Consider the following 57,049-nt stretch of genomic DNA (forward strand, 5'->3'; position numbering starts at 1 on the left):
GATCTGCAGGCTGTTCAGGACACCTCTGGTCGCCCATCCGGGATCGATCGCCCCGACCGAGACCAGTGCCGCGGGGATCGCCGTGCCGACGGAGACCGCGATGCCGACGACGGCGAGGATCCGCAGTGTGCGTCGATGCCGGTCGATGTCCTCGAAGAGGGCGAGCCTGCCCGTCAGGAAGCCGGTCACCACGAGCAGCAGCAGCGGGTACGCCAGCACCAGGTACACCAGCGTGACCGGGTAGAGGGCGATGCGCTCGAACCAGTCGGCGGAGGAGAGATAGCCGGGCACGGCACCGTAGGCCTGCGGATCCTGCGCGGTCATGTACGACGTCGCCACGGCGAACAGGGTGATCAGCACCGTCGACCCGGCCAGGAGCACACCGAGCGCCACCGCGATCACCCGGGTGCTCAGCAGCAGCAGCCAGCCCACCAGCAGCAGGGCGATGCCGTAGGAGCTGAGGATCTCTCCGGGGAAGACGAGGATCGCGTGGAGGGCGCCGAGCAGCAGAAGGGCCCCGGCGCGCCGCAGGAGACGCCGGTGCACCTGTCTCGGGGCCGCCCCGCCGTCACGCCGCCTCTGTGCGCCCCGGGCCACCCAGTAGCCGAAGAGGATCGCGAACAGCGGGAAGGCGCGGTTGTCCAGGAGGAGGGCGCTGGCGAAGGTGGTGGCACGGTCCACGAGAGGCAGCTGCGAGACGTCCGTCCCGAAGCCCGACCCCGCATAGACCGTGGCATAGGCCGCGGCGATGAGCAGCAGCATCGCCCCACGGGACATGTCCGGAGCCAGCAGTCGCGGACGGGACGTCGCCTCGCGAGGGCGGACTGCGGTGTCGGTGTTCTCCGCTGGGCGGCTGGTCATGGCGGCACGTCCTCGGTGTCGTCGGAGCAGCCCCGACGCTGTCGTCGGGTGCGGTCCTCATCCTGCCAGCGCGTGCGCCGACGTCCAGTGCCTTTCGTCATGAGGAGGGCGGGGCGGTCCGGAGCTGCTGCGGTCCTCACGAGCGATGGGACGTGAGAGCCGTGCGGAGCCATCGCGAGACGGGATCTCCGGTGGGCAGATCGCTGAGGTCGGTCCGGAACCACCGTGCCTCCCGCAGCTCGACCGAGGTGGTCACCGCCCCTGCGGCGGCGGTTCCCGCGAAGATCGTGATCGTGTCACGCTTGCCCTCTGCCGTGCTCCTGACCGTGGTGAGCCGGCGGAGCTGGCCGACGACGGCCACGTCGAGCTCCTCGCCCACCTCTCGTCGGGCCGCGCTCTCGGCGCTCTCGCGGGCGGGGCGGTACCGACCTCCGGGCAGCGCCCATCGCTCATGGTCGACGTAGGAATGACGGACCGCCAGGAATCGGCCCGGGTCCCCGGGATGCAGCAGGAGGACCTTCACGCCGAAGGTGCGCGGTCTCCGCAGGCGCCACCAGATCCGGCGCACCCGGTGGGCCGCCGTCAGCACCGTGCTCGCCATGCGTCCGCTCGACACCTCCGCTCACTCCCCCGGCCCGCCGCGCGGTCGTGCCTGCCAGGATGCGAACACCCTGAGAAGGACGACGAGACCGCCCACGGCGCTCACCGGTCCCAGACCGCCCGGGACGGCGACCGCGGACGCTCTCTCCGCGAGGGTGAGCAGAACGCCGCCGATCAGCAGGACGAGCCCCACGAGCAGGCTCCTCCTCCAGGTCGGGGATGACCCGCTGTGCATGTCCATGCTCATGGCTATCACACCTCTGGCCCTCGCACCGCGCCCACACCCCACTCCTGCGCACGGCAGCCACGCGCGATCCGTTCCGCGCTGTCGCGCTCGCAGTGCACGGAGGCCGTCGGCGCCGCGACGGCTCAGCTGGAGCGCTGCACCGCGCGCAGCTCCTTCTTCAGCTCCTGCACCTCGTCCCGCAGCCGGGCCGCGACCTCGAAGTTCAGAGACTCCGCGGCCTGGTGCATCTGCGCGGTCATCTCGTCGATCATGCCCGTGAGCGCGCCGACCGGGTCGTCACCGAGGTCCACCTTGCGGCCCTGCACCGAGTCGAGGGAGTTCGCGCGGGCCCGATCGCGCTGCACCCGCTCCTTGCCCGAGCGGTAGTCGGTGGCCATCAGGGTGTCGGTGTCGATGTCCTCGCGGGCCAGCATGTCGGTGACGTCCGCGATGCGCTTGCGCAGCGGGGTCGGATCGATGCCGTGCTCGGTGTTGTAGGCGATCTGCTTCTCGCGACGACGCGTGGTCTCGTCGAGCGCGTCCTGCATCGAGTCGGTGATCCGGTCGGCGTACATGTGCACCTGGCCGGAGACGTTGCGGGCCGCGCGGCCGATGGTCTGGATGAGCGAGGTGCGCGAGCGCAGGAAGCCCTCCTTGTCCGCGTCCAGGATCGCGACCAGGGACACCTCGGGCAGGTCCAGGCCCTCGCGCAGCAGGTTGATCCCGACCAGCACGTCGAACTCCCCCTGGCGCAGGGAGCGCAGCAGCTCGATGCGGCGCAGGGTGTCCACGTCGGAGTGCAGGTACTGGACCCGCACGCCGTTCTCGAGCAGGAAGTCGGTGAGGTCCTCGGCCATGCGCTTGGTCAGCGTGGTCACCAGCACGCGCTCGTCGCGCCGGACCCGCTTCTCGATCTCCTCGCGCAGGTCGTCGATCTGGCCCTTGACCGGCTTGACGATCACCTCCGGATCCACCAGGCCCGTCGGCCGGATGATCTGCTCCACCACGCCGTGCGCGCGATTCAGCTCGTACTCGGCCGGGGTCGCCGAGAGGTAGACCGTCTGTCCGGTGCGCTCGGTGAACTCGGAGAAGGTCAGCGGGCGGTTGTCGAGCGCCGAGGGGAGGCGGAACCCGAAGTCGACCAGGGTGCGCTTGCGGGAGCGGTCCCCCTCGTACATCGCGCCGATCTGCGGCACGGTCACGTGGGACTCGTCGATCACCAGCAGGAAGTCCTCGGGGAAGTAGTCCATCAGGGTGTTCGGTGCGGTGCCCGGCGCACGCCCGTCGAGGTGGCGGGAGTAGTTCTCCACGCCGTTGGTCGAGCCCATCTGGCGCAGCATCTCCAGGTCGTGGGTGGTGCGCATGCGCAGCCGCTGCGCCTCGAGCAGCTTGTTCTGGCTCTCGAGCTCCTCCAGCCGCTCGGCGAGCTCCACCTCGATGGTGCCGATCGCGCGGGTGAGCCGCTCCGGCCCGGCGACGTAATGGGAGGCGGGGAAGATGTGGATGTGCTCCTCCTGCCGGATCACCTCGCCCGTCATCGGATGCAGCGTGTACAGGGCGTCGATCTCGTCGCCGAAGAACTCGATGCGGATCGCGAGCTCCTCGTACATCGGGATGATCTCGACCGTGTCCCCGCGCACCCGGAAGGTGCCGCGCTCGAAGGCGACGTCGTTGCGGTCGTACTGCATGTCCACGAAGCGGGTGAGCAGCTCGTCGCGGTCCAGCTGGTCGCCGACGCCGAGCTGCACCATCCGGTCCACGTACTCCTGCGGGGTGCCCAGGCCGTAGATGCAGGAGACCGAGGAGACCACCACCACGTCGCGGCGTGTGAGCAGGGAGTTGGTGGCGCTGTGCCGCAGCCGCTCCACCTCGGCGTTGATCGAGGAGTCCTTCTCGATGTAGGTGTCCGACTGCGGGACGTACGCCTCGGGCTGGTAGTAGTCGTAGTACGAGACGAAGTACTCCACCGCGTTGTGCGGCAGCAGCTCCCGGAACTCGCTCGCGAGCTGTGCGGCGAGGGTCTTGTTGTGCGCCATCACCAGGGTGGGGCGCTGGACCTGCTCGATGAGCCAGGCCGTGGTCGCGGACTTGCCGGTGCCGGTGGCGCCCAGCAGCACGACGTCCTGCTCGCCGTCGTTGATGCGGCGGGTGAGATCGGCGATGGCGGTGGGCTGGTCGCCCGAGGGCGAGTACTCGGAGACGACCTCGAAGGGATGCTCGGCGCGGACCAGGTCTGTGACGGGACGCATGGGGCCGAGCCTACGACCCGGGGCCGACGGACGACACGGACGCGGCGGCGGTGAGCGCTGCAGGGTGGCGGATCAGACCTCGAGCGCCCTGCCCAGGACGTGCAGGGCGCGGCGGGCGAGCTCGTCGCGACCGGCGGTGTTGAGCACCAGGAGGTCCGCGCGGCGGATCCGCTCGAGGTCGCTGACCTGTGCGGCCATCACCGACTCGACGTAGGCGCGGTCCCTGCCGCGATCCCGCATCACGCGCTGGATGCGGTCCTCGCGGCGTGCGAGGACCGCCACGACCGCGCGGTAGTCGCCCTCGCGGGACTTCTCCAGCAGCAGCGGGCTGTCGTGGACCACCCACGGCTCCCCCGCCGCGGCGGCCTCCGCCTCTTCCCGGGCGACGGCCTCGTCGACCCTCGTCAGCACGATCCGCTCGAGGTCGGACCGGGCCCGGTCGTCGGCGAACACGAGGCGGGCCATCGCGCCGCGGTCGATCGTGCCGTCGGCCCCGCGGTACTCCTCGCCGAAGCGGGCCACGGCTTCCTCGACACCGTCCCCGGGCACGTCGAGCACGGCCCGGGAGTGGGCATCGAGGTCGATGACCCGGTGACCGGCCTGACGCCAGAGGGCACCGACGGTGGACTTCCCGGAGCCGATGCCGCCGGTCAGTCCCAGGCGCACGGGGTCGGTGGTCGTGCTCATCCCCCGATCGTACGGTCGCGGGGGCGAGGTCGGCGCAGGTCCCGATGCCCGGCCCGGCGACGCACCTCGCACACGGCCTGCCGTAAGAGCGGTCACGGGAGGGTTCCGGCAGGTCGGAGGCGGGTCTACGGTGCTGGGGTGGACCCACTCGAACTGCTCGTGACCAACGACTTCCTGCGCGTGCTGGATCTCATCGGGGTGTTCGTGATGGGGGTGGCCGCCGGCGCCCTCGCCTCCCGCCTGAACTTCGACGCGGTGGGCTTCGGGATCATCGGCATCGCCGCCGGTCTGGGCGGCGGCATCGTCCGTGACCTGATCCTCGACTTCGGTGTCCCCGCAGCGTTCTCCGGCCCCTGGTACCTCACGTGCGCGCTGGCCGGCGCCGGATTCGCCTTCTTCATCAGCGCCGAGGGCGCCTGGTGGCGACGCCTGGTCACCGTGCTGGACATCGCCGCGATGGCGCTGTGGGCGGCGACCGGGACCGCGAAGTCCCTCGGCTACGGGCTGGACGTGCTGCCGGCGATCATGCTGGGCGTCACCAGCGCCGTGGGCGGCGGCGTGATCCGCGACGTGCTGGTGGGGCGGATCCCCGCGATCTTCGGCGGCGGCCCGCTGTACGCGACCGGGGCGCTGGTCACCGCGGTGCTGACCTGGCTGGTGTTCGCCTTCGGCCTGCCCTCGGGCACGGTGCTGGTCGCGGTCGCCGTCGGCGCCCTGCTCGCGGGCGTCGCCGCGTGGCGCCGCTGGTCGCTTCCGGCGCACCGCGAATGGCAGGTGACGATGTCCGCCTCGCAGCTCAAGCGCCTGGTGCGCCGCACCCGCCGGGACGAGCGGGAGCGGGTGGCGCTGGAGACGGGGACGATCCCGGTGGTGGACGGCTCCAGCGACGATCTCGCCGCGGACGTCCACAGCGAGGACGTCGACGCCGAGGGCTACGAGGAGCGCGTCTTCCCTCCGAGCGACGCCGCGGAGCCGCCCGGCACGGTCGAGCACGAGCGCGCCGACGAGGACGGGCCGGACGGGACGGACGGACCAGAGGGCACCGACGGCATCGACGGCGCTGACGGCACCGAGGGGGACGATCCGCGTCCCGGTCCGGTGCCGACGGCCTGAGCAGCTCTCGGGGAGGGAGCCGCTCTCAGGGGCGCAGCAGCTCGAGCATCCCGGCGACGTCCTGCGCGGAGAGCTGCCCGGGGGCGGAGCCCGCACCGACGCTCGCGAAGGTCGCGGCGCTGCCGAAGGCCTCGGCGGCCACCCGGCTGCTCGCACCGAGGGCGCCCATGCTGATGGCGATGTGCGGCCCGGAGAGATCGCCGGCGACGGTGAGGCTGGCGGAGAGCAGGGTGAGCACGTCCCGCGGCTCCCGGGGGGTGACCGCGATCTTCGGCACGTCCGCGCCGAGCCGTCGCTGCCCGCGGAGGATCTCCACCAGCTCGTCCTCGGAGGGGGTCGCCCCCATGTCGTGGAAGGAGCCCACCACCACGGTCCCGTGGCGGTGGGCGGCGGCGATCACGCGGGAGACCACCCCGGCGTCGCGCGCGGTCTCGATGTCCACCAGGTCCACGGCGGACTGCGTGCCGGCGCGACGTCCCGAGATCAGGGCCTCGAGCAGAGCGCCCAGGTCGCGGTCGGCGATCGAGCGGGAGCCTCCCTCGGCCGCGGTGCGGAAGGTGACCAGCAGCGCGCGGTCGGCGCCCAGCTGCGCGCGCAGGCCCGGCAGCGCGGCCAGCACCGCGTCGCGGTGATCGGAGACGTCCTCGAGATCGGGGCGGAAGCGGTCCAGGCGCCACTCCAGGATCCGGGCCCGCGTCCCGAGCGCCTGCGCGGCCTGGGCCTGCAGAGCCTCCTCGTCGTCGCCGACCAGGGGGACGATGATCTCGGGCCGGGCACGGCCCAGCTCGATCCCGCGCACCGTCGCGGTGCGGCGGCGCACGTCGTGCTCGGGCTCGGGCTGGTGCTCGCGCGATCCCTCGGGATCCGCGGCGCCGCCGCGGGCGGCGACCCCGCCGACGGACTCGTCGGTGCTCTCGTCGGTGGACTCATCGGTGTTCACAGGCTTCACTCCTCCGTGATCGCGGCGTAGGCGGACAGCAGCAGCGCCGGGTCCGGCCCCTCGAGCCGGGAGACGCTCCCGATGCGGTCCAGCACCACGAAGCGCAGCAGACCGGCGCGGGTCTTCTTGTCCCGCTTCATGGCGTCCTCGAGCTTCGGCCACTGCCGGTCCCGATAGGTGGTGGGCAGGCCGAGAGAGGTGAGGATCGTCCGGTGGCGGTCCACCTCCGCCTCGGAGAGCTTGCCGGAGAGGTGCGAGAGCTCGGCGGCGAACATCATGCCGACGCTCACCGCGGCGCCGTGGCGCCACAGGTAGCGCTCGTTGCGCTCGATCGCATGAGCGAGCGTGTGACCGTAGTTGAGGATCTCCCGGTTGCCCTGTTCCGTGAGGTCCTCGGAGACCACCGCGGCCTTCACGCGGATCTTCCGCTCGACCACCTCGCGGAAGGCGTCACTGGTCACGTCCAGCACGGCGCGGGGGTCCTGCTCGATGATCTCCAGGATCCGCTCGTCGGCGATCAAGCCGCCCTTGACGACCTCGGCCAGACCGGCGGCGACGTCGTTCGCGCCCAGGGCTCCGAGCACGCCGAGGTCCACGACCACGGCGATCGGCGGATGGAAGGCGCCGACGAGGTTCTTCCCCTCGGCGGTGTTGATGCCGGTCTTCCCGCCCACGGCGGCGTCCACCATCGCCGCGACCGTCGTCGGCACCTGCAGCACGTCGATGCCGCGCAGCCAGGAGGCCGCGACGAAGCCGGCCAGATCGGTCGCGGCGCCGCCGCCGAGCCCGATCACGAGGTCCTGACGGCCGATCTCGGCCTGTCCGCAGACTCCCCAGAGGAATCCTGCGACCTGGGCGGTCTTCGCCTCCTCGCCGTCGGGGATCTCGGCGGCGAAGGCCTGCCGGCCGGTGCCCGTGATCGCCTCGCGCACCTGCTCGGCGACCTCGCGCAGGCTCGGCTGGTGCACGATGACCACGCGAGCGACCCGCTCGGGCAGCAGCTCCGGGAGACCGTCGAGGAGTCCGCGGCCGACATGGACCTCGTACCCTCCGGTCGGGGTGGTCACGGGGATCACGGTGGTGCTCATGCGGTGTCCTCCTCCGGGCCGGGACGGCCCTCGAGCTGCAGGGTGGCGATGATGGCGCGGGCCACGTGGGTCGCGCTGCCGTGGCCGGCATCGACGCGGTGGGCGGCGAGGTCGCGGTAGAGGGGCCCGCGCTCGACGGCGAGCTGCCGCCATCGGGCCATCGGGTCCTCGCCCGCGAGCAGCGGACGGCCGGCGCCGCGGGCGATGCGACGGCCGGCGACGGACTCCTCGACCTCGAGCAGGATCACGGGCAGTCCCCGCAGCCGCTCTGCGGAGTCCCGGTGCAGCGGGGCGCCCCCGCCGAGCGAGAGCACCCCCTCGTGCTCCTCCAGGGCGCGGGCGAGCACGGCGGCCTCGAGCTCCCGGAAGGCGGGCTCCCCCTCCGCGGCGAAGATCTCCGGGATGGTCCGCCCGTCCTCGGCGACGATCAGCGCGTCGAGATCGGCGAAGGGGACGCCCAGCCGGTCGGCGAGAGCGCGGCCGACCGCGGTCTTGCCCGCCGCCATCGGCCCGATCAGGATGACGAGGGGACCGGTCACGGGGCGGGGTCCGTGCGACGGCCGCTGAGGGCCGACTGCAGGACATGGGTCTGCTCGAGGTGGGCGCGGATCTCGGCGACGGAGTCCCCGCCGGTCTTCTCCAGCAGCGCATCGGCCAGGGCGAGGGCCACGACGGCCTCGGCGATCACCGCGGCCGGCGCGACGGCGCAGGTGTCGGAGCGCTGGTGGTTCGCGGTGGCCTGCTCACCGGTGGAGACGTCGACGGTGCGCAGGGCCCGCGGCACGGTCGAGATGGGCTTCAGGGCGCCGCGCACCCTGATCACCTGTCCGTTGCTGATGCCGCCCTCGAGGCCCCCGGCGCGGTTGGTCACCCGCGGGTAGCCCTCGGTCCCGCCGTCGGCCGTGAGGATCTCGTCGTGCGCCTCGGAGCCGCGGCGGCCGGCGGTCGCGAAGCCGTCGCCGATCTCGACCCCCTTCATGGCCTGGATGGACATGATCGCCTGGGCGAGGCGTCCGTCCAGACGGCGGTCCCACTGGGTGTGCGATCCGAGGCCGACGGGCACACCGTAGGCGAGCACCTCGACCACGCCGCCGAGGGTGTCCCCGTCGGCCTTGGCCGCATCCACCTCGGCGACCATCGCCGCCGAGGTCCCGGCGTCGGCGCAGCGCAGCGGATCGGCATCGAGGCGCTCGGCGTCCTCCGGTGCGGGAAGGTCCGCTCCGTCGGGGACGCGGACCGTGCCCACCTGCAGGGTGTGGGAGACGAGACGGATCCCGGCGGCCTGCTCGAGCAGGGCGGCGGCGACGCGCCCGGCGGCCACCCGGGCCGCGGTCTCCCGAGCGCTCGCGCGCTCGAGGACCGGGCGTGCCTCGTCGAAGCCGTACTTCAGCATGCCCGAGAGGTCGGCGTGCCCGGGCCGGGGCCGCGAGAGCGGACGGTTGCGGGCGATCTCGCGCTCGTCACCGGTGCCGGCGTCGACCAGAAGATCCTCGCGCGGCACCGGGTCCGCGCTCATGACCTTCTCCCACTTGGGCCATTCCGAGTTCGCGATCTCGATCGCGAGCGGAGACCCCAGGGTACGGCCGTGGCGGAGACCGCCGGGGATGCTCACCACGTCCCGCTCGAACTTCTGGCGGCTGCCGCGGCCGTGGCCGAGGCGTCGGCGCGCGAGGGCGTCCTTCAGATCGTCACTGGTCAGCTCGATCCCGGAGGGGAGGCCGTCGAGCAGGGAGAGGAGGGAGGGGCCGTGGGATTCCCCGGCCGTGAACCAGCGCAGCATGCTCAGCATCATCTCATGGGGCCCGCATGCGCCGGGCGGGCGTCCGCGGTGCGCGGACACCCGCCCGGGTGCTCCCGGCGTCAGGCCGCGACTCGCCGAGACGTCCGTGGGACCGGCCGGATCACGCGGTGTCGAGGGGTGGCCGGCTCACGGACCGTCGATGCTGACCAGCATCGCCGGGGCCTCGCCCTGTGTCGGGATCGGCAGCAGGGTGACCCCGACGGTGCGGCCGGACCCCTCCTCGATCGCGGACCCGCGCACCGGGGTCGCCGTGGTGAGGTCCACGTCACCGGCGACCTCCTGGACGCGGAGATCGTCGCGGCCGATGCCGTCGAGCACGAAGTTCGCCCGCTCGGTCGCGAGCTCGGGTGCGAGCACCTCCCTCTGCTCGTCCTGCTCGCCGAAGACCGGATAGGCGCCGGTCCCGTTCAGTCCGTCGTTCAGCGCGGCGGCGGCGTCCGCGGGCAGCGGGGCGCCCTCGGAGAAGTACAGCCAGTAGTCGTCCCCCGCGGCGGCGGCCGGGGCGATGTACCCGTAGTAGGTCTCCTGCTCTCCGCTCCAGCCGATCACGGTGCACCTGGTGACGGCGTCGGTGTCCTCGAGGTCCAGCGCCTCGGCGCAGTGCGCGTCGTCGCTCAGGCTCGGATCGGCCGCGTACTCGTACAGCGAGTCCGCGACCTCCTCGGCCGTGACGGCCGTGTCCGTGGGCGCGGCGAAGACGCGGGGACCCGTGGTGAACAGATCGGTGGGCTCGCTCCCGGCGAGGGCCGGGGCGATCCCCCCGACGCCCAGCCCGAGGAGGAGCGGGGCGCTCAGCCCGATCGCGGTCAAGGTCCTGATCTGGTGCCGACGGTGCATCGTCGTCTCCTTCTGCGTTCGGCCGAGGAGCAGGTGCGTCCTCGGACCTGCCGACGATCATGACCGGGGAGCATCCCCCACGACCTCATCGCTTGACTGTCTGTTGACCGTCCGGCGGGCTGTCCATGAACCTTCCATCCGCAGCGGGCGGGGTCAACCCGGAGGCGTCGTGCCTCTACCGTGCCGTCACGAGGCCTTCACAGCACACGGGCCGGGAACGACTCGGCGGTCAGTCCTCCCCCAGCTCGACCGCCTCCATCGGAGTGAGCTGCTCGACCAGCGGGACCACGTCCGCGATGCCGTCCAGCACGGCCGTGGGCCGATAGGGGTACTGCGGGATGTCCTCCTCGCGGGTGGATCCCGAGAGCACCAGCACCGAGCGCATGCCGGCCTCGAGCCCGGACTTCACATCGGTGTCCATGCGGTCCCCGATCATGATCGAGGTCTCCGAGTGGGCGCCGATGCGGTTCAGAGCGGTGCGCATCATGAGCGGATTCGGCTTGCCGATGTAGTACGGCAGTATTCCGGTCGCAGCCGTGATCATCGCTGCGACCGAGCCGGTGGCGGGAAGCGGCCCCTCGGCGCTGGGCCCGGTGACGTCCGGGTTGGTGGCGATGAACTTGGCTCCGCGCCGGATCAGTCGGATCGCGCGGGTGATCGACTCGAAGGAGTAGGTGCGGGTCTCCCCCAGCACCACGAACTCGACGTCGGAGTCGGCGAGGATGAAGCCCTCCTCGTGCATCGCGCTGGTCAGCCCTGCCTCCCCGATCACGTAGGCGGCGACGCCGGGCTGCTGCTCGGCGAGGAAGCGCGCGGTGGCCAGCGCGCTGGTCCAGATCGAGTCCTCCGGCAGGTCGATGCCGCTGCGCGAGAGACGTGCCCGCAGATCCCGTGGGGTGAAGATCGAGTTGTTCGTCAGCACCAGGAAGGGGCGCCCGAACTGCTGCAGAGCGGCGATGAAGTCGCCCGCCCCGGGCAGGGCGGCCTCCTCGTGGACGAGCACGCCGTCCATGTCGGTGAGCCAGGTGTGGACCGGGTGGTCATCGAGCGAGGTGTTCATGACCATAGTGTGCCGTCTCCGGCGCGCGGGTGCCGCATCGTGTCCGCGACCGACGACGGCCGGGTCATGCTCGGGTGGCGGTCCGTCCTGGGTCGGGCCCCGGACGGGCCGTCTGCCGGGCCGGCTGCTGGGACGACCGCGAGGACGCGCCTGCCGGGCCTCGGCACGCGGAGCGGCCCGGCCCCCGCACAGTGCGGGGACCGGGCCGCTCCCGGAGAGATCCGGGGATCAGTTGCCGGTGAGCTTGGCGCGCAGGGCGGCCAGGGCCTCGTCAGAGGCCAGGGTGCCCTCGTCGGTGGTGCTCGACTGGTAGGAGGCCTGAGCGGAGGGGGCCGCGTCGGCGCTCGAGGAGGACGAGGAGGAGGTCGCTGCCGCGGCCGGGGCGTTCGCGGACTCCTCGTCGGCCTTGATGGCCTCGGCGACCTGAGCCTTGTGGGCGGTCCAGCGCTCGTAGGCGGCCGCGTACTGGCCCTCCCACTCCTCGCGCTGGGCGTCGTAGCCCTCGAGCCACTCGTTGGTCTCCGGGTCGAAGCCCTCGGGGTACTTGTACTCGCCGTTGGCGTCGTACTCCGCGGCCATGCCGTACAGCGCCGGGTCGAAGGTGGTGTCGTCGCCCTCGGGGTCGACGCCCTCGTTCGCCTGCTTGAGCGACAGCGAGATCCGGCGACGCTCGAGGTCGATGTCGATGACCTTGACGAAGACGTCCTGGTCGACGGTGACGACCTGCTCGGGCAGATCCACGTGGCGCTGGGCCAGCTCGGAGATGTGCACGAGGCCCTCGATGCCGTCCTCGACGCGCACGAACGCACCGAAGGGAACCAGCTTGGTGACCTTGCCCGGCACGACCTCGCCGATGGCGTGGGTGCGGGCGAAGAGCTGCCACGGGTCCTCCTGGGTCGCCTTCAGCGACAGGGAGACGCGCTCGCGGTCCATGTCGACGTCCAGGACCTCGACCTTGACCTTCTGACCCACCTCGACGACCTCGGAGGGGTGGTCGATGTGCTTCCAGGACAGCTCGGAGACGTGCACCAGGCCGTCGACACCGCCGAGATCGACGAACGCGCCGAAGTTGACGATGGAGGACACGGCGCCCTCGCGGACCTGACCCTTCTGCAGCGTCTGCAGGAAGTCGGAGCGGACCGCGGACTGGGTCTCCTCGAGGTAGGCGCGACGCGACAGGACCACGTTGTTGCGGTTCTTGTCGAGCTCGATGATCTTCGCCTCGATCTCCTGGCCGACGTACGGCTGCAGGTCGCGGACGCGACGCATCTCGACGAGGGAGGCGGGGAGGAAGCCGCGCAGGCCGATGTCGACGATGAGGCCGCCCTTGACGACCTCGATGACGCGGCCGGTGACGACGCCCTCGTCTTCCTTGATCTGCTCGATCGTGCCCCAGGCGCGCTCGTACTGGGCGCGCTTCTTGGACAGGATCAGACGGCCTTCCTTGTCCTCCTTCTGGAGGACCAGGGCCTCGATCTCGTCGCCGACCTCGACGACCTCACCGGGGTCGACGTCGTGCTTGATGGACAGCTCGCGCGAGGGGATGACGCCCTCGGTCTTGTAGCCGATGTCCAGGAGGACCTCGTCGTGATCGACCTTCACCACAGTGCCCTCGACGATGTCGCCATCGTTGAAGTACTTGATGGTGGCATCGATGGCGGCCATGAGCTCGTCGGCGTCACCGATGTCGTTGATGGCGATCTGGGGGGTCGTGGTGTCGGTCATGTAGGTAAGGACTCCGTCGGGACAGGAAGTGAGTAGGGTCGATGGACGTGCAGGCCCTCCGAGGAGGACCTGTCGATGCCCGGGCGGCGCACGGCGTGGTGGACACGGCGGCGCCGACTCGCGCACAGACCTTCGAAATCCTAACAGCCCGGCCGACGATCCGCGAGGGCGCACGGCCCTCCCGCCGCGGCGGCGGATGTGAGATCCGTCCTGGTCGCTCCCCGAGCGGGGCGCTGCCCGCCCCGGTCCCCGGTGCCGCCGGACGCCCTCGGCGCCGCCGGAGACGGTGCCGCTGGAGACGGCGCCACGGGGCAGGTGCCCCGGGGACGTCAGTGCGCGGCCTCGCGCCAGGTGCGCCCGATCCCGACCCCGACCTCGAGCGGCACCGACAGCTCGTACGCGGAGTCCATGCCGTCCTCGACGATCTCCCGCACCGCGTCGAGCTCGCCGGGGGCGACCTCGAGCACGAGCTCGTCGTGGACCTGCAGGAGCATCCGCGAGGCGAGACCCGCCTCCTGCATCCGGCGCTCCACGGCGAGCATCGCGAGCTTGATGATGTCCGCGGCGCTGCCCTGGATCGGCGAGTTCAGGGCGACGCGCTCCGCGTTCTCACGGCGCTGGCGGTTGTCGGAGGTGAGGTCCGGCAGATAGCGGCGCCGACCGAGGATCGTCTCGGTGTACCCCGTGGTGCGCGCGGTCTCGACGCTGCGACGGAGGTAGTCGCGCACCCCGCCGAAGCGCTCGAAGTACCCGTCGCGCAGCGCCGTCGCCTCGGCACGGGAGATGCGCAGCTGCCGGGAGAGGCCGAAGGCGGAGAGACCGTAGGCCAGCCCGTAGCTGACGGCCTTGGTCTTGGAGCGCATCGCCGGGTCCACCGCGTCGGGGCTCACCCCGAACACGCGGGAGGCGACGAAGTTGTGCAGGTCCTCGCCGGAGTTGAAGGCCTCGATGAGGCCCTGGTCCTCGGAGAGATGGGCCATGATGCGCATCTCGATCTGCGAGTAGTCGGCCGTCAGCAGGGTCTCGAAGCCCTCGCCGGCGACGAACACGTCGCGGATGCGCTGCCCCTCGGAGGTGCGCACGGGGATGTTCTGCAGGTTCGGCTCGGTCGAGGCGAGGCGCCCGGTGGCCGCGGCGGTCTGCTGGAACGTGGTGTGCACGCGGGAGCCGGCGTCGACCGCCTTGTCCAGCCCCACCAGGTAGCCGGTCAGCTTGCTCATCTCGCGGAAGCGCAGCAGCCAGGACAGGAACTGGTGGCCCGAGGACTCTGCGTCCAGGGTCTCCTGCAGGTCCGTCAGCGATTCGGCATCGGTCGAGTGGCCGGAGGAGATCTTCCGCGTGGTGGGCAGGGCGAGGGTCTCGAACAGCACCACCTGGAGCTGCTTGGGCGAGGCGAGGTTGACCTCCTCCCCCACGATCGCCCCGGCCTCGCGCTTGGCCTGGGCGACGAAGCCGTCGAACTCCTCGCGGAGCGCACCGAGGGCCGACTGGTCGATCGCGATGCCGCGCTCGTGCATGGTCTCCAGGACGCTCTGCAGCGGACGCTCGAGATCCTCGAGGATGCTGCCGGCCCACGGCGCCGTCTCGAGCCTGTCGGTGAGCTCCGCCGCAGCCGGGTGCAGCGCGGCGGCGGCGGTCGCGAGACGGGTCCCGGCGCGGGCGATGTGCTCGGCCCGCACCTGCGGCGTCTCCTTCCGCAGGGTGGACTCGGCGGGCTTGCGGGGACGCGGCTCGAAGCTCGCCCCGCCCAGGTCCGCGCCGAGCGCCTCGGTCTCGTAGCTGCGCGCGCCGGGTCGCAGCACGAAGGACTCCAGCGACAGGTCGCGCACCTGCTCCCCGAGCCGGTAGCCGTTCTCCGCCATCCAAGAGCGGACGGCGGGCGCGTCGGCGACGCGGATCTCGGAGGCGGCGTCGAGCGCCGCGGCGAGGGCCTCGGCGGCCTCGGAGTCCAGCGCCCCCAGCGAGACCGCTCCGGCGGCACTCTCGGTCGCCAGCCCGGCCATGGCACCGCCGCGTACGTCCTCGGCCACGCTCAGCGCGAGCACCCCGTCCCCCTCGGACAGCAGCTCGCGCAGTCCCTCGGCGTCCTGGATCGTGAGGACCCCCGCGGAGAGCTCCTCGGCCGCGGCGTCCTCCTCGACGATCGACTCCCCCAGCAGCGACGCCGGCAGGTCGCGACGGATGGTGTCGCCGAAGGCGAGGTCGTCGAACACCTCGAGCACGCGCGCCCGGTCACCGCCGCCGAGGGTGTAGTGATCCGCGTCCTCGGGCAGGTCCAGCGTGGTGTACGCGGCGTTCATCAGACGGTTGCGCTCGACGTCCTCGACGTGGTCGCGCAGGGACTGGCCGGCCTTGCCGGGCAGCTCGTCCGCGTGCGCGAGCAGGCCGGGCAGGTCCCCGTACTTCAGGATCCACTTCGCGGCGGTCTTCGGGCCGACGCCCGGCACCCCGGGCAGGTTGTCCGCCGCCTCGCCGACCAGCGCCGCCAGATCCGGGTAGCGCTCGGGAGGGATGCCGTACTTCTCCTCGACCGCCGCGGGGTCCATGCGTCGCATCTCCGTGACGCCCTTGACCGGCTGCAGCAGGGTGACCTTCCGGCCCACCAGCTGGATGGCGTCGCGGTCGCTCGAGACGATCAGCGTCTCGTGCCCGGCCCGCTCCGCGCGGGTGGCGAGGGTCGCGATGATGTCGTCCGCCTCGTAGTCCTCGTACGTCAGCCAGCGCACCCCGAGGGCATCGAGGACCTGCATGATCAGATCGATCTGGCCGTGGAAGGCGGGGGGCGTCTCGTCGCGCCCGCCCTTGTACTGGTCGTAGATGCGATCGCGGAACGTGCCGCCGGGGAGGTCGAAGGCGACCGCGAGATGCGTGGGACGCTCGGAGGCGACCACGTTGATGATCATCCGGGTGAAGCCGTAGACCGCGTTGGTGGCCTGCCCCCGGCCATCGCTGAAGCCGTCCGCGGGCAGCGCGAAGAAGGCGCGGAACGCCATCGCGTGCCCGTCGATGAGGAGGAGTCGCTGATCGTCGCTCTGGCTCGCACTCATGAGGAGCAGTCTCCCACGCCGCTGAGACGCCCGCGCTCCTGCACGCTGTGGCACCCTCGGATCATGACGGACTCGACCGACACGCCCCGGACCCCGCACTCCCCCGCCGCCGCGCAGCCCGCCGCTCCTGCAGAGCACACCGCGCCGCCGGTCAGCGAGGAGCTGCGAGCGCACTTCGCCCCGCTGCTGCGGGACTCCCTCGTCGAACGCTGCCGCATGGAGCTGCTGACCCTCGACGCCGGCGGCGGCACCGCGAGCATGCCCGTGGCCGGTAACACCCAGCCGGCCGGCCTGCTGCACGGCGGGGCGACCATCGCGCTGGCCGAGACCATCGCCTCCTTCGCCGCGATCCTGCAGGCGCGCGAGGTCCACGGCGAGGGGGCGCAGGCGGTGGGCACCGCCGTCTCCGCACTGCACCACCGCTCGGCGCGCGCCGGCACGGTGCTGGCGACCTGCTCGCCGCGGCATCTCGGGCGCCAGGTCGCGAGCTATCTGGTGGACGTGCACGACGAGGCGGGCGCGCTGCTGAGCACGATCACGGTCTCGACCCAGCTGCTGCCGCCCCGCTGAGCACCGCTCACTCGGGAGCCTCGAACCCCTTCGCGGTCCCGGCCTCGAGGGCGTTGGCCTCGTTCCACGAGTACTCGCGCATCTCGCCGGTGCGCATATCGGACTGCGGACCCAGCTCGAGCTGCCCGAGCCAGCCGGAGTAGGCGATGGTCGCACGGCTGTCCGCCTCCAGCGCCGTCCTCAGGACCTGGCGGCAGGCGTCGTAGTCGCCGCACTTCTCGGAGCCGGTGAGGATCGCCGGGAGCGCGGCGGCCAGTGCAGTGCCCTCCACCGCCAGCGCATGCTGCGCGGCCAGGCACGCCATGGTCACCGCGTCGTAGCCGTGCTGACCGTACCCGAAGCCCGTCTCCAGCAGCTCCCGGTCGCGAGTGAGCAGCAGGTTCTCCTGTTCCGAGGTCATCTCGGTGCCGGGCACCATGCCCGTGGCGGAGGTCAGGCAGTCCGGGACCAGGTCCTCCGCGACCGGGAGCTGCGCGTAGTCGACGGTCGCGGCCGGCGAGAGCCGCGCGGGGATCTCGATCGTGGGCCGCTGCCCCTCGTCGAGCGTCTCCTGGTAGAGGGCGGAGAGGAAAGGGGCGGCCTCCGCCCCGCCGTTGAACACGAGCAGCGCCGGTTCTGCCTTCAGCACCGCGTCGACCCGCTCGTCGACGGCGCCGAACTCGCCGACGGCGTAGAACTGCTCGTCCACGACACGTCCGCTGCGCGGATCGAGCACCTGCTTCAGCTCGTGGAGGAGGCTGCGACCCTGAGCGGTGTCCTCGGAGAGGTAGGCGACGGTGCCCCGGTCCCCGGCCTTGTCCGAACTGGAGCCGAGCGCGATCTCGGCGTACTCGGCGGCCAGGATCCTGTCGTTGGGCGAGAGGCGGATCAGCAGGTTCGCGGTCTGCACCTCGGTGGCGCGCACGGTCATCCCGGTGGTGAGCAGGTCGATCACCGCGAGACCCGCCTCGACCAGGGCCGGCATGGCGTCGATCAGCGACTCCTCGTCGATCGACGTGATCACGCAGGTCGCACCCGCCTCCGCCATCGCGGAGATCGCGTCGGTGAGGTCCTCGCCCGGCTCCTGCATCACATGGCGCTCGAGCACCTCCACCGGATGGCCGAACAGTCCGCCCCATCGAGCGTTCACGTCCAGGCGAGCCTCGTCGATCGCGATCGCGATCACGCCCTCGAACGAGGCCATCCTGCCGTAGTTCGCGCCGATCTGACCGATGACCAGCGGGACGTCCGGCTCCGAGAGCGCTTCGGCGGTGGGAGCGGTGGTGGTGGCACGCCGACGCCCGCGACGACCGCGCATCCCGCCCTCACCGCAGCCGGCCAGCGCGCCGGCGCCGAGGACTCCCGCCCCGAGCCCGTGCACCAGCGTGCGCCGTGAGATCGTCATCGCCCTGCTGTTCCCCTCTCGACCCGGCCCACCCCCGGGGCCGGCGCGGCCTCACTCCTTGCCCGGACCGCCCAGCTGATCGACGACGGCGTCGGCGACCTCGCGCATGGTCAGGCGGCGGTCCATCGACGTCTTCTGGATCCAGCGGAACGCCTCGGGCTCCGACAGCCCCATGTTCGTCTGCAGCAGACCCTTGGCGCGGTCCACGCGCTTGCGCGTCTCGAAGCGCTCACCGAGGTCCGCGATCTCGGACTCGAGCTGGGTGATCTGCTGGTGGCGGGAGATCGCGATCTCGATCGCCGGCAGCAGATCCGCCGGGGTGAAGGGCTTGACCACATAGGCCATCGCCCCGGCGTCGCGAGCGCGCTCGACGAGCTCGGCCTGGGAGAAGGCGGTGAGCATGACGACGGGGGCGAGATTGTCCTCGCCGATCCGCTCAGCGGCGGTGACGCCGTCCACCTGCGGCATCTTCACGTCCATCACCACCACGTCGGGGCGCAGCTCGCGCGCCTTCTCGACGGCGCTCTCGCCGTCGCCGACGGCGGCGACCACGTCGAAGCCCGCCTCGGTGAGCGTCTCGACGATGTCCATGCGGATGAGGCTCTCGTCCTCCGCCACCACGGCGGTGCGGCGCGGAGCATCCTCCTCGGGGCGTGCGTCGTCCTGGGCGTCGTCGGGAAGTGAAGTGGTGTCGTCAGTCATGTCGCCCTGTGTCTCGGAGAGGGCCTCCCCGGTCGGTGCCCAGCACCCACGCGGTCAAGGCCGATGGTCATCAGCGGTATCCTAATCCAGCCCTCCGGCTCGGGGGGCCGGCCGGGTTGGCGGAATGGTAGACGCGGCGCACTCAAAATGCGCTGTCCGCGAGGGCGTGCGGGTTCGAGTCCCGCACCCGGCACAGCGCAGCGAGGCACGTCGTGGGCGACGAGAGCCCGCGGACGAGACCGCGGAGCATCCGCGCGCACGCCCCCGACGAGAGCGACCTCCGGCACCTCACCCGCAGGTGAGAGGTGTCGAAGGTCGCATCCGGGGGGCGATCAGCTCCGCCGAACTGCCGATCTCCTGCCGCTCGTGCCTCGCAGCACGTCGATCAGCTCCGCCGACCTGCTGATCTCCTGCCGCTCGTGCCTCGCAGCACGTCGATCAGCTCCGCCGACCTGCTGATCTCCTGCCGCTCGTGCCTCGCAGCACGTCGATCAGCTCTGCGGCCCGGCGGCGATGCGGTCGGCCTCGATGCGTGCGGACTCGGTGCCGTCGAGGTCGCCGATGCGATGGACGCGCAGGGTGTTGGTCGAGCCGTGCACGCCGGGAGGGGAACCGGCGGCGACGATGACCAGGTCGTTCTTCTGCAGTCCCTTCTGCTCACGCAGCAGGTCGTCCACGACGCCGACCATCGCGTCCGAATCCTTCTGCATGGGCACCAGGTGCGCCTCGATGCCCCAGGTCAGCGAGAGCTGCCGGGCCACCTCGGGGTACGGGGTCAGCGCGAGCAGCGGGATGCTCGGGCGCAGCCGCGACAGGCGGCGCGCGGTGTCGCCGGACTCGGTGAAGGTCACCAGGTACTGCGCCGAGAGCTGGTCGCCGATCTCGGCGGCGGCCCGGGTGATCGCGCCTCCGCGGGTGTGCGGGATGGTGCCCAGCGGCAGGATGCGGTCCGCGCCGTTCTCCTCCGTGTTCGTGACGATGCGGGCCATCGTGCGCACCGCCTCGAAGGGGTACTTGCCCACGCTGGTCTCGCCCGAGAGCATGACCGCGTCGGCGCCGTCGAGGATCGCATTGGCGCAGTCCGAGGCCTCGGCGCGGGTGGGGCGCGGGCTCTCGATCATCGACTCGAGCACCTGGGTGGCGACGATGACGGGCTTCGCATTGCGTCGGGCGAGCTCGATGGCGCGCTTCTGGACCAGCGGGACCTGCTCCAGCGGAAGCTCCACGCCGAGGTCGCCGCGGGCGACCATGATGCCGTCGAAGGCTCCCACGATCGAGCGCAGGGCGCGCACGGCCTGGGGCTTCTCGATCTTCGCGATGACGGGGACGCGGCGGTCCTCCTCCTGCATGATCCGCAGCACGTCATCCATGTCGTGGGCGTCGCGCACGAAGGACAGGGCGATCAGATCGGCGCCGAGGGCGAGGCCCCAGCGCAGGTCCGCGATGTCCTTCTCGCTCATCGCCGGCACGGAGACGGCCACCCCCGGCAGGTTGATGCCCTTGTGGTTCGAGACCGGCCCCGGCACCTCGACCACGGTGGTGACGTCGGTGTCGGTGACATCGGTGACGCGCACCGAGACCTTGCCGTCGTCGATCAGCAGGACGTCCCCCGGGCGGCAGTCGCCCGGCAGACCCTTGAACGTGGTCGAGACGCGCTCACGGGTGCCGACGATGTCATCGGTGGTGATCGTGAAGGTCTCCCCGACCTCGAGCCGGTGAGGGCCGTCGGAGAAGTTGCCGAGACGGATCTTGGGCCCCTGCAGGTCGACCAGGATGGCGACGTTGCGACCGAGGTCGTCGGAGGCCCTGCGGATGTTGGCGTAGACCTTCTCGTGATCCTCGTGCGTGCCGTGGCTGAGATTCATCCGCGCCACGTTCATGCCGGCTTCGATGAGAGTCCGGATCTGCTCGTAGGTGTCGGTCGCGGGACCGAGCGTGCAGACGATCTTCGCTTTGCGCATGTCAACCCATCTGTAGTTCGTGTGAGGGCCGCGGCCCTCGGAGGGACAGCGCGCAGGCGCCGCCGGAGGGCCCGCGGCGTCGCGTGTTCTTCGACCTAGTCTTTCACACTGTGACGGGCTTCTCGCCGGGGCGCACCGGCCGCGGCAGGGAGGTGGACCCCATCAGGTGCTCGTCCACCGCCGCCGCGCAGGCTCTGCCCTCGGCGATGGCCCACACGATGAGGCTCTGACCTCGCGCGCAGTCCCCGGCGGTGAAGACGCCGGGCACCTTGGTGGCCCAGTTCCCGTCGTGCACGATGTTGCCGCGTGAGGAGATGTCCACACCGAGCTGCTCGAGCAGTCCGGGCCCCCTGGTGCCGCTGAAGCCCATCGCGACCAGCACCAGCTGCGCCGGCAGCACGGTCTCCGTGTCCGGCGTCGGGACGCGGGAGCCGTCGACGTACTGCGTGCGGGCGACGACCAGCCCCGTGACCGCGCCGTCCTCGTCGGTCTCCAGGCGCGTGGTCGAGGCGAGGTAGGAGCGGTCCCCGCCCTCCTCGTGCGCGGTGGAGACCTCGAACAGCACCGGATGCGTGGGCCAGGGCTGGGAGTCGTCGCGCTCGCTCGGCGGGCGGGTGCCGATCGCGAGGGTGGTCACCGACCGGGCGCCCTGACGCAGTGCGGTGCCGAGACAGTCCGCACCGGTGTCGCCGCCGCCGATGATCACCACGTCCTTGCCCTCGGCGGAGATCGGGTCGCCGACCCAGTCCCCCTCGACCAGGCGGTTCGCCTGAGTGAGGTAGTCCATGGCCGGATGGACCCCCGCGGCCTCGTGCCCCGGCACCGGCAGCTCCCGCGGGACGCTCGCCCCGGTCGCGAGCACGACCGCGTCGAAGCGGCTGCGCAGCTCCTCGACGCCGAGCGCCTCCGGGCCGTCCCCGCCGACGTCGACGCCGGTGCGGAAGCGGGTCCCCTCCGCGCGCAGCTGCTCCAGGCGGCGGTCCACGTGGCGCTTCTCGAGCTTGAACTCCGGGATCCCGTAGCGCAGCAGCCCGCCCAGGCGGTCGTCCTTCTCGAGCACGACCACGGCGTGACCGGCGCGGGTGAGCTGCTGGGCGGCGGCCAGCCCCGCCGGGCCGGAGCCGACCACGGCGACCCGGCGTCCGGTCTGACGGGTGGGCTCGACCGGCTCCACCCAGCCCTCCTCGAAGGCTCGATCGATGATCGAGACCTCGACGTTCTTGATCGTCACCGGCGGCTGGTTGATGCCCAGGACGCAGCTCGACTCGCAGGGAGCCGGGCAGGCGCGTCCGGTGAACTCGGGGAAGTTGTTGGTCGCGTGGAGGCGCTCGCTGGCCTCCTGCCAGTCGTCCCGGTAGACGAGGTCGTTCCACTCCGGGATCAGATTGCCCAGCGGGCAGCCCTGGTGGCAGAAGGGGATGCCGCAGTTCATGCAGCGCCCTGCCTGGCGGGAGACGACCGACAGGGTGCCCTTCTCGCGGGCCTCGTAGACCTCGCGCCAATCCATCAACCGCACGGGGACGGGCCGGCGGGCCGGCAGCTCTCGGTCGCGGTACCGCAGGAATCCTCGGGGATCAGCCATGGGTGGCCTCCATGATCTCGTTCCAGACATCGTTCGCATCGGGGTCGATCCCCTGGGCCACCGCGTTCTCGCGGATCCCGGTGATCGTGAGGAAGGCACGGGGCGCGATCTCGGTGAGCCGCCCCAGCAGCTCCGTCTCGTCGGCCAGCAGTGCCCTGGCCCTGTCGGAGCCGGTGCGCTCGGCGTGGTCGCGCAGCGCGTCCAGCACGAAGCCGCGGTGGTCCTCGCGCACCGGAGTGATCGAGAACCCGGCGGCGTCCTTCGGGTTCAGCGAGGCCGGGTCGAGGTCGAGCACGAACAGGGTGCCGCCGCTCATGCCGGCACCGAGGTTGCGGCCCGTCGGGCCCAGCACCAGGACCGCCCCGCCGGTCATGTACTCCGCGCCGTGGTCGCCGATGCCCTCGACGACCAGGGTCGCTCCGGAGTTGCGCACACCGAACCGCTCCCCCGCCGCGCCGGCCAGCAGCAGACGACCGCTGGTGGCACCGTACGCACAGGTGTTCCCCGCGATCGGGGCGGAGGTGAGCGACGGGGCGGTGCCCGCTCCGTGGCCGATGGCGACGACACCGCCGGAGAGCCCCTTGCCCACGTAGTCGTTCGCGTCACCGGTGAGGTGCATGCTGACGCCGCGTGGGAGGAAGGCCCCGAAGGACTGGCCGCCGGTGCCCTCCAGGTCCAGCACGACGGAGTCCTCGGCCAGTCCCTCGCCGCCGGTGCGGCGGGTGACCTCGTGGCCGAGCAGGGTGCCGGCGCTGCGCTCGACGTTGCGGACCGAGCCGAGGATGCGGACCGCGGGACTCGCGCCGTCGATCACCTGCTCCGCCTGCGCGATCCACGGGTGGTCGGGCGCCTTGTCGAGCTGGTGGTCCTGACCGCGGCGGCGGCGCGGGAAGTCGCCCTCGTGCACCCGGGGGGCGGCGAGGATCGCCTCGAGGTCGAGACCCTGGCGCTTGGCCACGCCGAGCGCGCCCCGGGCCGGCCGGTCCGTGCGCAGCCCCAGCAGGTCCGTGCGACCGATGGCCTCGTCGAGAGTGCGCAGCCCGAGGGCGGCGAGATGCTCGCGCACCTGCTCGGCGACGAACTGGAAGAAGGTCACCACGTGGTCGGCGCTGCCGGTGAAGCGGCGGCGCAGCTCCGGGTTCTGGGTGGCGACGCCGACCGGGCAGGTGTCCAGATGGCACACCCGCATCATCACGCAGCCGGAGACCACCAGCGGGGCCGAGGCGAAACCGTACTCCTCCGCGCCCAGCAGCGCCGCGATCACGACGTCGCGGCCGGTCTTCATCTGGCCGTCGACCTGCACGGTGATGCGGTCCCGCAGCCCGTTCAGCAGCAGCGTCTGCTGCGTCTCGGCCAGGCCCAGCTCCCAGGGGGTGCCGGCGTGCTTGAGCGAGTTCAGGGGGCTCGCGCCGGTTCCCCCGTCGTGCCCGGAGATGAGCACCACGTCGGCATGGGCCTTGGAGACGCCCGTGGCGACGGTTCCGACCCCGAAGCGGGAGACCAGCTTGACGTGGACGCGCGCGGCGGGATTCGCGGACTTCGCGTCGTGGATCAGCTGGGCGAGGTCCTCGATTGAGTAGATGTCGTGGTGCGGAGGCGGGGAGATGAGACCGATCCCGGGGGTGGAGTGCCGGGTGCGGGCGATCCAGGGGTACACCTTCTCCGGAGGCAGCTGCCCTCCCTCGCCCGGCTTCGCGCCCTGGGCGATCTTGATCTGGATGTCCTTGGCGAAGGTCAGGTACTCGCTGGTGACGCCGAAGCGGCCGGAGGCTATCTGCTTGATCGCGCTGCGGCGCTCGGGGTCGCGCAGGCGCTCGCGGTCCTCGCCGCCCTCACCGCTGTTGGACATGCCGCCCAGGCGGTTCATCGCGATCGCGAGGGTCTCGTGCGCCTCCTGCGAGATCGAGCCGTAGCTCATCGCCCCGGTCATGAAGCGCCGGGTGATCTCCTCGACCGGCTCGACCTCCTCGAGGGGGATCGGCTCCTGATCGTCCGTGCGCAGCTGCAGCAGACCGCGAAGGGTCATCAGGTTCTCGTGCTGCTGGTCGACCTCGTCGGTGTAGCGGCGGAACTCCTCGAACTGCCGGGTGCGGGTGGAGTGCTGGAGGCGGAACACGGTCTCGGGGGTGAACAGGTGCGGCTCCCCCTCCCGGCGCCACTGGTACTCGCCGCCCACGGGCAGCCCGCGGTGCGGGAGGCGGACGCCGTCCACCGGATGGGCGAGGGCGTGCCGGGCGGCGGTCTCGGCGGCGATCACGCCCAGGTCGATGCCGCCCAGGCGGCTGATGGTGCCCGGGAACCAGGACTCCACGAGATCGTGGGAGAGGCCGACGGCCTCGAAGATCTGGGCACCGCGATAGGAGGCGACGGTGGCGATGCCCATCTTCGACATGATCTTCAGGACGCCCTTGCCGAGCGCGGTCAGGAAGTTCCGCACGGCCGCCTCGGGCTCGAGATCGCTGACCACGCCGCGCTCGACGAGCTCCTCGACGCTCTCCATCGCGAGGTACGGGTTCACGGCGCTCGCGCCGTAGCCGATCAGCAGCGCGGCATGGTGGACCTCGCGCACGTCACCGGCCTCCACCACCAGCGCGGCCGCGGTGCGCCGACCCGTGCGCACCAGATGGTGCTGGACGGCGCTGGTGAGCAGCAGCGACGGGATCGGGGCGAGCGCCTGGTTGGTGTCGCGGTCCGAGAGCACCAGGAAGGTGGCGCCGTCGTCGATCGCGCGCGCGGCCTCCTCGCAGACCTCCTGCAGGCGCTGCTCGAGAGCCTCGGTGCCGCCGGCGACCGGGTACAGGCCCCGCAGGCGCACCGTGTGGAAGTCCGCGGTGGAGGGATGGGCGTCGACCGCGATGAGGGCCGCCAGCTCGTCGTTGTCGATGATCGGGAAGTCCAGGGACAGCTGCCGGGCGTGCTGCGGGGTGGCGTCCAGCAGGTTGCGGGAGCGTCCGATCGCGACGCCCAGGGAGGTGACGATCTCCTCCCGCAGCGAGTCGAGCGGCGGGTTCGTGACCTGGGCGAACATCTGCGTGAAGTAGTCGAACAGCAGCCGGGGGCGCTCCGAGAGAACGGCGATCGGGGTGTCCGTGCCCATCGCGCCGAGCGGTTCGGCGCCCTTGGCCGCCATGGGGGCCAGCAGCACCCGCAGCTCCTCCTCGGTGTAGCCGAAGGTCTGCTGGCGACGCAGCACCGAGGAGCGCGAATGGGTGACGTGCTCGCGGGCGGGAAGGGTGGTCAGCGCCACCTTCTGCTCCTTGAGCCAGGTGCTGTACGGGTGCTCGGTCGCGATGGCGTGCTTGAGCTCGTCGCTGGGGACGATCTCGCCCTTGCCGAGATCGAGCAGGAAGATCTCCCCGGGAGCGACCCGGCCGGTGCGGACCACGTCGGTGCGCGGCACGTCCACCAGTCCCGTCTCGGAGCCGAGGATCACCAGGTCGTCCTCCATCACCCAGTAGCGCAGAGGGCGCAGACCGTTGCGGTCCAGGCGCGCACCCACCTGGGTGCCGTCGGAGAACACGACCGCGGCGGGGCCGTCCCAGGGCTCCTGCAGCGCGGCATGGAACTCGTAGAACGCCCGCAGGTCGGGATCCATCGAGTCGTCGTTCTCCCACGGCTCGGGGATCAGCATCATCAGGGCGTGCGGGAGGGACCGCCCGGAGAGATGGAGCAGCTCGAGCACCTCGTCCAGCCCTGCGGAGTCGGACCCGCCGGGGGTGCACACGGGCAGCAGACGCTCGAAGTCCTCCCCGAAGGCATCGGTGCTCATCGATCCCTCGGCGGCGCGCACGCGGTTGCGGTTGCCGATCACGGTGTTGATCTCGCCGTTGTGGGCCAGGGTGCGGAAGGGGTGCGCGAGCGGCCAGGCCGGGAAGGTGTTGGTCGAGAAGCGGGAGTGGACGATCGCGAGCTCCGAGGCGAAGCGCGGATCGCGCAGATCCGGGTAGAACTCGTCGAGCTGGGCGGGGGTGAGCATGCCCTTGTAGACCATCATCCGCGTGGACAGCGAGGGGAAGTATCCCTCGCTGTCGTGCTCGACCCGCCGGCGCACCGCGAACGCCGCGCGCTCGAGGGCGAGTCCGGTGCGCTCCCCCGCGGCGTCGGCGAGGAAGACCTGCACCATGTCGGGGCGGACCGCCTCGGCGGACGGGCCGACGAGCCCTTCGGTGACGGGCACGTCCCGGGTGCCCAGCAGCACCATCCCCTCCTCGGCGGCGAGGCGCTCGACGAGGGCGAGCACCTCGCGCCGGCCGTCGGGATCGCGGGGCACGAAGGCGGTCCCGGCGGCATAGGCGCCGCTCGGCGGCAGCTCGAGGCCGGAGACCTCGCGCAGGAACGCGTCGGGCAGCTGCACCATGAGGCCGGTGCCGTCGCCGGTGTTCTCCTCGGCACCCACCGCTCCGCGGTGGTCGAGGTTGCGCAGCGCGGTCAGGGCGTGCTCGACGATGTCGTGCCCGGGACGGCCGCGCAGGGTGGCGATCATCGCCACGCCGCAGGAGTCCACCTCGCTGTCGGGGTGGTACAGGCCCTGCGGGGCGGGGAGGGAGCTGAAACGGGAGGTGAGGGGGAGCATGACGCGAGAGCCCTTCCGAGTGGGCGGCCAGAGACAGGGTCGTCGATCTCGACGAGCACCGGGTCGGGCCACGGCTCCCGAGGACGCTCAGCGTCGTGCGGGGGGCGGGCCCGAGGGACCGGGTGCGGGATCGGCGTCCGCGGAGGGGGGCGTGCCCGACTTCTCGACCTCGTCCTCGTCGGGGGCGTTGCCCTCGGTCTGCGCGGGCAGCTCGAAGGATCCGTCCGCGGCGACGACCTCTCCCCCGCGGCGCACGCGGCGGTGGGTGAGGAGCACGAACATGGCCACGCCCACCAGGACCATCAGGAGGGCGACCAGGGTGTGGATGCGCAGGGGCCCGACCATGAGCACGGGCTCGCTGCGGATCGCGTCGATGCCGGCCCTCCCGAGGGAGTAGATCGCCACATAGGCCCAGAACACCCGCCCGCCGGCCCAGTGGAAGCGGCGGCTCAGCAGGAGCAGCGCGCCGACGCCGGCGAGCAGCCACAGCTGCTCGTAGAGGAAGGTGGGGTGGTAGGTGCCGGGGACGCAGCCGACGATGGTCCGGCCGTTGGTCTCGCAGGTGATGTCCCAGCCCCACCAGGCGTCGGTCGCGGGTCCGTAGAGCTCCTGGTTGAACCAGTTGCCGAGGCGTCCGATCGCCTGCGCGACCATCAGGGTCGGGGCGATGGTGTCGGCCAGCGCCGTGAAGGACACGCCCTTGACGCGCGCCATGATCCAGGCGCCGAGGGCGCCACCGGCCACGGCGCCGTAGATCGCGAGCCCTCCCTGCCAGATGTAGAGCGCGGAGAGCGGATCGCCGCCCGGGCCGAAGAAGGGCTCCGGCGAGGTCAGCACGTGCCAGAGCCGGGCCCCGATGATCCCCGCGACCACGGCGACGAAGACGATGTCGAACAGGGCGTCCCCGTCGCCGCCGCGCTTCTCCCACCGCTTGCCCGCCCACCACATCGCGACGGCGATCCCGGTGAGGATGCACAGCGCGTAGAAGTGGATGGTCAGCGGTCCGAGGGAGAGGGCGGAGATCGGCGAGCTGGGGATCATGTCCGTCCTCCCGTCAGGTCTCGGTACGGGCGCGCTGGACGCCGGCGCGCAGGTCGTCGGCCACCGCCGCGAGGGCGATGCGGCTGCCCGCGGCGTCGTCCCCGTTCTCGAGCAGCGCACGCACGAAGGCGGAGCCGACGATCACTCCATCAGCGTACGCGCCGACCTGCGCGGCCTGCTCACCGTTCGAGACGCCCAGACCGACGCAGACGTTCTTCGCTCCGGCGAGGCGAGTGCGCTCGACCAGGCCTTCCGTGGCCGCGGAGACGCTCGACCGGGTGCCGGTGACCCCCATGGCGCTGGCCGCGTAGACGAATCCGCGCGTGTGCGAGACCACATGCTCGAGGCGGTCGCGCGGGGAGCTGGGGGCGACCAGGAACACGCGGTCCACGCCGTGCTCCTCGCTCGCCGCGATCCAGTCCTCGCCCTCGTCGGGGATGAGGTCCGGGGTGATCACGCCGGCGCCTCCCGCGCCCGCGAGGTCGCGGGCGAAGGCGTCGGGCCCGTAGGCGAGGACCGGGTTCCAGTAGCTCATCACCAGGATCGCGGCGCCGCGGCCGGACAGGGCCTCGACGGCTTCGAGCACGTGCCGGGTGCGCGTGCCGCCGGCCAGGGCGGCGGAGGCGGCCTGCTGGATCACCGCCCCGTCCATCACGGGATCGGAGTACGGCAGGCCGAGCTCGATCATGTCCGCGCCGTGGTCGATGAGGATCCCGGCGGCCTCGATCGAGCGCTCGAGATCGGGGAAGCCGACGGGCAGGTAGCCGATCAGCGCGGAGCGGTTCTCGGCGCGGGCGCGGTCCAGGACCTCGTCGGCGCGCAGGCGATGGGTGTCGGTGACGGTCATCGGGACTCCTCTGCCCGGTCGGGCGCGGCGGTGGGCGCCGCCGGCGTGGGGGCGGACGCGGCGGCGGGCGCCGCCGAGGCCGTCGCGCGGGCGGCGTCCCGCAGCGCGGCGAGGTCGGCCCGGGCCGGGTCCTCGCCGACCAGGCCGAACCAGCGCGAGGCCGTGTCCACGTCCTTGTCGCCGCGGCCCGAGAGGCTCACCAGGATCACGGCGTCCTCCCCCAGCTCGCGGCCCAGCTCGAGCGCTCCGGCGAGGGCGTGCGCGGACTCGATCGCCGGCATGATGCCCTCGGTCATGGACAGCAGCGCGAAGGCGTCCATCGCCGGTCCGTCGTCGATCGCGCGGTACTCGGCACGGCCGATGTCCGCGAGCCAGGCGTGCTCGGGTCCGACGCTGGGGTAGTCGAGCCCCGCGGAGACGGAGTGCGAGGGGATGGTCTGGCCGTCCTCGTCCTGCATCACGAAGCTGCGCGCGCCGTGGAGCACGCCGGCGGAGCCGCCGGTGATGGTCGCCGAATGCCGTCCGCTGGAGATCCCGTCCCCACCGGCCTCGCAGCCGACCAGGCGCACCAGGGGGTCGGTGTCGTCGAGGAAGGCGTGGAAGATGCCCATCGCGTTGGAGCCCCCGCCCACGCAGGCGACCACGGCGTCCGGCAGACGGCCCGTGCGCTCGAGGGTCTGGGCGCGCGCCTCCTCGCCGATGATCCGGTGGAAGTCGCGCACCATCGCCGGGAACGGATGCGGCCCGGCGACCGTGCCCAGCAGGTAGTGGGTGGTCTCGACGTTGGCGACCCAGTCGCGGAACGCCTCGTTGATCGCGTCCTTGAGGGTGCGCGATCCCTGCTCGACGGCGACCACGTCGGCCCCCAGCAGCCGCATCCGGGCGACGTTGAGCGCCTGGCGCTCGGTGTCCTCGCCGCCCATGTAGATGGTGCAGTCCAGCCCGAACAGGGCCGCGGCGGTGGCGGTGGCCACGCCGTGCTGCCCGGCGCCGGTCTCGGCGATCACGCGGGTCTTGCCCATCCGCCGGGTCAGCAGCGCCTGGCCCAGCACGTTGTTGATCTTGTGGCTGCCGGTGTGGTTGAGGTCCTCGCGCTTGAGCAGGATGCGAGCGCCCCCGGCGAGCTGCGAGAAGCGCGGTGACTCGGAGAGCAGGGAGGGCCGTCCGGTGTACTCCGAGGCGAGGTGCCGCAGCTCGGCGAGGAACTCGGGGTCGATGACCGCCTTCTCGTAGACCTCGGTGAGCTCGTCGAGCGCGGGCACGAGCGCCTCCGGCAGGAAGCGCCCGCCGAAGTCGCCGAAGTAGGGTCCCGCCTCCGAGCGCAGCGCCGTGGAGGGGCGCGCGAGATCGGTGCGGACGGGTGCGGGCTCGGGGGTGCTCATGCCCGATCTCCTTCCGGGAGGGGCCGGCCGCGGCGGGCGACCCGGCGGTACGAGGCGACGGCGTCGGCCGGATCGCCCGAGGTGACCAGGGCCTCGCCGACCAGCACCGCGTCGGCGCCGGCGGCGGCGTAGGCCTCGACGTCGTCGACGGACGCGACGGCGGACTCCCCGATCGCGAGCGGACCGGCGGGGATCCGTCCCAGCAGGTCCGTCGCGCGGGCCAGGTCGACGGTGAGGTCCTTGAGGTTGCGGGCGTTGACCCCGATGAGGTCCGCCCCGAGGGCGAGGGCGCGCTCGAGCTCGGCAGGGGTGTGGGTCTCGACCAGCGCCTGCATGCCGAGCTCGGCGCTGAGTGCGTGCAGGTCGCGCAGCCGGGCGTCGTCGAGGGCGGCGACGATGAGCAGCACGAGGTCGGCGCCGTGAGCACGGGCTTCGAGCACCTGATAGGGCTCGACCACGAAGTCCTTGCGCAGCACCGGGACGTCGACGCGCTCACGGACGGCGTCGAGGTCGGCCAGGGTGCCGCGGAAGCGTCGCTGCTCGGTCAGCACGCTGATCGCGGACGCGCCGGACCGGGCGTAGACCTCCGCGAGCCGGGCGGGCTCGGGGATCTCGGCGAGGGTCCCCTTGGAGGGGCTGGAACGCTTCACCTCGGCGATCAGTCCCATCGTGGTGCCGTCGCCGACCAGGTGCGCCCGGGCGTCGAGAGCGGGTGCCGCGGCGTGGGCGCGGCGGGCGATCTCGCTCTCCGGCACCGCGGCGCGGCGCGGGGCGAGGTCCTCGCGCACGCCGACGATGATGTCGTCGAGGACGGTTCCGGTGGTGGTCACGCAGGCCTCCTGCAGCGGATGGGGGCGGCGCCGTGAGGGCGCCGGGACGGTCGTCGGGCGCTCAGGCGCCGACGTACGAGACGGGGGCGAGGAACCAGAACATCGGCAGGTTCCGCAGCACCGCGTAGAGGACCGCGATGCCGACCAGTGCAAGCAGCACCGTGCGGGACGGCATCACATCGGTGCGCAGGCCGCGTGCACGGCGCACGGCCCAGACCAGCAGGCCGACGCCGACCAGCGGGAGCGCCGTGATCACGAGGGCGTTGCTGCGCAGCGCCAGCATCAGGTCCCCGGCGAGCAGGGCGTGGACGGAGCGGATCGCGCCGCAGCCCGGGCAGTCCAGCCCGGTGAGCTGGTGGACGAGGCACAGCGGGACGTGGGTGCGGAACGGGTCGAAGACCAGCTGCACCCCCAGGGCCAGCACGACCCCGGTCGCGCCGATGGCCAGCGGCAGCAGCGCCCGACGGGGTCCGTGGGCGGGCGCGTGGGGCACGGCCTCGCCGTGCCGCTCCCGCGCCGCCGTGGTCACCTCGCCTCGGCCTCGGCGGGCTCGTGGCCGCGGGCGTTCGCGCCGCCCTGCGCGGTGGCCTCGGCGGCGGCGTGCCCGTAGCGGCGCGGCTGGCCGAGCCCGGCGACCGACAGGACCACGCCGGCGACGACGGCGAGGGCCACGAGGCCGGCACCCACCCAGATCAGGACGGCCTGGTCCGGCAGGACCATGCCAGCGGCGATGACCACGGAACCGACGACGATGCCGAGGTTCATGGTCCACCCGGCGACGGTCTTGCCCTCGTTGTGATGAGGGGGCGGCGGCACGGCATAGGTCTTGGGCATGGTCCTTCTCCAGTCAGGGTCCCGGTCCAGGCCATTGTGCCATGTCATCGGGGGCCCGGCGGTGCGTCGTCCACCGGCGGTCACGGGGAGTCGCCCCCGGGTGAGCGGCTTCACCGCCCCGAGGCGGCTCCTCCGTCGGGCGAGCGGCCGTCGGGCGCGGGCGCTCCCCCGTCGCTCCCGGGCGCTCGGCCGTCGGACGCGGGCGCGTCGGGCTGCTCGGGCTCGGGAGCCGCGAGGCTCGGATCCTCCCCCCGGGTCAGGGCGTCCCAGGCCGCGGCCGGGTCCTGCGCGGGATCGGCCGCAGCGGCGGGAGCGGCCACGGCCGCGCTGCGATAGCGGGTGCGCACCGGCCAGCTGCGGCCGGCCCACAGCACGAGCGCGCCGGTCGCCGCCACCGCGAGCGCGGGGACCAGCGCGAGCAAGGGCCAGGGGGTGGTCCCCGCCTCGACCGCTGCACCGAGCACCCCGGTCGCCGAAGTGACGGAGGAGCGGGCGGCGGCCTCCGGATCGGCGAGGGCGTCGGCGATCGCGAGGAGCGAGCCGGCGCCCGCCAGCACGAGCACGGGTCCGGTGAGGAAGCGCACCCAGAAGGTGGAGAGCGACGTGGTCAGCGCGGCGGCGAGAGCGACCAGGGAGAGGGCGAGCACGGCCGGGGCGGCCTCGGAGCCGAGCACGCCGATCTGCTGCGCGGAGCCGGTGAGGTCGGGGGCGCTCGCCTCGATCCAGGTGGTGCGGGTCGCGCCGGCCAGGAGCGCCGAGGCCGCGGTGGCCGCGAGCACCGTGGTGCGTCGGCCGGGCATCCGGCGGTCGGGAGCGGACCGGGAGCTCGAAGCGGACTGTGCGCTCATGCCGGCCGGAGGGTGTCGGCGGCGGCCGCTGCCCGCAGCGCGGCGGCGGCCTTCGACTGCGTCTCGCGGAACTCCATGGTCGCGTCGGAGTCCGCGACCACTCCCCCGCCCGCCTGCACGTGGGCTGTGCCGTCCTTGATGACCGCGGTGCGGATCGCGATGGCCATGTCCATGTCTCCCGCGAAGTCGATGTAGCCGACGGTGCCCCCGTAGACGCCGCGGCGCACAGGCTCGAGCCGATCGATGATGCGCATCGCCGAGGGCTTCGGGGCGCCCGAGAGGGTGCCCGCGGGGAAGGTGGCGCGCAGCGCGTCGTACGCCTGCGCGTCCTCCTGCAGGTGCCCCGTGACGGTGGAGACGATGTGCTGGATGTGGGAGAAGCGCTCGATGTGCATGAAGTCGCGCACCACCACGGTGCCGGGAGCACAGAACTTCTGCAGATCGTTGCGGGCGAGGTCGACGAGCATGAGGTGCTCGGAGCGCTCCTTCGGGTCGGCGAGCAGCTCGGCGCCCAGGCGCTCGTCCTCCTCGGGGGTCGCACCCCGCGGACGGGAGCCCGCGATGGGGTGGGTGGTGGCGGTCGTGCCGCGCACGGTGACCAGGGACTCCGGGCTCGCCCCCACCACGTCGATGGGCTCGCCGTCGGCGTCGACCGTGCGCAGCAGGTACATGTAGGGGCTGGGGTTCATGCGTCGCAGCACCCGGTAGACGTCCAGCGGGTCCGCGGCGATCGGCAGCGAGAAGCGCTGCGAGGGCACGACCTGGAAGATCTCGCCGTCGACGATGTCGCGCACCGCCTCCTGCACCGCGCGCTCGTACTCGAGCCGCGAGGTGCGGGCCTTCGGCTCGAGCTCGCGCACCGGATCATGGACGAGCGGGCCGCCGGCCACCGGAGTGCGCAGGCGCTCGCGCATCGCCTCGAGCCTCGCCAGGGCGTCGTCGTAGGCGGCGTCCACGCCCTCGTCGGTGGCGTTGAGGTTCAGGGCGTTGGCGACGAGCACCACGGTGGCGTCGTGCGCGTCATGGACCACGACGTCCTGGGCGAGCAGCATCGAGAGGTCCGGGATCCCGATCTCGTCGGGCGGCGGGTCCCCGAGCTTCTCCCAGTACCGCACCGCGTCATAGGCGACGAAGCCCACCATGCCGCCGGAGAAGGGCGGCAGGTGCGGCTGGCGGGCGGCTCGGAAGGCACTGGTGACCTCGCGGAGCGCCTCGACGGGGCTGCCCGAGACGGGCACCCCGGCAGGGACGTCGCCGCGCCAGCGGGCCTCGCCGTCTCGCTCGGTGAGCACCGCGCGGGCGCGGGTGCCGATGATCGAGTAGCGCGAGGCCTCGCCCTCTCCCGCGGACTCGAGCAGGAAGGTGCCGCGGGTCCCGCCGTCGGCGGTCAGGCGCCGGTAGAGGGAGACCGGGGTGTCCTCGTCGGCGAGCAGCCGCACGCTCAGTGGGACCACGCGCTGCCGGGCGGCGAGCTCGCGGAAGGTCTCGCGGTCCGGCACGATCGTGCCGAGCGCCTCGCCCTCGCGGCCGCCGACCTGTTCCGGGTACGCCTCGGCGCGGGCATCGGGGGTGGTGTGCTCTGCGCTCATGCGCTCCGCTCCGTCGGGTCCAGGACGACGGCGCCGAGATCGCCGCCGTCGAAGCAGGTGTCGGTGCCGCGATGGCAGGCCGCACCGACCTGGTCGACCTGCACCAGCAGGGTGTCGCCGTCGCAGTCCAGGGCGACCGAGCGCACCCACTGCACGTGACCGCTGGTGTCGCCCTTGCGCCAGTACTCGGCACGGGAGCGCGACCAGTAGGTCACGCGCCCGGTGGTGAGGGTCCGCCGCAGCGCCTCGTCGTCCATCCAGCCCACCATGAGCACGCGCCCGTCGGAGGCGTCCTGCACCACCGCGGTCAGCAGACCGGCGCCGTCGCGCTTGAGCCGGGCGGCCAGGGCGGGGTCGAGGCCCGCCGCGAGGTCGGGATCGCCTGCGGGGCGGGGGCTGCGAGCAGGGTCGTCGGGGAGCTGTGCCGCGGTGCTCACAGGGCTCGTCCGAGTTCCTCGGCGCGGTCGGTGCTCTCCCAGGTGAACTCGGGCAGCTCTCGGCCGAAGTGGCCGTGCACCGATGTCAGGGAGTAGATCGGCCGCAGCAGGTCCAGGGCGTCGATCAGCGCGGCGGGGCGCAGGTCGAACACCTTGCGGACAGCGGCCGCGATCTGATGCGAGGGAGCGTGGCCGGTGCCGAAGGTCTCGACGTACAGCCCGACGGGCTCGGCGACGCCGATCGCGTAGGCCACCTGCACCTCGCAGCGGTCCGCGAGGCCGGCCGCGACGATGTTCTTGGCGACCCAGCGCATCGCGTAGGCGGCGGAGCGGTCGACCTTGCTGGGGTCCTTCCCGGAGAAGGCGCCGCCGCCGTGACGGGCCATGCCGCCGTAGGTGTCCACGATGATCTTGCGGCCGGTCAGGCCCGCGTCGCCCTTGGGCCCTCCGAGCACGAAGCGTCCGGAGGGGTTGATGTGGGTGACCACCTCCGAGGTGTCCAGGCCCAGACGCTCGAGGTCCTCGAGCACCGGGGCGATGACGACCCGGGCGATCGCGGGCGCCAGCTGGGAGACGAGATCGACCTCCTCGCTGTGCTGGGTGGAGACTACGACGGCATCGACGGTGCGGGCCACACCGTCCTCGTCGTACCCGATCGAGACCTGGGTCTTGCCGTCGGGGCGCAGGTAGGGGAGCACGCCGTCGCGGCGTGCGGTCGAGAGGTTGCTCGTCAGGCGATGGGCGGCGTGGATCGGCAGCGGCATCAGCTCGGGGGTGTCGCGGCAGGCGTAGCCGAACATCAGCCCCTGGTCGCCCGCGCCGAGCCGGGAGAACGCCTCGGCGGCGAGGTCGCCGCGCGCCTCGAAGGAGGTGTCCACGCCCTGGGCGATGTCCGGGGACTGGGCACCGATGGAGACCTCGACCCCGCAGGAGTCGGCGTCGAAGCCCTTCTCGGAGGAGTCGTAGCCGATATCGCGGATCACGTCGCGCACGATGGTCGCGACGTCGCTGTACCCGGTGGTGCGGACCTCGCCGGCGACGTGCACGAGGCCGGTGGTGACCATGGTCTCCACCGCGACGCGAGCGCCCGTGTCCTGCGCCAGCAGATCGTCGAGGATGGCATCCGAGATCTGGTCGCAGATCTTGTCGGGGTGCCCTTCGGTGACCGATTCGGACGTGAAGGTGCGCAGCTCGCTGGTGGTCATGGGGATCAGCGTACTTCCGGCAGGGAGGTCAGGAGCCGGTCGAGCACGGCGTGGGCGACGAGCGTCTTGCTCCCCTCGGCGCGCGCGACCTCCTCGCCCTCGCGGTCCAGGATCCGCACCGAGTTGTCGGCGGCGCCGAAGACGTCGCCGGTGATGTCGTTGAAGACCAGCAGATCAGCGCCCTTGCGACGCGCCTTGGCCCGCGCGAGCTCGAGGGCGGAGGCGCCCTCTCCGCCCGTCTCGGCGGCGAACCCGACGATCGCGGGCCGGTCCCCGCCGGTCTCTGCGCGATCGAGCACACTGTGACGCAGGATGTCCTGGGTGCGGCGCAGGGCGAGGGCGGGCACCGAGTCCGCGCCCTCCGCGTCGTCCTTCTTGATCTTCGAGCCAGAGCGTTCGGCGGCGGTGAAGTCCGCCACGGCGGCGGCCATCACCAGGGCGTCCACCTCGCGGCGGTGCGCGGCCACGGACTCGGCGAGCTCCTCGGCGCTGCCCACGTCCTGGCGCAGCGCGCCGGGCGGGGTGTCGAGGTCGACGTTCGCGGCGAGCAGGCGCACTCTCGCCCCGCGCACGAGGGCGGCGTGGGCGAGGGCCCAGCCCTGCCGGCCCGAGGAGTGGTTGGCCAGGAACCGCACCGGGTCGAGGTCCTCCCGGGTCCCGCCCGCGGTGATCAGCAGCTCGCGGCCGGCGAGGTCGCGGCGCACTCCCCCGTCCTCGTCCCGTGGAGCGGCCAGCGCGGCCCGGGCGGCGTCCAGCAGCGCGGCGGGCTCGGGGAGCCGGCCGGCCCCCGAGTCGGGACCGGTGAGGCGGCCGACGGCGGGCTCGAGCACGGTCACCCCGCGCTCCCGCAGCACGGCGACGTTCTCGCGCGTGGACGGATGCTCCCACATCTCGGTGTGCATCGCAGGGGCCACCACCACCGGGGCACGGGTCACCAGGGCGGAGGCCGTGAGCAGATCATCGGCGCGACCGATCCGCAGCCGGGCCAGCAGGTCCGCGGTCGCGGGCGCGATCACGAGCAGATCGGCCTCCTGGCCGAAGCGGACGTGAGCCACCTCGTCCACGTCTTCGAAGACCGAGGTCAGCACCGGATGGTGACTGAGCGCCTCCCAGGTCGCGGCTCCCACGAACTCGAGGGAGGCGGCGGTGGGGACGACGCGGACCTCGGCCCGCTCACCGACAAGACCGCGCACCAGGTGCGCGGTCTTGTAGGCGGCGATCCCCCCGCCGACGCCGACCAGGACACGGGCACCGTCGAGGGTGCGCTGCATGCTGCTCATCGGATCGTCCGGCAGGGGCCGGGATCAGAGGGGGAAGTCGGTCGGCGGGATCTCGGGGGCGTCGTCGCCGAGCAGCAGGGGGGCCGGGGCGTTGGGATCCGGCTCGTTCTGTGCGGCGTACTCCTCCTCGTCGATCTCGCGGACCGTGAGCAGTCCCTCGTCGATCTCGCGCAGCGCGATCGAGAGCGGCTTCTCCTGGTTCTCGACGTCGACCAGCGGGCCGACGAACTCGAGCAGCCCCTCGGAGAGCTGCGAGTAGTAGGCGTTGATCTGGCGGGCTCGCTGGGAGCCGTACAGGACCAGGGCGTACTTCGAGTCGACGGTCTCGAGCAGACGGTCGATCGGGGGGTTCGTGATGCCTTCGGGCTGGGCGACTGTTCCGGCCACGGATGTCCCTTCGAGAGATTCGGCGTGCGACGCTCCAGGATACGCCCTCCGACGCTCGGGGGCGAGCGAGGCGTCGCGCGGGGTCAGGTGAGGTCGCGCACGCCGAGCAGGCGGGCGAGGTCGTCGGCGGCGCGGTCCACCGAGTCGTTGACGATCGTGACGTCGAACTCGTCCTCCGCGGCGAGCTCGACGCGAGCGGTCGCGAGCCGGCGCTCGCGCTCCTCGGCGTCCTCGGTGCCGCGGCCCACCAGTCGGTGGACGAGCGTGTCCCAGTCCGGCGGCGCGAGGAACACGAAGCGCGCCTCGGGCAGCGACTCGCGGACCTGCCGGGCACCGGCGAGGTCGATCTCGAGCAGCACCGGTCGCCCCTCGGCGACCTTCTGCTCGACCGGACCGCGCGGCGTGCCGTACTTGTTGCGCCCGTGGACCACCGCCCACTCCAGCATCTGGCCGGCGTCGATGAGGGAGCTGAACTCCTCCTCGCTCACGAAGCGGTAGTGCACCCCGTCGATCTCGCCGGGGCGCGGAGCCCGCGTGGTGGCGGAGACCGAGAGCCAGATCTCCGGGTACCGGGCGCGGATCGCCGCGGAGACGGTGCCCTTGCCCACCGCGGTGGGACCGGCCAGAACGGTCACCGGGGCCGGCGCCGTCGTGGCGCCGGCCCCGGTGGGGAGGTCGTTCACTCGGAGAAGTGCGTGACGAGCTTCTCCGCCTGATGCGAGCCCAGACCGCGGATCTTGCGGGACGGGGAGATGCCGATCTCCTCCATGATCTGCTGGGCCTTGACCTTGCCCACGCCGGGCAGGGCCTCCAGGAGTGCGGAGACGCGAAGGCGACCGACGATCTCGTTGGTCTCGGCCTCCTTGAGGACCTTCTGAATCTCCTCGCCGCGATGGCCGGCGCTGTCCTTCAGCCGAGCCTTGATGGCGGCGCGCTCGCGTCGAGCTTCGGCGGCCTTCTTCAGGGCCTCGGCCCGCTGCTCAGGGGTGAGGGGAGGGAGAGCCACTGTTCTTACCTCTTGTTCTCTTGCTGGTGACGTGGAGATCCGGGAGGACCTCGGTGTGGGAAGAGCGTAACCCCATATTCGTGGCAGAGGGCACTTTTGACACGCACAATGCCAGGTCCGGTGCGAATCGGCGCCGTCAACGAGACTGGAGGGACGACTCGTGCAACCGCTCTCCCGACTCTCCGGCGGCGCAGCGTGGGCTCAGGAGTACTGCAGCCGCAGCTCCTCCGCGCGACCCCTCAGACGCTCCCTGTCGGGACCCGCCGAGAGCAGCCCACGTGACAGCGAAACCAGCACCTGACCTGCACTGTCACCGAACACCTCGGTGAGCTGCGCGGGGCCGGCGCCCTGCGCCCCGAATCCCGGGGCCAGGAGCGGCACCGAGGGGGCCGCCCGGTCCAGTCCGAGCCGGCGGTAGGCGTCCCCCACGGTCGCCCCGACCACGAGGCCGACGCTCCCCCACTCCCCCGATGCACTCGTCCCGATCTTCTCGGCGTGTCGCGCGATCTCGAGCGCCACCGGCGTGTCGGTGCCGGTCAGGGCGTGCTGGACCAGATCGCCCCCGGGGTTCGAGGTGAGGGCGAGCAGGAACAGACCCTTGCCGTGCTCGAGGGCGAGATCGGCGGCGGGCTCGAGGGAGCCCGTCCCGAGGTACGGGCTGACGGTGATCGCATCGGCCTCGAGCGGAGCGCCGGGTCGCAGGTGCGCCTCGGCGTAGGCGCCCATGGTGGAGCCGATGTCCCCGCGCTTGACGTCGAGGATGCTGAGCACACCGCGCTCGCGCGCGGAGCCCAGCAGGTCCTCGAGCACGGCGACCCCGGCCGCGCCGTGCCGCTCGTAGAAGGCCGACTGGGGCTTGATCGCGGCGACCTCGCCGGCGACCGCGTCGAGGACCGCGCGGGAGAACTCGGCGAGACCGGCCGGGGAATCCTCCAGACCCCAGTCCTTCAGCAGCGAGGCGTGCGGATCGATGCCGGCCAGGATCGGGCCGTGCTCGGCGACGGCTCGCTGCAGCCGCGCGCCGAAGCGCCCCGAGGCGACGCTCATGCCCTCGACCCCGCGGCGCGGCCCTCGACGAGGCGGCGGCCCTCGACGAGACGGCGCGTGTGCTCCTGCAGGCTGCCCACCTCGAAGGGCTCGACCGGGCGGGCCTCTATCGCCTGCACTGCGGCCTGGAACTCCTGCAAGGTCGTGATCATCGGCACGTCCATGCTGGTCGCGGCCGCACGGATCGCATATCCGTCCGCGCGGGCGTTGGATCCGGAGGGGGTGTTCAGCACCAGCTCGATGTCCCCGGTCTCGATCAGCTCGATGACGCTCGCACCCTCGCCATGGGCCTCGGAGGCCTTGCGCAGCACCGTGCAGGGGATCCCGCTGCGGCGCAGCACCCGACCGGTGCCCGCGGTGGTGAGGATCTCGAAGCCGAGCGCGGCGAGCCGGGCGACGGGGAGGACCACGGCCCGCTTGTCGCGGTCGGCGACCGAGACGAAGACCGTGCCCGAGGTGGGCAGGCCCTGGCCCGAGATCGCCAGCTGCGACTTCGCGAAGGCGAGGGGGAAGGTCGCGTCCAGCCCCATCACCTCGCCCGTCGAGCGCATCTCGGGACCGAGCACCGAGTCCACGGCGCGACCCTCGCGAGTGCGGAATCGCTTGAACGGCAGCACCGCCTCCTTGACCGCGATCGGGGCATCGTCGGGGAGGTCCCCGCCGTCCCCCTGGGAGGGCAGCACGCCGCGCTCGCGCAGCTCGGCGATCGTCTCCCCCGCCATCAGGCGGGCGGCGGCGCGGGCCAACGGAACGCCGGTGGCCTTGGCGACGAAGGGCACCGTGCGCGAGGCGCGAGGGTTCGCCTCGAGCACGTACAGGATCCCCTGGGAGAGCGCGTACTGGACGTTGAGCAGGCCCCGCACGCCCACGCCCTCGGCGATGCCGAGGGTCGAGGCACGGATCCGGTCCATGACCGCGTCCGAGAGGGTGACCGGCGGCAGCGTGCAGGCGGAGTCGCCCGAGTGGATGCCGGCCTCCTCGATGTGCTCCATGACGCCGCCGAGGTAGAGGTCGGTGCCGTCGTACAGGGCGTCGACGTCGATCTCGATCGCGGTGTCCAGGAACCGGTCGATGAGGATCGGGGCGTCGGCCCTGCCGCCGTCGGGCAGGTTGCGGCTCACGTAGTCGACCAGGCCCTCCTGGTCGTAGACGATCTCCATGCCGCGCCCGCCGAGCACGTAGCTCGGGCGCACCAGCACCGGATAGCCCACCGCGGCGGCGACCTCGGTCGCATCGGCCAGGCCCCAGGCGGTGCCGTAGGGCGGCGCGGGCAGGTCCGCACCGGCGAGCACCGCACCGAAGTGGCCGCGGTCCTCGGCGAGGTCGATCGCGGAGGGGCTGGTGCCGATGATCGGCAGCCCCTCCGCCTCGAGCCGGCGGGCGAGCGAGAGCGGGGTCTGGCCGCCGAGCTGCACGATGACCCCGGCGACGGGGCCCGCGGCCCTCTCCGCCTCGTACACCTCGACGACGTCCTCGAAGGTGAGGGGCTCGAAGTAGAGGCGATCGGCGATGTCGTAGTCCGTCGAGACCGTCTCGGGGTTGCAGTTGATCATCACGGTCTCGTAGCCGCCACCGGGCAGGTCGGGGCTGCCCAGGGCGATCGCGGCGTGGACGCAGGAGTAGTCGAACTCGATGCCCTGACCGATGCGGTTCGGTCCCGAGCCGAGGATCAGCACGGCCGGACGCTCGCGGGGCTCGACCTCGGTCTCCTGGTCGTAGGTCGAGTAGTGGTACGGGGTGCGGGAGGCGAACTCGGCGGCGCAGGTGTCCACGGTCTTGAAGACCGGATTGATGCCGAGGGCCTCGCGCACGCCCTTGACCACATCACCGCTGTGACCGCTGAGGGCACCGATCTGATCGTCGGAGAGCCCGTGGCGCTTGGCCAGGGCCAGCAGCTCGGCGTCGAGCACCTCGACGGTGCGGATCTCGGCCGCGATCTCGGCGACGATCAGCATCTGGTCGAGGAACCAGCGGTCGATCCCCGTGGCCTCCACCAGTCGGTCCAGGGTCTCGGACGGATCGAGGAGGCCCTCGGCCGCGGTCCACAGCACGCGCGCGATGTCCACCAGGCGCCCGGCGGTGGGGGTCCGCGCGGCGTCCAGCAGCTCGGCGACCTCGGCGACCGAGGGCGGCGCGCCCCGGTAGTCCAGCGCCGCGCCCTGGGCGTCGATCGAGCGCTGCGCCTTGCCGAGCGCCTCGGTGAAGTTGCGCCCCAGCGCCATCGCCTCGCCCACGCTCTTCATGGTGGTGGTCAGCGTCGCGTCCGCGGCGGGGAACTTCTCGAAGGCGAAGCGCGGGACCTTGACCACGACGTAGTCCAGCGCGGGCTCGAAGCTCGCCGGCGTGGTGCCGGTGATGTCGTTGCGGATCTCGTCGAGGGTGTAGCCGATGGCGACCCGCGCGGCGATCTTCGCGATCGGGAAGCCCGTCGCCTTCGACGCCAGCGCCGAGGAGCGCGAGACGCGCGGGTTCATCTCGATGACGACCACGCGGCCGGTCTCCGGATGGGTCGCGAACTGCACGTTGCAGCCGCCCGTGTCCACTCCGACCTCGCGGATGATCGCGATCCCGAGGTCCCGCAGCTCCTGCAGCTCGACATCGGTGAGGGTGAGCGCGGGGGCGACGGTCACCGAGTCGCCGGTGTGCACGCCCACGGGGTCCACGTTCTCGATCGAGCAGATCACCACGCAGTTGTCCGCGCCGTCGCGCATCAGCTCGAGCTCGAACTCCTTCCAGCCCAGGATCGACTCCTCCAGGAGCACCTCGTTCGTCGGCGAGTAGTGCAGCCCGTCCCCGCCGATCCGGCGCAGGTCCGACTCGTCATAGGCCATGCCGGAGCCGAGCCCGCCCATGGTGAAGCTGGGGCGCACCACCATCGGGTAGCCGAGGTCGTCGGCGGCCTCGAGCAGCTCGTCCATGGTGTGGCAGATCCGGGAGCGGGCGGACTCGCCGCCCACGCGCTCGACGACCTCCTTGAACTTCTGACGGTCCTCGGCCTTCTGGATCGCGTCGAGGCTCGCGCCGATCATCTCGACGCCGAACTCCTCGAGGGTGCCGTTCTCGGCGAGGGCGATGGCGGCGTTGAGCGCGGTCTGCCCGCCGAGGGTGGGCAGCAGGGCGTCGGGCCGCTCCTTCTCGATGATCGAGCGGATGATCTGGGGATCGATCGGCTCGATGTAGGTGGCGTCGGCGATCTCCGGGTCGGTCATGATCGTGGCCGGGTTGGAGTTGACGAGGATGACGCGCAGGCCCTCCTCGCGCAGCACCCGGCACGCCTGGGTGCCGGAGTAGTCGAACTCCGCGGCCTGTCCGATGACGATCGGGCCGGAGCCGATCACCAGGACGGAGGAGATATCGGGGCGACGGGGCATCAGGACTCCTTGGAGGCGGAGGCGGCGCGGTGCGCGATCGCGAGCTCTGCCAGACGGTCGAAGAGGGGCGAGGCGTCGTGCGGGCCTCCGGCCGCCTCGGGGTGGTACTGGACGGAGAAGGCGGGCCGGTCGAGGCAGCGCAGCCCTTCGACCACGTCGTCGTTGAGGCCGACGTGGGAGACGACCACGCGGCCGTAGCGGCCGCCGTCGTGCGGGGCGACGTGCTCGCCCTCGAGGGGGACGTCCACGGCGAAGCCGTGGTTGTGGGCGGTGATCGCGACCTGGCCGGTCTCCCGGTCCTGGACCGGCTGGTTGATGCCGCGGTGACCGAACTTCAGCTTGTAGGTGTCGAAGCCGAGGGCGCGGCCCAGCAGCTGGTTGCCGAAGCAGATCCCGAAGAAGGGCACTCCGGCGTCGAGCACGCCGCGCAGCAGCTCGACCTGCTCGGTCGCCGCGGCCGGGTCGCCCGGCCCGTTGGAGAAGAACACGGCGTCCGGCGCGAGGGCCAGCAGGTCCTCGAGCGGCGTGGACGCCGGCAGCAGGTGGACCCGCAGCCCGCGGGCGAGCATGCTGCGCGGGGAGGCTCCCTTGATGCCGAGGTCGACGGCGGCGACGGTGGCGCGCACCTCGCCCTCGGGCTCGAGCAGCACCGGCTGGGCGATGGTGACCTCGTCCACGAAGCTCGCCCCGGTCATGGCGGGCTGCTCACGCACCTGCGCCAGCAGCTCGCCCTCGGGGAGGGCCAGGGCGTCCCCGGAGAAGACCCCGCCGCGCAGCGAGCCGTTCTCCCGCAGCAGCCGGGTGAGCATACGGGTGTCGATGTCGCTGATGCCCACGACGTCGCTGCTGATCAGGAGGTCGTCGAGGCTCTGCTCGGCGCGGTGGTTGGAGGCGATGCGGCTGGCGTCGCGCACGGCGTAGCCGCGCACCCACACCATGCGGGACTCCATGTCCCGGGCGTTGGCGCCGGTGTTGCCGATGTGCGGAGCGGTCTGCACCACGATCTGACCGGCGTAGGAGGGGTCCGAGAGGGTCTCCTGGTAGCCGGTCATCCCGGTGGTGAAGACGACCTCGCCCAGGCGAGCCCCGCGGGCCCCGTAGGCGGAGCCGCGCAGCACGGTGCCGTCCTCGAGGACCAGCAGCGCCTTCTCGCGACGCGCGCGGGACGCCACGGACCCGGTGGTGGCGGCTCCCGTGGTGGCGGCCCCGGAGGGGGCGCGCCCGATGGGGGCGGTGGAAGCGGTGGGGGTCATGCGTGCTCCTTCCGGGAGAGCAGGAGATCGTGGTCGGCGCGCCGATGCAGGCGCAGGCCGGTGTCCAGGAGCCGGTCGCCCAGGCGCCAGCGGATGATGAGCAGGCCGTCACCGCCGATGAACTTGCCGGCCATGCCCGGGCCCGAGGTCAGCTCGGTGACCGCCGTGGCGGGGATGGTGAGGTCGGGGGCGCCCGCGCGCTCGAGGCGCCAGGTGCCGCCGTCCCCGAGGGTGACCCGGGCCGCGGCGCGCCGGCCGAGGCCGTGGGCGACCACCCGTTCGAGCGGCTGCTCGGCGAGCACGGTGTCGACGTAGACCGCTTCGACCGGGCCGTGGGCGATGCCCTCGCCGAGCTGCTCGAGGGACGAGGCGTCCGGGACGGGGAGGTCCTGCTGGGTACGACCGCGGCGGCGCCAGCCGAGGGCCATGGCGGCCAGGATCGCCGCGAAGAGCAGCAGCAGGAGCAGGACGGGGACGAGCCGGTCGCTCACCGCTCCACCACCCGGCCACGGCGGACGGTCGGCCGCCCGTCCAGCACGGTCAGCACGTTGGCACCGGGCAGCCGCAGCCCCGCGAAGGGCGAGTTGCGGCTGAGGGAGGCGTGCTCGCCCGGGTCGGCCAGCCGCACCGGGCGCGGGTCCCAGACCAGCAGATTCGCGGGGGCACCGGCCTCGAGCGGGCGGCCCTGGTCCTCGTCACGGCCGATCTCGGCGGGCTTCTCGGACATCACCCGGGCCACGTCCCGCCAGCTCAGCCGGCCCTCGTCGACCATGGTCAGCTGGACCAGCGACAGAGCGGTCTCGAGACCGGTCATGCCCATCGCGGCCTGGTCCCATTCACGGTCCTTGGCATCACGCGGGTGCGGGGCGTGGTCGGTGGCGACGATGTCGATGGTGCCGTCGGACAGTCCCTCGCGCACGGCCTCGACGTCCTCGGCGGTGCGCAGCGGCGGGTTCACCTTGAACACGGCGTCGAACTGGCGCACGTTCTCGTCGGTCAGCAGCAGGTGGTGGGGGGTGACCTCGGCGGTCACCGCGATCCCGCGCTGCTTGGCCCAGCGGATGATGTCCACGCTGCCCGCGGTGGACAGATGGCACACGTGCAGGCGGGAGCCGACGTGCTGGGCCAGCAGCACGTCGCGCGCGATGATCGACTCCTCGGCCACGGCGGGCCATCCGGTCAGGCCCAGCTCGGCGGAGACGACGCCCTCGTGCATCTGGGCGCCCTCGGTCAGGCGCGGGTCCTGGGCGTGCTGGGCGATCACGCCGTCGAAGGACTTCACGTACTCCAGAGCACGACGCATGAGCACCGGGTCGTGGACGCACTTGCCGTCGTCGCTGAACACGCGGACGCGGGCGCGGGAGTTGGCCATCGCGTCGAGCTCGGCCAGGCGCTCGCCGCCCAGCCCCACGGTGACCGCGCCGACCGGTCGCACCGAGCACCAGCCGGAGCTCTCGCCGCGGCGGGCGACCTGCTCGACCACGCCGGCGGTGTCGGCCACCGGGGTGGTGTTGGCCATCGCGTGGACGGCGGTGAAACCGCCCCGGGCTGCGGCCCGGGTCCCGGTCTCGACGGTCTCTGCCTCCTCACCGCCCGGCTCGCGCAGGTGGGTGTGGAGATCGACCAGGCCGGGCAGCACGATGCAGCCCTCGGCCTCGAGGGTCTCCGCGCCCTCGGGGGCGGGCAGATCGACGCCGATCGCCGCGATGCGGCCGTCGACCAGCAGCACGTCCTGGACCTCCTCGCCGTAGGGACGACCGCCCCGGACCAGGAGCGGGGCCGAGGCACCCGCGTGCGCCGCGTCGGAGGTGGGGGGTGCGGTGGGCTCAGTTCTCACGGGTGGCCTCCCGGGCATCGGTGGCGAGCAGGTGGTAGAGGACGGCCATCCGGACGAACACGCCGGAGGCGACCTGTTCGACGATGACGCTGCGCGGGGAGTCCGCGACCGCTCCGGCGATCTCGAAGCCGCGGTTCATCGGCCCCGGGTGCATGACGATCGCGTGCTCGGGCAGGGAGTCCGCCCGGGCCGTGGTCAGCCCGTAGCGGCGGGAGTACTCCCCCGCCGTCGGGAAGAACCCTCCGCCCACCATCCGCTCGCTCTGCACGCGCAGCATCATCACGGCGTCCGGTCCCTCGGCGAGGGCGTTGTCGAGGTCGTAGCTGATCTCGCAGGGCCACGCCCCGGCTCCCACGGGCACCAGCGCGGGCGGGGCGACGAGGGTGACGCGCGCCCCCAGCAGGGTCAGCAGCAGCACGTTCGAGCGAGCCACCCGCGAGTGGAGCACGTCGCCCACGATCACCACGTGCAGCCCGGCGAGATCCGCTGCCGGGTCCCCCGGGCGCAGGTGACGACGCAGGGTGAAGGCGTCGAGCATCGCCTGGGTGGGATGCTCGTGCGCCCCGTCGCCGGCGTTGACGATCGGCTGGTCGATCCAGCCGGCATGGGCGAGCAGGTGCGCGGCGCCGGAGGAGCCCGAGCGGACCACGACCGCGTCGGCGCCCATGGCCTGCAAGGTCAGCGCCGTGTCCTTGAGGGATTCGCCCTTGGACAGGCTCGACCCCTTGGCGGAGAAGTTGATGACGTCGGCGGAGAGTCGCTTGGCGGCCGCTTCGAAGCTGATCCGGGTGCGGGTGGAGTCCTCGAAGAAGAGGTTGACCACGGTCGTGCCCACCAGAGTGGGCAGCTTGCGGATCGAGCGGGACTGCGTCCCGGCCATGTGCTCGGCCGTGGCGAGGACGGCCAGGGCCTGTTCACGGCTGAGGTCGGCGATGGAGATGAAGTGCCTCATGCGCGCACCCCCTCGGCCGCGCCGGCACCGGGCCGGACGATGTCGACCGCGTCCTCGCCGTCGGTCTCGGCGAGCTGCACGTGGACCCGCTCGGTGCGGGCGGTGGGGAGGTTCTTGCCCACGTGATCCGCACGGATCGGCAGCTCCCGGTGGCCCCGGTCCACGAGCACGGCCAGGCGCACCGCGGCCGGGCGCCCGACGGCACCGAGGGCGTCGAGGGCGGCGCGGACGGTGCGTCCGGAGTACAGGACGTCGTCGACCAGGACGACGGTGCGTCCGTCGATGCCCGAGCGCGGGATCCGCGTGGGGCTGGGCGCGCGGGTGGGGTTGCTGCGCAGGTCGTCGCGGTACATCGTGATGTCCAGCGCGCCGTACAGCTCGCTGAGGTCGGTGTCCTCGTCGAGACCCTCGGCGCGGGCGATCTGCTCCGCGAGGCGGCGGGCCAGCGGCACGCCGCGGTGCGGGATGCCCAGCAGGACGAGGTCCTCGGCGCCGTGGCCGCTCTCGAGGATCTCGTGCGCGATGCGGGTCAGCGCACGACGGATCTCCTCGGGACCCAGCACGCGGGAGCGCTCGTCCTCGGGGCCCGACGATGCTGCGGCGCCCGAAGATGCTGCGGCGCCCGAAGATGATGCGAGGCCCGACGATGCTGCGGGGCCCGGCGATGGTGCGGGGCCCGACGTGCCTGGCCGGTCGGTGGATCCGGTGGGGTCCGGGTCCTGGTGGTGGTCGTTCATGGGTGGTTCTCCCTTCCACGCCTCACGGGACGTGTCGTTAAAGGGCGGCTGCTCGAGCGAGCGCGGCCGAGTCTAGGGGGCGGCGGCGGGACCGCGCCCCCGTGACCGCCCCTCGGACGACTCGGCCGGGGAGGGGGCGGGTGCAGCGGGCCGGGGCCCGCCGCGAGGGGTGGTCAGGACACGAGGTCGGTCAGGACACAGGTGGTCAGGAGAGCAGTCCGCGCACGTCCACCAGCCGCTGCAGCAGCCCGTTGACGAATCGCGGGGAGTCCTCCGTGGAGAGCACCTCGGCGATCTTGGTGTACTCCCCGATGACCGCTCCGCGGCCGGTCTCGTCCGCTCCGTGGAGCACCTCGGCACTGCCCAGGCGCAGGATCGCCCGGTCCGTGGCCGGCATGCGGTGCAGCGGCCAGTCGCGGGAGTGGGTGGCGAGGTCCTCGTCGATGTCGGTCGCGTGCGGGGCGTAGAGCTCGACCAGTTCGCGGGCGCGCAGCGGCAGGGGCGTCTGCGCGGCCGTGCGCCGCAGCCGGTCGCCGAGCACGTCGAGCACGTCGGTCTGCTTGGCGTCGGCCTCGAAGAGCACGTCGATCGCGCGGATCCGGTCGCGGGTGCGGCCATGGAGCCGATCGGTGCGCGCCGGGACGGTGCGCTCGAACTCCACCTCGGCACCCTCGCGCCGGGGCAGGGGAAGGCCGGGGGCCCGGGGGCCGGTGGGCGCCCCGGTGCCCTCGGAGGCAGAACCTGAGGTCACTTGACGCGCTCGAGGTAGTCGCCGCTGCGGGTGTCGACCTTGACCTTGTCGCCCTCGTTGAGGAACAGCGGCACCTGGATCTCACGGCCGGTCTCCAGGCGTGCGGGCTTGGTGCCGCCGCTGGAGCGGTCGCCCTGCAGGCCGGGCTCGGTGAACTCGATCGTCAGCACCACGGAGGCGGGCAGCTCGACGAACAGCGGGTTGCCCTCGTGGAAGGCGATGACCACGTCCTGGCCCTCGAGCATGAAGTCCTTGACGCCGCCGACGGTCTCCTCGGTGACATTGGTCTGCTCCCAGGTGGAGGTGTCCATGAACACGTACATGTCGCCGTCGAGGTAGGAGTACTGCATGTCGCGGCGGTCCACCGTGGCGGTCTCGACCTTGACGCCCGCGTTGAAGGTCTTGTCCACGCCCTTGCCGGACATGACGTTCTTGAGCTTGGTGCGCACGAAGGCCGGGCCCTTGCCGGGCTTGACGTGCTGGAACTCGACCACGCTCCAGAGCTGTCGGTCCAGCACCAGGACCATCCCGTTCTTCAGATCATTCGTCGTCGCCATGGATCTCCTCGGTTGTCGTCGTGGCGGACCAAGGATAGCGCGCAGGCGCGCCGCCGCCCGGGGCGGGAGGGAACCTCAGCGGGCGGACGTGAGGTCGATCATGCTCAGTAGTCGCACGGCCAGAGGGTGGGCCGCGCTCTCCTCGCGCCAGCCGCTCGTCTTCACGGCGCGCGAGACCGTCTGCTGCGTGACGCCCAAGCGCTCGGCGAGCTGCACCTGGGTGGCGGCGGGATCCTCGCGCAGGGCCCGGACGGCCTGCCATTGGCCCCGATTGCGGGAGCGGATCATCCAGGCGATGAGCCGCAGCACCGCCTCGGCGTCCGCGGCGGTGGCGTGGTGGCGCTGATCGGCGGCACGGACGGTGACGGGGACGGAGGAGGTGGTGCGGGAGGCCCGTACCGCCTGCGCGGCGGCCTCCACCGCGTCGCCGGACAGCTCCCGGACGGAGCCGGGCAGCGGACGGCCGACGGGTCCGATGCCGAGACCGACCGCCCAGTCCCCCACCTCGCGGGCACGCAGCACCGCCTGCAGGGCGTCCTCGGCGTGCGCGACCACGGCGAGCACCTCGGGGCCCGCGGTGCGCTCGGCGGGCAGAGTCTGCGGCACCGCCTCGAGCGCGTCGAGCAGGGCGGGCACCGGGTCCGCCGGATCCGGGCCGCGGCGCAGCGTCGCTCCCGAGAAGTACAGGACGAACATCGCGACTCCACCACCTCGCCCCGGCCGTCGCTGCGCGCGTCGAGGCCTCGACCACGCGGGGTCAGTCGACGCCCGCTGTTCTGCACAGTACAACGTTTCCACGCTGATCCTGCCCACGGGTCCGCGCCGACAGGTCCGCGCCCGTCCTTCCGCACCCCACCGTTCCGTGCCCCACCGTTCCGCGCCCCGCCCTTCCGCACCCCACCGTTCCGTGCCCCACCCTTCCGCGCCCCGCCCTTCCGCGCGCCGTGCTTCCGTGCCCCGCCCTACCGCACCCCACCGCCCGCCGGACACGCCCATCAGATTGCCGTCGTTCCCCCGATCTCGTTCACCCACGACCGAAATCGGGAGATCGGATGAAGCCGGCCCGGGGTGTCGCGCAGACAGGGGGTGTCGCGCAGACCCGGGACGTCGCCCGGACCGCAAGCGTCGCGCAGACCCGGAGCGTCACGCGGACCGCAAGCGTCACGCGGGCCCGGGGCGTCGCGCGGACCGCAAGCGCCGCGGGGGCCCGGGCGTCGCGCAGAGCGGTCCGGCCGGGGTGACGCGGCGACGGGCCGGGCCGGACGCGGCAGCGCTCACGCCAGCTCGATGAGCTCCTGGTACTCGGCGTTCCAGAGGTCCTCGACCGCGTCGGGCATCATCAGCACGCGCTCGGGGTTCAGGGCGGCCACGGCTCCGGGGTCGTGCGAGACCAGCACCACCGCACCCTCGAAGGCCGCGAGCGCACCGAGGATCTCCTCGCGGCTGGCGGGGTCGAGGTTGTTCGTGGGCTCGTCCAGCAGCAGCACGTTGGCGCTCGAGACCACGAGCGCCGCGAGGGCGAGACGGGTCTTCTCCCCGCCGGAGAGCACGCGCGCGGGCTTGTGGACGTCGTCGCCCGTGAACAGGAAGGACCCCAGGATCTTGCGGGCCTCGACCTCCGGCAGCTCGTAGGCCGCGGTCATCATGTTCTCGAGCACCGTGCGGTCCAGATCGAGAGTCTCGTGCTCCTGGGCGTAGTACCCGATCCGCAGCCCGTGGCCGGGCAGCAGACGGCCGGTGTCCGGGGCATCGGCCCCGCCCAGGATGCGCAGCAGGGTGGTCTTGCCGGCACCGTTGAGCCCGATGATCACCACGCGGGAGCCGCGATCGATCGCGAGGTCCACCCCGGTGAAGATCTCGAGGCTGCCGTAGGACTTCGAGAGGTCCTCCGCCATCAGCGGGGTCTTGCCGCAGGGTGCGGGCTTCGGGAAGCGCAGGGAGGCGACGCGGTCCCTCTGCCGCTCGCCCTCGACGCCGTCGAGCATCCGCTCGGCGCGCTTGAGCATGTTCTGGGCGGCGACGGCCTTGGTGGCCTTGGCCCGCATCTTCTCGGCCTGCGCGGTGAGCTGGGTGGCCTTCTTCTCGGCGTTGCTGCGCTCGCGCTTGCGGCGCTTCTCGTCGTCCTCACGCTGGCGCAGGTACTGCTTCCAGCTCATGTTGTAGATGTCGACCGCGGAGCGGTTCGCGTCGAGGTAGAAGACCTTGTTGACGACCTGCTCCACGAGCTCGACGTCGTGGCTGATGACGATCAGGCCCCCGCGGTACCCCAGCAGGTACTCGCGCAGCCAGACGATCGAGTCGTGGTCGAGGTGGTTGGTGGGCTCGTCCAGGATCATGGTGGAGGCCTGGGAGAACAGGATGCGGGCGAGCTCGACGCGGCGGCGCTGACCGCCCGACAGGGTGCCGAGCTCCTGCTCCAGGAGGCGGTTGGGCAGGCCGAGGTTGGCGGCCATCCGCTTCGCCTCGGCCTCGGCGGCGTAGCCGCCGGCGGCGTCGAGCTCGGCCTCGAGCCGCGGGTAGCGGTTCATCGCCTTCTCGCGCCGGGCCTCGGAGAGGTCCATGTCCCCCATCTCCTCCTCGGCGCGACGCAGCTTCTTCAGGATGCCGTCGAGTCCGCGGGCGGAGAGGATGCGGGCCAGCACCGGTTCGGTGTCCTCGCCGCTGTGAGTGTCCTGCGGCAGGTAGCCGAGCTCGCCGGAGACCTCGACGCTCCCCTCGGAGGGGTCCAGGGTTCCGGAGAGGACCTTGGTGAGCGTCGTCTTGCCGGCGCCGTTGCGCCCCACGAGGCCCACGCGGTCGCCGTCGGTGATCTGGAAGGAGACGTCGCTCATGAGCAGCCGGGCGCCGACGCGGATGGCGAGGTCGTGCACGGTGATCACGGGATGGGGCTCCTGTTCGGGCGGCGGGTGGGGACCGAGCGCACAGCGCTCCCGGCCCCGACGGGGCGGCGCGCGGCGCAGGGCCGGATCGAGTCTAGGGCCGGTGCGGGTCGCGGGGCCCGCGAAAAGCGGCCGACGGTGCCGCGCACCACAGCGCACTGCGGAGCACGGCACCCTGCCGCGACGGCGTCCGCCGTCGTCGAACCCGCCGTCGGCCCCCGACGACCTCGGACCGGTGCTGCCCTGATCCGACGCATCCGCCTGTCCGAGCGACCACAGTGATGACATGCTGGCCCCAGCGGCTCGGACCAGGGCCGACGACGACGGCGGAGAGGCTGGACATGCGCATCGGGGTGCCCCGGGAGATCAAGAACAACGAGAACCGGGTGGGTCTGGGCGCCGCGGGCGTCCACGAGCTCGTCGCCCGCGGCCATGAGGTCGTGGTCGAGGCGGGCGCCGGGGTGGGTTCGCGCGTCAGCGACGCGGACTACGAGGCGGCCGGTGCCCGGGTTCTCGCGAGCGCCGACGAGGTCTGGGAGCAGGCCGAGATGATCGTGAAGGTCAAGGAGCCGCTCCCCGCCGAGCACGCCAGGCTGCGCCGGGGGCAGATCGTCTTCACCTACCTGCACCTCGCCGCCGACCGGGAACTCACGGACGCGCTGCTGGCCTCGGGCACCACCTCGATCGCCTACGAGACGGTGCAGCTGCCCGATCGCTCACTGCCGCTGCTCGCGCCGATGAGCGCGATCGCGGGGCGACTGGCGGCGCAGGTCGGCGCCTACCACCTGATGTCGCCGCTGGGCGGCTCCGGGGTGCTGATGGGCGGTGTTCCCGGCACCACCGAGGCGAACGTGCTGGTGCTCGGCGGGGGCGTGGTCGGCGAGCAGGCGGCGATGATGGCGCACGGCCTGCACGCGAACGTGACGGTGATGGACCTGAACGTCGCCCGGCTCGGGCAGATCGCCACGATGCACCACGGGGGCATCCTCACCCGCTACTCGACGTCCCTCGAGCTCGCCGAGGAGATCCGTCGGGCGGACGTCGTGGTCGGCTCCGTGCTGATCCCGGGCAAGAAGGCGCCGAAGCTGGTGACCGATGAGATGGTCTCGACCATGAAGCCCGGCTCGGTGCTCGTCGACGTCGCGATCGACCAGGGCGGCTGCTTCGAGAACTCCCGTCCCACCACGCACGACGACCCGACGTTCCAGGTCCATGAGGCCGTCTACTACTGCGTGGCGAACATGCCGGGCTCGGTGCCGGTCACCGCGACGGCGGCGCTGAACAACGCGACCCTGCCCTACATCCTGAAGATCGCGGGCAACGGCTGGCGGGAGGCGCTGCGATCCGACGACTCGCTCGCGAAGGGTCTGCACACCCACGAGGGGACGCTGACCCACGCGGGCACCGGCGAGGCCCACGGCCTCGAGGTCGCTCCCGCGGAGGCCGTCCTCGGCTGAGTGCCCCTCCGCTGAACGCGCGACGGCTGGGCGCACGACGGCAGAGCGGGCGCGCTCCCACACGCAGGGGCCCCGGGCATGCCCGGGGCCCCTGCGTTCGATCGCTGCAGCTCAGAGGTTGAAGCCGATGGCGCGCAGCTGTTCGCGGCCGTCCTCGGTGATCTTCTCCATGCCCCACGGCGGCATCCACACCCAGTTGATGCGGTGGGACTCGGTGATCGGGTCCAGCACCGCGAAGGTCTGCTCCTCGAGCACGTCCGTCAGCGGGCAGGCGGCGGAGGTCAGCGTCATGTCGACGACGGCGTCGCCGTCGTCCACGGTCACGCCGTAGACGAGGCCGAGATCGACGACGTTGATCCCGAGCTCGGGATCGATGACGTCCTTCATCGCCTCGATGACGTCCTCGGCGCTCACCGTGGCGTCGGGGGTCTTCTGATCGGTCATGGCATCCTCCCGGAGGGATGGGGGCGGTGCGTTCGCCCCCGGGCGTGGGGTGGGTGCCGATCCGTCCCGGGAGCAGTCCCGGGATGGATCGGCGGGGGCGTCAGGCGCCGACGAGGAACCGGTCGTAGCCCTCGGCCTCGAGGCGCTCGGCCAGCTCCGGCCCGCCCTGCTCGGCGATCCGGCCGCCCACGAACACGTGCACGTAGTCCGGGGTGACGTACTGCAGGATGCGGGTGTAGTGGGTGATCAGCATGATGCCCACGTCGGTCTGCTCCTTGGCGCGGTTCACGCCTTCGGAGACCACGCGCAGCGCGTCGACGTCGAGGCCGGAATCGGTCTCGTCGAGGATCGCGATACCGGGCTTGAGCAGCTGCATCTGGAGGATCTCATGGCGCTTCTTCTCGCCGCCGGAGAAGCCCTCGTTGACGTTGCGCTCGGCGAAGACCGGATCCATCTTGAGGTCGTTCATCGACCCCTTGACGTCCTTGACCCAGGTGCGCAGCGAGGGGGCCTCGCCGTCGACCGCGGTCTTGGCGGTGCGGAGGAAGTTCGAGACGGTGACGCCGGGGACCTCGACCGGGTACTGCATGGCGAGGAAGAGACCGGCGCGGGCGCGCTCGTCGACGCTCATCTCGAGCACGTCCTCGCCGTCGAGCGTGACCTCGCCCTCGGTGATCTCGTACTTGGGGTGGCCGGCGACCGCGTAGGCCAGGGTGGACTTGCCCGAGCCGTTGGGTCCCATGATCGCGTGGGTCTCGCCGGCCTTGATGGTGAGGTCGACGCCCTTGAGGATCTCCTTGGTGCCCTCGGGGGTATCGACGGTGGCGTGGAGGTTCTTGATCTCCAGGATCGACATGTGTGGTTCTCCTTGACCAGAGGTGCTGGTGACATCGTGAGGTCGGGCGCCGCAGAGCGGTGCCCGGGGTGATCAGGTGGCGGGGGCCGCGGTCGGATCCACCAGGATCGCGCCGCTGCTCTCGTCGATGCGCACGGGGAAGACCCGCACGGGAAGGACGGCCGGCAGCTGCAGCGGACGACCTGTGACCAGGTCGAACTGGCTGCCGTGCTTCCAGCATTCGATGGTGCGGCCCTCGACGTCGCCGTCGCTCAGCGCGATCTCGTCGTGCGAGCAGAGGTCCTCGAGGGCGTGGACGCCGCCGTCCTCGTCGCGCACCAGGGCGATCTCGATGCCATCGGCGACGACGTCGAGGGCCTCGCCCGGGGCGAGGTCCGCCAGGGCGGCGACGGGGACGAAGGCGTCCGACATCAGTTCATGCTCCGCGCGAGCTCGTCCTCGATGGAGGCGGAGAGCCGCTCGCGGATCTCGGGGACGTCGATCTGCTGGATGATCTCGGCGAAGAAGCCGCGCACCACCAGACGTCGGGCCTCGACCTCGGGGATGCCGCGGGCGCGCAGGTAGAACAGCTGCTCGTCGTCGAAACGACCGGTCGCGGCGGCGTGGCCGGCGCCCTCGATCTCGCCGGTCTCGATCTCCAGGTTCGGCACCGAGTCGGCGCGAGCGCCCTCGGTGAGCACCAGGTTGCGGTTGAGCTCGTAGGTGTTGGTGCCCTCGGCCTCCTTGCGGATCAGCACGTCGCCGACCCACACGGAGCGTGCGTTCTTTCCCTGCAGCGCGCCCTTGTAGGCGACGTTGGAGGTGCAGTGCGGTGCGCTGTGGTCCACGAAGAGACGGTTCTCGAAGAACTGGTTCTCGTCGGAGAAGTACAGGCCGAGCTTCTCGATCTCGCCGCCGGGGGCGGAGTACTCGCCGATCGAGTTCAGCCGGACCGCGCTGCCGCCGAGCGTGACGGCGACGTGCTTGAGCGTCGAGTCGCGCCCCACGCGGGAGTGGTGGGTGGCGATGTGCAGCGCGTCGTCGTCCCAGTCGTGCAGGCTGATGACGATCATGTGGGCGTTGTCGCCCACGATCATCTCGACGTTCTGCGCGTACTGCGCGGAGCCGGTGTGGTTCAGCACGAACGTCGCCGAGGAGGACTCCTCGGCCTCGAGCACGATGTGCGCGTTGCCGCGGCGATCCGCGCCCCGGCCGGTGATGTCCACCCGGAACGGCTCGTCGTAGGCGGTGTTCTTCGCGGCGACCAGGTGCAGCGCCTGCTCGGTGCGCGCCGAGGCGACCGCGGTGGGCAGGTCCTCGGGCACCAGGACGGTGCCGCGCGGGGCCTGGCCGGGCGCGAGGGTCGCGATCGCGGGGGCGCCCTCGGGCACCTCGACCTGGTAGTCGACCGCGGGATCGCCCTCGCGGTCGTCGGTGGCGACGTCCTGGAACAGCGGCGCGAAGCGGCGCAGCGGGGTGAAGCGCCATTCCTCGACGTGGCTCCGGGGGACCTCGTGGTCGGCGACCTCGAAGGAGCGCTTGCGCGCTCCGCGGTTCAGGGCGGCGTGGGCGGCGGAGACCTCCTGGCCCGGAAGGCTCAGGTTCTCCTCCTCCAGCTCGGGCGCGGCAGTGGTCTCCGCGCCCTCCAGGGCGTCCCCGGCGGCGACCGGCGCGGCTCCTGCCGCATGGCCCACGGCCTCGTTGGCGCTCGGGTCCCCGGCGTTCTCGGCACCCTTCACATCAGTGGTCGTCATCAGCCGACTGCTCCTTCCATCTGCAGCTCGATCAGGCGGTTCAGCTCCAGGGCGTACTCCATCGGGAGCTCGCGGGCGATGGGCTCGATGAACCCGCGCACGATCATCGCCATCGCCTCGGTCTCCTCCAGGCCGCGGCTCATCAGGTAGAAGAGCTGCTCCTCGGAGACCTTGGAGACGGTGGCCTCGTGGCCCATCTGGACGTCGTCGACGCGCACGTCGACATAGGGATAGGTGTCGGTGCGCGAGATCTGGTCGACCAGCAGCGCATCGCACAGCACGGTCGAGGCCGAGTGCTCGGCGCCGGGCATGACCTGGACCAGGCCGCGGTAGGAGCTGCGCCCGCCTCCGCGGGAGACCGACTTCGACACGATCGAGCTCGAGGTGTGGGGCGCCATGTGCACCATCTTCGAGCCGGTGTCCTGGTTCTGGCCCTCGCCGGCGAAGGCGACCGAGAGGGTCTCCCCGCGAGCGTGCTCGCCC

The 57,049-nt window shown here is 72.1% G+C and carries 51 protein-coding genes and 1 tRNA gene (2 of these 52 only partly in view); 4 read left to right on the forward strand and 48 right to left on the reverse strand.

What is annotated here, in order from left to right:
* The 5 genes from ACT3SP_RS03560 to coaE all read right to left on the reverse strand — a co-directional run.
* Positions 1-861 carry the 5' portion of a DUF418 domain-containing protein gene (locus ACT3SP_RS03560; RefSeq protein WP_444585855.1) on the reverse strand. 345 nt of this gene lie to the left of the window's left edge, so only the first 861 of its 1,206 coding nucleotides appear in the window; it begins with the start codon at positions 859-861; the stop codon falls past the left edge of the window.
* A gap of 136 nt (positions 862-997) precedes the next feature.
* Entirely contained in the window at positions 998-1,462 is a 465-nt protein-coding gene (locus ACT3SP_RS03565; protein WP_444585856.1) for an NUDIX domain-containing protein, read from the reverse strand.
* Between the two features lie 21 nt (positions 1,463-1,483).
* Positions 1,484-1,708: a hypothetical protein gene (locus tag ACT3SP_RS03570; RefSeq protein ID WP_444585857.1), complete on the reverse strand. Its 225-nt coding sequence runs from the start codon at positions 1,706-1,708 to the stop codon at positions 1,484-1,486.
* A 122-nt stretch (positions 1,709-1,830) separates the two neighbouring features.
* Positions 1,831-3,936, reverse strand: a complete 2,106-nt coding sequence (uvrB, locus tag ACT3SP_RS03575) for an excinuclease ABC subunit UvrB (RefSeq protein ID WP_444585858.1) — start codon at positions 3,934-3,936, stop codon at positions 1,831-1,833.
* Positions 3,937-4,008: 72 nt separating this feature from the next.
* Positions 4,009-4,623 carry a dephospho-CoA kinase gene (gene coaE, locus ACT3SP_RS03580; protein ID WP_444585859.1) on the reverse strand — a complete coding sequence of 205 codons (615 nt, stop codon included), beginning with the start codon at positions 4,621-4,623 and terminating at the stop codon, positions 4,009-4,011.
* Between the two features lie 138 nt (positions 4,624-4,761).
* On the opposite strand from coaE, the gene ACT3SP_RS03585 reads away from it, so the two are divergent.
* Positions 4,762-5,736: a TRIC cation channel family protein gene (locus tag ACT3SP_RS03585; protein ID WP_444585860.1), complete on the forward strand. Its 975-nt coding sequence runs from the start codon at positions 4,762-4,764 to the stop codon at positions 5,734-5,736.
* Positions 5,737-5,761: 25 nt separating this feature from the next.
* Here ACT3SP_RS03585 and aroD read toward each other — a convergent pair whose 3' ends face one another.
* The 8 genes from aroD to polA form a co-directional block, all read right to left on the reverse strand.
* The gene (gene aroD, locus ACT3SP_RS03590) at positions 5,762-6,676 is read right to left on the reverse strand and encodes a type I 3-dehydroquinate dehydratase (protein WP_444585861.1); all 915 of its coding nucleotides are present in this window, start codon (positions 6,674-6,676) and stop codon (positions 5,762-5,764) included.
* A 5-nt stretch (positions 6,677-6,681) separates the two neighbouring features.
* Positions 6,682-7,764, reverse strand: a complete 1,083-nt coding sequence (aroB, locus tag ACT3SP_RS03595; RefSeq protein ID WP_444585862.1) for a 3-dehydroquinate synthase — start codon at positions 7,762-7,764, stop codon at positions 6,682-6,684.
* Positions 7,761-8,303 carry a shikimate kinase gene (locus ACT3SP_RS03600; protein ID WP_444585863.1) on the reverse strand — a complete coding sequence of 181 codons (543 nt, stop codon included), beginning with the start codon at positions 8,301-8,303 and terminating at the stop codon, positions 7,761-7,763. The genes aroB and ACT3SP_RS03600 overlap by 4 nt, the downstream gene beginning before the upstream one ends.
* On the reverse strand, positions 8,300-9,544 hold the full coding sequence (gene aroC / locus ACT3SP_RS03605; RefSeq protein ID WP_444585864.1) for a chorismate synthase: 1,245 nt from the start codon (positions 9,542-9,544) through the stop codon (positions 8,300-8,302). The genes ACT3SP_RS03600 and aroC overlap by 4 nt, the downstream gene beginning before the upstream one ends.
* A gap of 147 nt (positions 9,545-9,691) precedes the next feature.
* Positions 9,692-10,402 (reverse strand): hypothetical protein, encoded by a 711-nt coding sequence (locus ACT3SP_RS03610; protein WP_444585865.1) that lies wholly within the window; start codon positions 10,400-10,402, stop codon positions 9,692-9,694.
* Positions 10,403-10,631: 229 nt separating this feature from the next.
* Positions 10,632-11,462, reverse strand: coding sequence for an HAD-IIA family hydrolase (locus tag ACT3SP_RS03615; protein ID WP_444585866.1), 831 nt, complete (start codon positions 11,460-11,462; stop codon positions 10,632-10,634).
* Between the two features lie 228 nt (positions 11,463-11,690).
* Positions 11,691-13,187: a 30S ribosomal protein S1 gene (rpsA, locus tag ACT3SP_RS03620; protein ID WP_444585867.1), complete on the reverse strand. Its 1,497-nt coding sequence runs from the start codon at positions 13,185-13,187 to the stop codon at positions 11,691-11,693.
* 329 nt (positions 13,188-13,516) lie between these two features.
* Positions 13,517-16,234: a DNA polymerase I gene (gene polA / locus ACT3SP_RS03625; protein ID WP_444585868.1), complete on the reverse strand. Its 2,718-nt coding sequence runs from the start codon at positions 16,232-16,234 to the stop codon at positions 13,517-13,519.
* A 63-nt stretch (positions 16,235-16,297) separates the two neighbouring features.
* Between polA and ACT3SP_RS03630 the strand changes: the two genes are divergently transcribed.
* Positions 16,298-16,804 carry a hotdog fold thioesterase gene (locus ACT3SP_RS03630; protein ID WP_444585869.1) on the forward strand — a complete coding sequence of 169 codons (507 nt, stop codon included), beginning with the start codon at positions 16,298-16,300 and terminating at the stop codon, positions 16,802-16,804.
* A 7-nt stretch (positions 16,805-16,811) separates the two neighbouring features.
* Here ACT3SP_RS03630 and ACT3SP_RS03635 read toward each other — a convergent pair whose 3' ends face one another.
* On the reverse strand, positions 16,812-18,188 hold the full coding sequence (locus tag ACT3SP_RS03635; protein ID WP_444585870.1) for an ABC transporter substrate-binding protein: 1,377 nt from the start codon (positions 18,186-18,188) through the stop codon (positions 16,812-16,814).
* Between the two features lie 51 nt (positions 18,189-18,239).
* Positions 18,240-18,890 carry an ANTAR domain-containing response regulator gene (locus ACT3SP_RS03640; protein WP_444585871.1) on the reverse strand — a complete coding sequence of 217 codons (651 nt, stop codon included), beginning with the start codon at positions 18,888-18,890 and terminating at the stop codon, positions 18,240-18,242.
* Between the two features lie 110 nt (positions 18,891-19,000).
* Here ACT3SP_RS03640 and ACT3SP_RS03645 point away from each other — a divergent pair.
* Positions 19,001-19,083 (forward strand) — tRNA-Leu (locus ACT3SP_RS03645).
* A gap of 298 nt (positions 19,084-19,381) precedes the next feature.
* Here ACT3SP_RS03645 and pyk read toward each other — a convergent pair.
* The 28 genes from pyk to ACT3SP_RS03785 all read right to left on the reverse strand — a co-directional run bounded on the left by pyk (position 19,382) and on the right by ACT3SP_RS03785 (position 52,076).
* Entirely contained in the window at positions 19,382-20,851 is a 1,470-nt protein-coding gene (gene pyk / locus ACT3SP_RS03650) for a pyruvate kinase (RefSeq protein ID WP_444585872.1), read from the reverse strand.
* Positions 20,852-20,954: 103 nt separating this feature from the next.
* Entirely contained in the window at positions 20,955-22,433 is a 1,479-nt protein-coding gene (locus ACT3SP_RS03655; RefSeq protein ID WP_444585873.1) for a glutamate synthase subunit beta, read from the reverse strand.
* Entirely contained in the window at positions 22,426-27,006 is a 4,581-nt protein-coding gene (gltB, locus tag ACT3SP_RS03660; protein WP_444585874.1) for a glutamate synthase large subunit, read from the reverse strand. The genes ACT3SP_RS03655 and gltB overlap by 8 nt, the downstream gene beginning before the upstream one ends.
* Positions 27,007-27,093: 87 nt before the next feature.
* Positions 27,094-28,047: a prolipoprotein diacylglyceryl transferase gene (gene lgt, locus ACT3SP_RS03665; RefSeq protein WP_444585875.1), complete on the reverse strand. Its 954-nt coding sequence runs from the start codon at positions 28,045-28,047 to the stop codon at positions 27,094-27,096.
* 13 nt (positions 28,048-28,060) lie between these two features.
* Positions 28,061-28,894 (reverse strand): tryptophan synthase subunit alpha, encoded by an 834-nt coding sequence (gene trpA / locus ACT3SP_RS03670; RefSeq protein WP_444585876.1) that lies wholly within the window; start codon positions 28,892-28,894, stop codon positions 28,061-28,063.
* Positions 28,891-30,276, reverse strand: a complete 1,386-nt coding sequence (gene trpB, locus ACT3SP_RS03675; protein WP_444585877.1) for a tryptophan synthase subunit beta — start codon at positions 30,274-30,276, stop codon at positions 28,891-28,893. The genes trpA and trpB overlap by 4 nt, the downstream gene beginning before the upstream one ends.
* On the reverse strand, positions 30,273-31,106 hold the full coding sequence (trpC, locus tag ACT3SP_RS03680; RefSeq protein ID WP_444585878.1) for an indole-3-glycerol phosphate synthase TrpC: 834 nt from the start codon (positions 31,104-31,106) through the stop codon (positions 30,273-30,275). Before trpC ends, trpB begins: the two co-directional genes overlap by 4 nt.
* A 61-nt stretch (positions 31,107-31,167) precedes the next feature.
* The gene (locus tag ACT3SP_RS03685; protein WP_444585879.1) at positions 31,168-31,635 is read right to left on the reverse strand and encodes a DUF2752 domain-containing protein; all 468 of its coding nucleotides are present in this window, start codon (positions 31,633-31,635) and stop codon (positions 31,168-31,170) included.
* Positions 31,632-31,940, reverse strand: a complete 309-nt coding sequence (locus ACT3SP_RS03690) for an HGxxPAAW family protein (protein WP_444585880.1) — start codon at positions 31,938-31,940, stop codon at positions 31,632-31,634. Before ACT3SP_RS03690 ends, ACT3SP_RS03685 begins: the two co-directional genes overlap by 4 nt.
* Before the next feature lie 110 nt (positions 31,941-32,050).
* Positions 32,051-32,788, reverse strand: a complete 738-nt coding sequence (locus ACT3SP_RS03695) for a Trp biosynthesis-associated membrane protein (protein WP_444585881.1) — start codon at positions 32,786-32,788, stop codon at positions 32,051-32,053.
* Positions 32,785-34,377, reverse strand: a complete 1,593-nt coding sequence (locus ACT3SP_RS03700; RefSeq protein WP_444585882.1) for an anthranilate synthase component I — start codon at positions 34,375-34,377, stop codon at positions 32,785-32,787. Before ACT3SP_RS03700 ends, ACT3SP_RS03695 begins: the two co-directional genes overlap by 4 nt.
* The gene (gene hisI, locus ACT3SP_RS03705; RefSeq protein ID WP_444585926.1) at positions 34,374-34,724 is read right to left on the reverse strand and encodes a phosphoribosyl-AMP cyclohydrolase; all 351 of its coding nucleotides are present in this window, start codon (positions 34,722-34,724) and stop codon (positions 34,374-34,376) included. The genes ACT3SP_RS03700 and hisI overlap by 4 nt, the downstream gene beginning before the upstream one ends.
* A gap of 86 nt (positions 34,725-34,810) precedes the next feature.
* Positions 34,811-36,019 (reverse strand): methionine adenosyltransferase, encoded by a 1,209-nt coding sequence (gene metK, locus ACT3SP_RS03710; RefSeq protein WP_444585883.1) that lies wholly within the window; start codon positions 36,017-36,019, stop codon positions 34,811-34,813.
* 5 nt (positions 36,020-36,024) lie between these two features.
* Positions 36,025-37,299 carry a bifunctional phosphopantothenoylcysteine decarboxylase/phosphopantothenate--cysteine ligase CoaBC gene (gene coaBC / locus ACT3SP_RS03715; RefSeq protein WP_444585884.1) on the reverse strand — a complete coding sequence of 425 codons (1,275 nt, stop codon included), beginning with the start codon at positions 37,297-37,299 and terminating at the stop codon, positions 36,025-36,027.
* A gap of 24 nt (positions 37,300-37,323) precedes the next feature.
* Positions 37,324-37,686, reverse strand: a complete 363-nt coding sequence (gene rpoZ, locus ACT3SP_RS03720) for a DNA-directed RNA polymerase subunit omega (protein WP_444585885.1) — start codon at positions 37,684-37,686, stop codon at positions 37,324-37,326.
* Between the two features lie 83 nt (positions 37,687-37,769).
* Positions 37,770-38,369 (reverse strand): guanylate kinase, encoded by a 600-nt coding sequence (gene gmk / locus ACT3SP_RS03725; RefSeq protein ID WP_444585886.1) that lies wholly within the window; start codon positions 38,367-38,369, stop codon positions 37,770-37,772.
* Complete coding sequence (gene mihF / locus ACT3SP_RS03730) at positions 38,366-38,692, reverse strand: integration host factor, actinobacterial type (RefSeq protein ID WP_444585887.1); 327 nt, start codon at positions 38,690-38,692, stop codon at positions 38,366-38,368. Before mihF ends, gmk begins: the two co-directional genes overlap by 4 nt.
* Before the next feature lie 201 nt (positions 38,693-38,893).
* A complete protein-coding gene (gene pyrF / locus ACT3SP_RS03735; RefSeq protein ID WP_444585888.1) occupies positions 38,894-39,739 on the reverse strand; it encodes an orotidine-5'-phosphate decarboxylase in 846 nt (281 codons plus the stop codon).
* The gene (gene carB, locus ACT3SP_RS03740; protein ID WP_444585889.1) at positions 39,736-43,110 is read right to left on the reverse strand and encodes a carbamoyl-phosphate synthase large subunit; all 3,375 of its coding nucleotides are present in this window, start codon (positions 43,108-43,110) and stop codon (positions 39,736-39,738) included. The genes pyrF and carB overlap by 4 nt, the downstream gene beginning before the upstream one ends.
* Complete coding sequence (gene carA, locus ACT3SP_RS03745) at positions 43,110-44,363, reverse strand: glutamine-hydrolyzing carbamoyl-phosphate synthase small subunit (RefSeq protein WP_444585890.1); 1,254 nt, start codon at positions 44,361-44,363, stop codon at positions 43,110-43,112. The genes carB and carA overlap by 1 nt, the downstream gene beginning before the upstream one ends.
* Positions 44,360-44,854, reverse strand: a complete 495-nt coding sequence (locus ACT3SP_RS03750) for a PH-like domain-containing protein (protein WP_444585891.1) — start codon at positions 44,852-44,854, stop codon at positions 44,360-44,362. The genes carA and ACT3SP_RS03750 overlap by 4 nt, the downstream gene beginning before the upstream one ends.
* On the reverse strand, positions 44,851-46,200 hold the full coding sequence (locus tag ACT3SP_RS03755) for a dihydroorotase (protein ID WP_444585892.1): 1,350 nt from the start codon (positions 46,198-46,200) through the stop codon (positions 44,851-44,853). The genes ACT3SP_RS03750 and ACT3SP_RS03755 overlap by 4 nt, the downstream gene beginning before the upstream one ends.
* Positions 46,190-47,152, reverse strand: coding sequence for an aspartate carbamoyltransferase catalytic subunit (locus ACT3SP_RS03760; protein WP_444585893.1), 963 nt, complete (start codon positions 47,150-47,152; stop codon positions 46,190-46,192). The genes ACT3SP_RS03755 and ACT3SP_RS03760 overlap by 11 nt, the downstream gene beginning before the upstream one ends.
* Positions 47,149-47,889, reverse strand: a complete 741-nt coding sequence (pyrR, locus tag ACT3SP_RS03765; protein WP_444585894.1) for a bifunctional pyr operon transcriptional regulator/uracil phosphoribosyltransferase PyrR — start codon at positions 47,887-47,889, stop codon at positions 47,149-47,151. Before pyrR ends, ACT3SP_RS03760 begins: the two co-directional genes overlap by 4 nt.
* Positions 47,890-48,094: 205 nt before the next feature.
* Positions 48,095-48,640: a transcription antitermination protein NusB gene (locus ACT3SP_RS03770; RefSeq protein WP_444585895.1), complete on the reverse strand. Its 546-nt coding sequence runs from the start codon at positions 48,638-48,640 to the stop codon at positions 48,095-48,097.
* Positions 48,637-49,197, reverse strand: coding sequence for an elongation factor P (gene efp, locus ACT3SP_RS03775; RefSeq protein WP_444585896.1), 561 nt, complete (start codon positions 49,195-49,197; stop codon positions 48,637-48,639). The genes ACT3SP_RS03770 and efp overlap by 4 nt, the downstream gene beginning before the upstream one ends.
* 75 nt (positions 49,198-49,272) lie before the next feature.
* Entirely contained in the window at positions 49,273-49,893 is a 621-nt protein-coding gene (locus ACT3SP_RS03780; protein ID WP_444585897.1) for a MarR family transcriptional regulator, read from the reverse strand.
* 578 nt (positions 49,894-50,471) lie between these two features.
* Positions 50,472-52,076: an ABC-F family ATP-binding cassette domain-containing protein gene (locus ACT3SP_RS03785; RefSeq protein ID WP_444585898.1), complete on the reverse strand. Its 1,605-nt coding sequence runs from the start codon at positions 52,074-52,076 to the stop codon at positions 50,472-50,474.
* A gap of 341 nt (positions 52,077-52,417) precedes the next feature.
* On the opposite strand from ACT3SP_RS03785, the gene ald reads away from it, so the two are divergent.
* Positions 52,418-53,533 carry an alanine dehydrogenase gene (ald, locus tag ACT3SP_RS03790; RefSeq protein ID WP_444585899.1) on the forward strand — a complete coding sequence of 372 codons (1,116 nt, stop codon included), beginning with the start codon at positions 52,418-52,420 and terminating at the stop codon, positions 53,531-53,533.
* 111 nt (positions 53,534-53,644) lie between these two features.
* On the opposite strand, the gene ACT3SP_RS03795 is transcribed toward ald, so the two are convergent.
* The 5 genes from ACT3SP_RS03795 to sufB form a co-directional block, all read right to left on the reverse strand.
* Positions 53,645-53,977, reverse strand: a complete 333-nt coding sequence (locus ACT3SP_RS03795; protein WP_444585900.1) for a metal-sulfur cluster assembly factor — start codon at positions 53,975-53,977, stop codon at positions 53,645-53,647.
* A gap of 100 nt (positions 53,978-54,077) precedes the next feature.
* Positions 54,078-54,833: a Fe-S cluster assembly ATPase SufC gene (gene sufC, locus ACT3SP_RS03800; RefSeq protein WP_444585901.1), complete on the reverse strand. Its 756-nt coding sequence runs from the start codon at positions 54,831-54,833 to the stop codon at positions 54,078-54,080.
* A gap of 72 nt (positions 54,834-54,905) precedes the next feature.
* On the reverse strand, positions 54,906-55,244 hold the full coding sequence (locus tag ACT3SP_RS03805) for a non-heme iron oxygenase ferredoxin subunit (RefSeq protein WP_444585902.1): 339 nt from the start codon (positions 55,242-55,244) through the stop codon (positions 54,906-54,908).
* Complete coding sequence (gene sufD / locus ACT3SP_RS03810; protein WP_444585903.1) at positions 55,244-56,566, reverse strand: Fe-S cluster assembly protein SufD; 1,323 nt, start codon at positions 56,564-56,566, stop codon at positions 55,244-55,246. The genes ACT3SP_RS03805 and sufD overlap by 1 nt, the downstream gene beginning before the upstream one ends.
* Positions 56,566-57,049 carry the 3' end of a Fe-S cluster assembly protein SufB gene (gene sufB / locus ACT3SP_RS03815; protein WP_444585904.1) on the reverse strand. 944 nt of this gene lie beyond the right edge of the window, so only the last 484 of its 1,428 coding nucleotides appear in the window; the start codon falls outside the window, past its right edge; it ends in the stop codon at positions 56,566-56,568. Before sufB ends, sufD begins: the two co-directional genes overlap by 1 nt.

It is taken from the genome of Brachybacterium sp. AOP43-C2-M15 (assembly GCF_052446295.1).
Classification (GTDB): Bacteria; Actinomycetota; Actinomycetes; order Actinomycetales; family Dermabacteraceae; genus Brachybacterium.

Bases quoted from the DNA above. Each gene is read 5' to 3' on its own strand.
- ACT3SP_RS03565 (WP_444585856.1), bottom strand. From the start codon at position 1,462: ATGGCGAGCACGGTGCTGACGGCGGCCCACCGGGTGCGCCGGATCTGG.
- ACT3SP_RS03570 (WP_444585857.1), bottom strand. From the start codon at position 1,708: ATGAGCATGGACATGCACAGCGGGTCATCCCCGACCTGGAGGAGGAGC.
- uvrB (WP_444585858.1), bottom strand. From the start codon at position 3,936: ATGCGTCCCGTCACAGACCTGGTCCGCGCCGAGCATCCCTTCGAGGTC.
- coaE (WP_444585859.1), bottom strand. From the start codon at position 4,623: ATGAGCACGACCACCGACCCCGTGCGCCTGGGACTGACCGGCGGCATC.
- aroB (WP_444585862.1), bottom strand. From the start codon at position 7,764: ATGAGCACCACCGTGATCCCCGTGACCACCCCGACCGGAGGGTACGAG.
- aroC (WP_444585864.1), bottom strand. From the start codon at position 9,544: ATGCTGCGCTGGTTCACGGCCGGGGAATCCCACGGCCCCTCCCTCCTC.
- ACT3SP_RS03610 (WP_444585865.1), bottom strand. From the start codon at position 10,402: ATGCACCGTCGGCACCAGATCAGGACCTTGACCGCGATCGGGCTGAGC.
- ACT3SP_RS03615 (WP_444585866.1), bottom strand. From the start codon at position 11,462: ATGAACACCTCGCTCGATGACCACCCGGTCCACACCTGGCTCACCGAC.
- rpsA (WP_444585867.1), bottom strand. From the start codon at position 13,187: ATGACCGACACCACGACCCCCCAGATCGCCATCAACGACATCGGTGAC.
- polA (WP_444585868.1), bottom strand. From the start codon at position 16,234: ATGAGTGCGAGCCAGAGCGACGATCAGCGACTCCTCCTCATCGACGGG.
- ACT3SP_RS03630 (WP_444585869.1), top strand. From the start codon at position 16,298: ATGACGGACTCGACCGACACGCCCCGGACCCCGCACTCCCCCGCCGCC.
- ACT3SP_RS03635 (WP_444585870.1), bottom strand. From the start codon at position 18,188: ATGACGATCTCACGGCGCACGCTGGTGCACGGGCTCGGGGCGGGAGTC.
- ACT3SP_RS03640 (WP_444585871.1), bottom strand. From the start codon at position 18,890: ATGACTGACGACACCACTTCACTTCCCGACGACGCCCAGGACGACGCA.
- pyk (WP_444585872.1), bottom strand. From the start codon at position 20,851: ATGCGCAAAGCGAAGATCGTCTGCACGCTCGGTCCCGCGACCGACACC.
- ACT3SP_RS03655 (WP_444585873.1), bottom strand. From the start codon at position 22,433: ATGGCTGATCCCCGAGGATTCCTGCGGTACCGCGACCGAGAGCTGCCG.
- gltB (WP_444585874.1), bottom strand. From the start codon at position 27,006: ATGCTCCCCCTCACCTCCCGTTTCAGCTCCCTCCCCGCCCCGCAGGGC.
- lgt (WP_444585875.1), bottom strand. From the start codon at position 28,047: ATGATCCCCAGCTCGCCGATCTCCGCCCTCTCCCTCGGACCGCTGACC.
- trpA (WP_444585876.1), bottom strand. From the start codon at position 28,894: ATGACCGTCACCGACACCCATCGCCTGCGCGCCGACGAGGTCCTGGAC.
- trpB (WP_444585877.1), bottom strand. From the start codon at position 30,276: ATGAGCACCCCCGAGCCCGCACCCGTCCGCACCGATCTCGCGCGCCCC.
- ACT3SP_RS03690 (WP_444585880.1), bottom strand. From the start codon at position 31,940: ATGCCCAAGACCTATGCCGTGCCGCCGCCCCCTCATCACAACGAGGGC.
- ACT3SP_RS03695 (WP_444585881.1), bottom strand. From the start codon at position 32,788: ATGAGCGCACAGTCCGCTTCGAGCTCCCGGTCCGCTCCCGACCGCCGG.
- ACT3SP_RS03700 (WP_444585882.1), bottom strand. From the start codon at position 34,377: ATGAGCGCAGAGCACACCACCCCCGATGCCCGCGCCGAGGCGTACCCG.
- metK (WP_444585883.1), bottom strand. From the start codon at position 36,019: ATGACCACCAGCGAGCTGCGCACCTTCACGTCCGAATCGGTCACCGAA.
- coaBC (WP_444585884.1), bottom strand. From the start codon at position 37,299: ATGAGCAGCATGCAGCGCACCCTCGACGGTGCCCGTGTCCTGGTCGGC.
- pyrF (WP_444585888.1), bottom strand. From the start codon at position 39,739: ATGAGCGTCGCCTCGGGGCGCTTCGGCGCGCGGCTGCAGCGAGCCGTC.
- carB (WP_444585889.1), bottom strand. From the start codon at position 43,110: ATGCCCCGTCGCCCCGATATCTCCTCCGTCCTGGTGATCGGCTCCGGC.
- carA (WP_444585890.1), bottom strand. From the start codon at position 44,363: ATGACCCCCACCGCTTCCACCGCCCCCATCGGGCGCGCCCCCTCCGGG.
- ACT3SP_RS03760 (WP_444585893.1), bottom strand. From the start codon at position 47,152: ATGAGGCACTTCATCTCCATCGCCGACCTCAGCCGTGAACAGGCCCTG.
- pyrR (WP_444585894.1), bottom strand. From the start codon at position 47,889: ATGAACGACCACCACCAGGACCCGGACCCCACCGGATCCACCGACCGG.
- efp (WP_444585896.1), bottom strand. From the start codon at position 49,197: ATGGCGACGACGAATGATCTGAAGAACGGGATGGTCCTGGTGCTGGAC.
- ACT3SP_RS03780 (WP_444585897.1), bottom strand. From the start codon at position 49,893: ATGTTCGTCCTGTACTTCTCGGGAGCGACGCTGCGCCGCGGCCCGGAT.
- ald (WP_444585899.1), top strand. From the start codon at position 52,418: ATGCGCATCGGGGTGCCCCGGGAGATCAAGAACAACGAGAACCGGGTG.
- ACT3SP_RS03795 (WP_444585900.1), bottom strand. From the start codon at position 53,977: ATGACCGATCAGAAGACCCCCGACGCCACGGTGAGCGCCGAGGACGTC.
- sufC (WP_444585901.1), bottom strand. From the start codon at position 54,833: ATGTCGATCCTGGAGATCAAGAACCTCCACGCCACCGTCGATACCCCC.
- ACT3SP_RS03805 (WP_444585902.1), bottom strand. From the start codon at position 55,244: ATGTCGGACGCCTTCGTCCCCGTCGCCGCCCTGGCGGACCTCGCCCCG.
- sufD (WP_444585903.1), bottom strand. From the start codon at position 56,566: ATGACGACCACTGATGTGAAGGGTGCCGAGAACGCCGGGGACCCGAGC.